The organism is Nonomuraea sp. NPDC004702 (genome assembly GCF_053601695.1).
In genome coordinates this window covers 1-57,248 of the sequence record NZ_JBSGCE010000004.1, presented here as the reverse complement: position 1 = coordinate 57,248, position 57,248 = coordinate 1, and the positions used below count along the sequence as shown (strand labels likewise).

Genomic DNA, 57,248 nt, shown 5'->3' with positions numbered 1-57,248 from the left:
GGGCCGAGCCTGGCCGCCGCCCAGGTCCTCGACGTGCTCAGCGGCCTGGTCGACAAGTCGCTCGTGCTGTTCGACCAGGGCAGCTCGTGCTACCGGCTGCTGGAGTCGGCCCGCCAGTTCGCCGCCGGGAAGCTGGAGTCGGCCGGCGAGACCCGGCAGCTGCGCGACCGGCTGCTCCACGGCCTGGCCGACCTCGCCCACCACCACGGCCGCGACGTGTGGGCCACGCCCGGCCTGACCTGGCCGCAGCGCTACGCCCGGCTGCTCGCGCTCCAGGACCTGCTGGGCAACGCCCGCGAGGCCCTGTCCTGGGCCGTCCGGTCCGGCCTGGCCGAGCCCGGTCTGCGGCTCGCGTGCGGCTACATGCCGCTGTGGGCCGGGTTCGGCGAGCTGACCGAGGGCCGCCGCTGGTACGAGAGCCTGCTCGCGCTGCCCGCCGCCCGCTCACTCGCCGACCTGTCCGCCGAGGCCCTGCTCCACCACGCCAACCTGGCCTACGAGCAGCAGGACGCCGCCGCCTGCGGCGAGTCGGCCGCCCGCGCCCTTGAGCTGCGCCGGGCGACCGGCGACGACTTCATGCTGGCCTTCACCCTCGTGATCGCCGGCATGTACGAAGGCACCAAAGGCGACATCGCGCTGGCCGCCGAGCGCGGCGAGGAGGCCCTGCAACTGGCCCTGCGCGTCGGCAACGGCCTGATCGAGGCGTCCGCGCGGCTGCTGCTGTCCGGGGTGGCCGCCTTCCAGGGCCTCCGGCGCGAGTCGCTGACCAGGGGCGAGGAGGCCATCGAGGTCTACTCCCGCTTCGGCCACCTGTGGGGGGTCACCCGGGCCCACCTGGAGCTGGGCCGCTTCGCCGACTACCTCGGCGACCTCGACAGCGCCCGCCGCCACCTGGAGGAGTGCGCCGAGCTGGCCGAGGAGATGGCGGCCAAGCCCGTCCTCGCCACCAGTCTCGGCCTGCTCGGCGCGGTCCTCGCCCGCCAGGGCGACGCGGAGCGGGCCAGGGCGCGGCTGGCCAGGTGCGTGACGCTGAGCCGGTCCATGGGGCAGCACCTGCCGATCATCTCCGCGCTGGTCGCGCTGGCCGTCCTGGCCGAGAAGCAGCACGACCTGGAGACCGCCGTACGCCTCTGGGCCGCGGCCAAGGCCATGGAGGAGCGGCTCGGGCTGCCCGTCTGGACGTCCGCCACGCCCGAGCCGCTGCTCGCCCGCGCCCGCGCGGAGGCCGGCGACGGTCAGGTCCAGCTCTGGTGGACGATGGGCGGCGGCATGACGGAGGAGGAGGCCCTGCGCTACGGCCTGCGGGGCGAGCGGCCGGCCCAGGGCGCGCCGCGGCCCGCGGCGGGCAGTGCGGCGGGCAGTGCGACGGGCAGTGCGGCGGGGGCTGCGTCGGGCCCGGCGTCGGTGCTCACGCCGCGCGAGCGGGAGATCGTCGTGCTGATCAGCCGGGGGCTGTCCAACCGGGCCATCGGCGAGGAGCTGTTCATCAGCCCGGCCACGGCCGCCCGGCACGTCGCCAACATCCTGCTCAAGCTCAACTTCGGCTCGCGCACGCAGGTCGCCGCCTGGGCCGCGGAGCACGGCGTCCTCCACTGATCCCGCCGAAGCGGATCCCGCCGAAGCTGATCCCGGCGAGGCTCCGGCGGGGCCGGTCATCGGCCCGCGGCCACCTCGGCGGGCCGGGCCGGCGGCGGATCCAGGACCGCGGTGAACAGGTCGCCGGCCCGTTCCCGGAACCGTTCGGCGGCCGGCTCGTCGCCGGTGCGGCAGTGGGCGCGTCCCAGCGTCAGAAGGGCCCGCGCCTCGCCCAGCTTGTAGCCGCTGCCGGCGTGGACGCGGGCCGCGCGGGCGGCGTAGGAGATGGCCAGGCCCGGGTCGCCGGCCGCCAGCGCCGCCTCCGCGCCCGCCGCCAGCGCCGCGCCCTGCACCAGCACCGCGCCCGCCTTCCTGGCCAGCGCCAGCCCCGCCAGCGTGTCGCGCATGGCGGTCGCGTGCTCGTCCAGACGGGTACGCGCCACGGCCAGCCCCACGAGCGCGTCCGCCTGGCCCACGGCGGCGCCGATGCCGCGGGCCCGCTCCAGCGCGGCGCTCAGCTGCCCGACGGCGGCCCCGGGGTCGGTCTGGCAGCGGATCCGGCCGAGCCCGAGCAGGGCGTCCAGCTCCAGCTTGGGATCGCCGACCGCCAGCGCCCGCCGCAGCGCCTCCTCGGCGTAGCCGAGCGCGTCGGCCCGCCGGCCCGCGTCCAGGTGCACGTCGGCCAGTTCCCTGCACAGGTCGGCCTGGGACCGTTCGCCGATCGCGGCGCCGAGCCCGCGCGCCGCCGTCAGGCACCGGACGGCCTCGCCCAGCCGGCCGGTCAGCCGGAGCACGGTGCCGAGGCTGGCCAGCGCGGCGGCCTCGGTCGCGGGCAGCCCGCGGTCGCGGCAGAGCGACACCGCCTCGCTCAGGCGTTCCTCGGCGGCGTCGAGCCGGCCCATCTGGGTCAGCGCCAGCCCGAGGTCGACGAGCGGCGCGGCCCCCACCCGCGAGGAGCGCCGCGAGCCGTCCACGGCCAGGGCCAGCAGCCGCCGGGCCGCGCCGAGCCTGCCCTGCTGGAGGTGGACCACGCCGAGCGCGGCCAGCGCCGCGAGCTTCCCCTCCGGCCAGCCCGCCAGCTCGGCGGCCGTGAACGCCCCGCGCAGCTCCGCGACCGCCTCGGTCAGCTCGGCCGCCCGCCACCGGGTGGCGGCCAGGCAGTGCCCGACGGCCGCCTGCCCCAGGTGGTCGCCGGCCGCGCGGGCGGCCCGCCGCGCGTCCCGCAGCACGTCCGTCCAGCCGGGCTGGCCGCCGGTCAGGTCGAGGTAGCCGTTCATCGCGTCGATGAGCCGCCAGGCGTGCGGATGGTCGGGGGTGTTCCGTACGGCGGCGACGAGGTTGGCGCGCTCGGCGTCCAGCCAGGCCAGCGCGGCGGCGGCACCAGGAAAGGCGGCGGGAAAGGCGGCCGGGCGGCCGGAGCCGTCGGCGGGGGCGCGCAGCAGGTGGGGGTAGGCGACGTCGCCGGCCTCCCGGACCATCCGCAGGTACCAGGCCATCAGCGCGTCCAGGGCGCGGGCCCGTCCCGGCGCGGACTCCTCGGCCAGCACGCGTTCGCGGGCGTACTCCCGCATCAGGTCGTGGAAGGTGTAGCGGCCCGGCTCCGGCTCCTCGACCAGGTGCGCGGCGGCGAGTCCGGAGAGCAGCCGGTCGGCCTCGGCGGGCACGGTCCCGGCCAGCGCGCCGGCCGCCCCCGCGGTGAACGTGGGCCCGGGGACGAGCGCCAGCAGCCGGAACAGCCGCCGCGCCGCCGGATCCAGGCGGTGATAGGACAGGTCGAACGCGCCGCGCACGGCCGCGTGCGGATCTCCGGTGACCGCCAAAGCCGATAATCGGGTGCCGGTGAGCCGGCGCACCTGACCGGCGATGCCGCCGACGGCGTCCCCGCCCGGCCGGCCCAGGATGCCCGCGGCGGCGATGCGCAGCGCCAGCGGCAGCCGGCCGCACGCCCTGGCCAGGTCGAGCGCCGCGTCCCGTTCGGCGGCCAGCCGTTCGCCGCCGAGGATCCCGCCGAACAACGTGACCGCCTCGCCGGTGGACAACACGCCGAGCGGGACGGGGATCGCGCCGTCCCGGGCGACCAGGCCGTCCAGGCGGTCCCTGCTGGTGATCACGGTGGCGCAGCGACGTCCGCCCGGCAGCAGCGGGCGGACCTGCTCCTCGCTGCCGGCGTTGTCCAGCACCACCAGCACCCGCCGGTCGGCCAGCAGGCTGCGGTAGGCCGCGCTGGCCTCCTCCACCGTGCCGGGCACACGCTCGGCGGGCAGGCCCAGCCCGCGCAGGAACCGGCCGAGCGCCTCGATCGGCAGCAGCGGCCGCTCGGCCGAGTGCCCGCGCAGGTCCACGTAGAGCTGGCCGTCGGGGAAGCGGTGGCGGTTGCGGTGGGCCCAGTGCAGGGCCAGGGCCGTCTTGCCGGACCCGCCCGCGCCGGTCAGCACGGAGATCGCCGCCCCGCCGGCGGCCGGGTCGCCGCCTGCCGCGAGCGGGTCGCGGCCGGTCGCGAGCGAGGTGCCGCCCGTCGCGAGCGGGTCGTCGCCGCTCGCGAGCGCGTTGCCGCCGGTCGCGGGCGGGGCGCCGCCTGTCGTGAGCGGGTCGCCGTCCTTCGCGGGCGGGTCGCTGTCCCTCGCGGGCGGGTCGCTGTCCGTTGCCGGTGCGTCGCCGTCGGCCGTGAGCAGGTCGAGCAGGCGGAGCTGGGCGGTCCGGCCGGTGAACTGGCCGGGGGCGGGCGGCAGCTGTGCGGGCGTCACCGTTTCCCGGGAATCGGCCGGCCTGATCGGCGGAACGTTCCCGCGCAGGATGCGCTGGTGCAGTTGCCGCAGCTCGGGGCCGGGGTCGAGGCCCAGTTCCTCGGTGAGGCGGCGGCGGGTGCGCTCGTATCGCTCCAGCGCGTCCACGCGGCGGCCGGCCCGGCACAGCGCCAGCATGAGCAGGCCGACCAGCCCCTCGCGGAACGGGTGCTCGGCGACCAGCGCGATCAGCTCCGGCACCAGCACGGCCGCGCGGCCCGCCCGGACCTCGGCGTCCAGGCACTCCTCGACGGCGCCGAGGCGTTCCTCGGCGAGCGCGTCGCGCAGCCGGTCCAGCAGCTCGCCGCCGGAGACGCCGGTCAGCGGCTCGCCGCGCCACAGGGTCAGGGCGCGGCGCAGCCCGGTGGCCTGCCGCTCGGCCGTCTCGCCGGCGCGCGCCCGGGTGACCGCCGTGCGGAACTCGTGCACGTCCACCTGCCCGGGGTCCAGGCCGAGCTGGTAGCCGCGCGGGCGGTAGGCGATGGTGACGCCGGCCGCGGCCAGGAGGGGGCGCAGCCGGGAGACGTACCCCTGCACCAGGTTGCGCGCCCCGGCCGGAGGCCGTTCGCCCCACAGGCCCTCGATCAGCCGGTTCACCGAGACGAGCCGGCCCGCGTCCAGCGCGAGCAGGGCCAGCGCCGCGCGCTGCCGGGGCGGCCCGAGTGGGATCTCCTGGCGCCCCCGCCAGGCGCGCACCGCCCCCAGGAGCCCGATTTTCAGTACGTCCGCCAGACCCGCCCGTGCTGTTTCGTCTGACATATCGCATTTCCCCTTTGCCACGTCGCAGGCCGCCATACAGGAGACATGACAGGCAGTACAGCCGAAATCCTGACGCCATCAAGCCCCCGTGCAGCGCCCTGCTGCACTCTGAACGCGATCTCGCTTGGGTTCGCTCCACATTCGCTTGACACGGGCTGACAGACGCGCCGACGCGCGGCCGGCCCCGTCGCGTCGCCCCGGGGAAGAGGCAGCGTTGTCCGAACCGCACCACGACGTTCTCCAGGAGTTCGCCCGCACGGCCGGGCTCCATCCGGGCCGTCCGGCCCTCGTCCACGACGGTCGCACCGTCACCTACGCCGAGCTGGCCGTCTGGGTCCGCGCCATTGCCCGGCGGCTCGGGCCCGGTCCCGGGGCGGTGGGCGTGCTGACGTCCCGCGCGCCGGGGACCGTGGCCGCGCTGCTCGGCACGCTGGCGGCGGGCGGCGCGTACGTGCCCGTCGACCCGGCGCACCCGCGGGCCCGCCGGCAGGCGATGCTGGCGGCGGCCGGCTGCCGCACGCTGGTCGCGTCCGGGCCGGACGCATGGGCCCCGGACGGCGTACAGGTGATCGAGCCGCCCGATCACGGGGGTTCTGACGGCAGCTCTGACGCCGACGCCGACCACTCCGGCGGCGACTCCGACTACTCCGGCGTCCCCGGCGGGGACTTCGGCGGCGATTTCGGGGGCGACCTCGACGGCGGCGCGGCGGGTGAGCTGCCGGTCGTCGCGGGGGACGCGCCCGCGTACGTCCTGTTCACCTCCGGTTCGACCGGTGCGCCCAAGCCCGTGGTGACGCCCAGGCGGGCGATCTCCGTCGTTACCGGGGCGCTGCGCGAGCTGTTCGGCATCACCCCGGCCGACCGGGTGCTCCAGTTCGCCTCGCTGAACTGGGACACCTGCCTGGAGGAGATCCTGCCCGCCCTGACCGGCGGGGCGGCGCTGGTCTTCCACGACGGCGCGCACTCGGGCTCGTTCCGGCGGATGTTGCGCGCGGTCGCCGACGAGCGGATCAGCGTGCTGGACCTGCCCACGGCGTTCTGGCACGAGCTGGTACGGCACCTGGCCGACGAAGGGGCCGCGCTGCCTCCGTGCGTCCGGCTGGTGATCATCGGCGGCGAGGCCGTCAGCCCGTCGCGCCTGGCCGACTGGCGGGCCCTGGACACCGGCGGCGTCCGCCTGCTCAACACCTACGGATGCACGGAGACCACCCTCATCACGCACGCCATCGACCTGCACGGCCCGATGACCGACGGGGTCGTGGGTGGGCTGGCGCCGTCGGACCCGCCTGGCTCGACGGCGGGGGAGCGGGCGTCGGCGGACTCGCTCGGCTCCACGGTGGATGAGCGGGTGCGGGGGGCGGAGGAGCGGGTGCCGTCGGACTCGCCTGGCTCGACGGCGGGGGAGCGGGCGTCGGCGGACCCGTCCGGCTCCACGGTGGAAGGGCGGGTGCCGGGGGCGGGGGAGCGGGTGCCGATCGGGTGGGCGCTTGCGCACGTCGAGCAGCGGGTGAGTGCGGAGGGCGAGTTGCTGGTCGGCGGCCCGGCGCTGGCGCTGGGCTACCTGGGCCTGCCGGAGGCGACCGCCGCGCGCTTCGTCACCCCCGAGGCGGGCGGCGGGCGGTTCTTCCGCACCGGGGACCGGGTCACCGTGACCGGCGGCGGGGCGCTCGTCCACGAGGGACGGCTCGACCACGAGCTCAAGATCCGGGGCATCCGGGTGGACCCGGCCGAGGTCGAGGCGCACATCGCCGGCCATCCGGGCGTGAGCGCGGTCGCGGTGGCGGGTGTCACGGTCGCCGATCACACCACCCTCGCCGCCTACGTCGTCCCCCGCCCGCAGCCCGGCCGGGACGCCGAGCACCCGAAACCCGTCCAGGACGCCGACGGCCCGCAGCCCGGCCGGGGCGCCGACGACCCGAAGCCCGTCCGGGACGCCCAGGACCCGCAGCCCGTCCGGGATGCCCAGGACCTGGAGCCCGGCCGGGATGCCCAGGATCCGCAGCCCGGCCGGGACGTCGAGGGCGGGCTGGCCGGCGAGGTGCGGGAGTACCTGCGGGGCCGGGTGCCGGGCCACCTGGTGCCCAGCCGGATCACCGTCGTGCCCGAACTGGCCTACACCACCAGCGGCAAGGTCGACCGCGCCGGTTCGCACCGGCGCTACACCACCAACTGAAGGAGATCATGCACGTGGACGTCACCGCCGTCTCCGACATCTTCCGGCGGGTACTGGAAAACCCCGAAATAACGGATGATTCTGACTTTTTCGTCTTGGGTGGGGATTCCCTGCTCGCCACCCGCGTCCTCAGCGCGATCGCCCGCGACTGCGGCGCCGAGCTGGACTTCGACGACTTCCTCGACGCGCCCACCCCGGCCGCGCTGGCCAAGAAGATCGCGAGCCTGGCATGAGGGTCGTCGTCGTGGGAGCGGGCCTCGCGGGGCTCACCGCCGCCGCCGACCTGGCCGCGTCCGGCGCCGAGGTCACCGTGATCGAGGCCAGGGACCGCGTCGGCGGGCGTACGCACGGCATCGAGGTCGCCCCCGGCGGCTGGGCCGACGCGGGCGCGGCGTACCTGGGGGAGCGGCACACCGCACTGACGGCCCTGCTGGCCGAGCTGGACCTGAAGACCACCCCGGCCACCGTGGGCGGCGCGGCCAGGTTCGCGCTCGGCGGCGAGCCCGGGACCGGCCGGTTCCCGCCTCTGTCGGCGGTCGCGCTGGGCGGCCTGTTCGACGCGCTGGAGGAGCTGGCCGCCGCCGTCCGCCCCGAGGCCCCCTGGCTGACCCCGGACGCCGCCCGCCTGGACGCCACCACGGCGGCGGACTGGGCCGCCGAGCACCTGACGCATCCGGACGCGCGGCTGTTCTTCCCGCTGTTCGCCGGCGAGATGATGGCCGCCGACCCGGCGGACGTGTCCGTCCTGCATCTGGCCTTCTACCTGCGCTCGGGCGGCGGGCTGCGCTACCTGAACGCCTTCGCGGGCGGCGCGCAGGAGGACCGGATCGACGGCGGCGCCCACCAGGTGTGCCTGCGCCTGGCCGCCCGGCTCGGCGACCGGGTGCGCCTCGGCGAGCCGGTACGCGCGGTCCACCAGGACGCGACCGGCGTGGACGTCGTCACCGCGACCGGCGCCACCAGGGCGGACGCGGTGGTGGTCGCCGTGCCGCCGGTGCTGGCCGACGCCGTGGAGTTCCGGCCGGGCCTGCCCGCGCCGCGGTCGGGCCCCCGTACGGCGCCCGGCTGCGCGGTGAAGGTGCACCTGGTCTACCCCGCGCCGCTCTGGCGCGAGCAGGGCCTTTCGGGCTGGTCGGTCAGCGCGGACGGCCCCCTGCTGTCCACCGTGGACGACTCGCCCGCGGGCGGCTCGGCGGGCGTGCTGACCGGGTTCGTGACCGGCGCGCAGGCCAAGGCGTTCGCCGCGCTGTCCCCGCGCGAGCAGGCCGAGCGGGCGCGGGCCCAGGTCGCGCGGCTGTTCCCCGGGCTGCCCGCCCCGGACGCCTGCCATGTGACCGACTGGCTGAGCGACGAGCACAGCCGGGGCTGCTACGCGGCGCTGTTCGGGCCGGGCGACTGGCCGCGGCTCGGCCCGCGGCTGACGACCCCCCACCAGCGGGTGCACTGGGCCGGCACCGAGACGAGCACCGAGTTCTTCGGCCTGATGGAAGGCGCCATCCGCTCAGGACACCGGGTGGCCGCGGAGATCGACGCGACGTGGAGGCACATCCATGACTGACCAGACCCCGATCGCCCCCCTGGCCGTACGGCAGGGCTTCATGACCGAGCCCGGCCTCGGCGCGGGCAACTTCCTCGACCACGCGCTGGCGGCCAACCCCAACCGGTCGGTGCCGTTCATCCACAGCCACCACACCGACCACCGCGGCCAGGTCGTGTTACGCGGCCACAGCCTCACCGACCTCGCGGCCCTGCGCGACCGGTACGCCACCTGGTACCACGCCAACGGCGTGCGGCCCGGCGAGCCCGTGGGCGTCGTCGTCGCCGAGGGCCTGGAGCCGCTGCTGCACTTCCTGGCGCTGACCGCGCTCGGCGCGATCCCGGCGATGGTCAACGACGCCATGCGGGCCGACGTCATGGCCGGCTACCTGGAGCATGTCGGCGTGGTGGGCGTGGTCGCCGACGACACGACCCGGCTGCAGCTCGCCTACCGCAACACGCCGCGCGCCCGGCCCCGGTTCGTCGCCCTGGCGGCCGAGGTGCGGGCCCACGACGCGGCGGCCGGCGGGCTGCCGGAGCAGTACCCGTACCGGCACGAGCCGGACGACGTGGTGGCGCTCATCCACTCCTCCGGCACCACCGGCACCCCCAAGTCCACCATCCTCGGACACCGCAGCTTCTGGGACGGCAAACAGCTCCGGATGGTGCGTTTCCCGGCGGAGCCGTACGACCGGCTGATGTCGCTCATGCCGCACACGCACGCGGGCGGGCTCAGCTACTTCCTCACCGCGGTGCTGCTCGGGCTGCCGACCGTGATCATGTCGGACTGGCGGCGGGCCGGGGTGGAGCCGGTCATGGAGGCGTTCCAGCCGACCATGGTGGCCTCGTTCCCGCGCACGTTCGTCGAGCTGGCCACCGGCGAGCTGCCGGTCAGGGGCGCGGCCCGGGTGCACTCCTGGTTCAACACCGGGGACAGCGCCCACTACGGCCACATCCGGCGGCTCGTCCAGCTCGGCGAGCGGCCCGCGGGGCTGATCAGGTCGTGGCTGCTGCCGCGCGGCGAGGCCGCCGGCGAGCCGCTGCCCGGCTCCCAGTTCGTGGACGGGCTCGGCTCCTCGGAGATGGGCATGGCGCTGTTCGGCCAGGTCACCACCCCCGAGACGCCGCGTGCCGACCGCTGCGTGGGCAAGCCCCAGGACGCGGTGATCAAGGCCGCCGTGCTCGACGAGAACGGCCGGGAGCTGCCCGACGGCGAGGTCGGCCTGCTGGGCGTGATCACCCCGTCGCGCACCCCCGGCTACTGGAACGACGCCAGGCTGACCGGCAGCTTCGAGCTCAACGGCTACTGGCTCACCGGCGACGTCGCCCGCCGGGACGCCGAGGGCGACTTCTACCACCTCGACCGCACCGTGGACGTGATCGACACCGCCGCCGGGCCGGTCTACAGCCTGCCCGTCGAGGAGGTCCTCATCGCCGACTGCGCGGACCTCGTCCAGGACTGCTCGGTCGTCGGCGTGCCGGGGCCCGAGGGGCAGGTGCCGATCGCCGTCGTACGGACGCAGGCCGAGGCCGCCGCGGTCACCGCCGAGGAGATCAGGGAGAAGGCCAACAAGGCGCTGGCCGACGCGGGCCTGGCCACGCTGGGCGCGGTGATCCTGGCGCGTACCGAGCAGGACTACCCGCTCGGCCCCACAGGCAAGGTGCTCAAGCGCGAGCTCCGCACCCGGCACGCGGCGCTGTTCGCCGGATGAGCCCGAACGACGACACGCCCCGCCGCCCCGCCGCCGACGCCGAGACCGCCCGGTCCGGGGCCGCGGGGTCCGGGGCCGCGGGGTCCGGGGCCGCGGGGTCCGGGGATGCCGACCGCCCCTATGTGTACGCGCGGCGGGCGCTCGCCGAGCCCGACTGGCGGCGGCTGCCGGGGTGGCGCGGGGTCACCGAGGCGCAGTGGCGCGACGCCCAGTGGCAGCGCGCCCACTGCGTGCGCAACGCGGCGCAGCTGCGCGCCGTGACCGGCGACCTGCTCCAGGACGCCTTCCTCGCCGACCTGGCCGCCGACGTGGCCCGGTTCGCCACCATGTCCATGCTGGTCACGCCCCAGCTCCTCAACGTCATGGCGCCGGACGAACCCGGCGATCCGGCCGCGTTCACGGCGGCGTTCCTGGCCAACCCGGTCCGCCGCTACCTGCTGCCGGTCGCCTCCGACCGGCACCCGGTCTGGCCGAGCCATCCGCGGGCCCAGCGGGACTCGCTGCACGAGGCCGAGATGTGGGCGGTGGAGGGCCTGACCCACCGCTACCCGACGAAGGTGCTGGCCGAGCTGCTGGCCACGTGCCCGCAGTACTGCGGCCACTGCACCCGGATGGACCTGGTCGGCACCTCCACCCCGCAGGTCGTCAAGGCCAGGCTCACGCTCAGGCCGGTGGACCGGCAGGAGCTGATGCTGGACTACCTCAAGCGCACGCCCGCCGTCCGCGACGTGGTGGTCTCCGGCGGCGACCTGGCGAACATGCCGTGGCCGCGGCTGGAGGCGTTCCTGCTGCGGCTGCTGGAGCTGGAGTCCGTACGCGACATCCGGCTGGCCACCAAGGCGCTGGTCGGGCTGCCGCAGCACTGGCTCCAGCCGGCCGTGGTCGAGGGCGTGGGCCGGGTGGCGGCCGTCGCGCGGGCCCGCGGGGTGAACCTGGCCGTGCACACCCACGCCAACCACGCCCGCTCGGTGACGCCGCTGGTCGCCGAGGCCGCTGGGGCCCTGCTCGCGGCCGGCGTGCGGGACGTGCGCAACCAGGGCGTGCTCATGCGCGGCGTGAACGCCACCCCGCACGACCTGCTCGACCTGTGCTTCGCCCTGCACGGCGAGGCCGGCATCCTGCCCTACTACTTCTACGTCTGCGACCTGATCCCCAACGCCGAGCACTGGCGCACCCCGCTGCACCAGGCGCGGCACCTCCAGGAGGCCATCATGGGCCACCTGCCCGGCTACGCCACGCCCCGGATCGTGTGCGACGTGCCCTACGTCGGCAAGCGCTGGGTGCACCAGGCCGCCGCCTACGACCGGGAACGCGGCGTCTCGTACTGGACCAGGAGCCACGGGATCGGGCTGGAGCCGCCCGGCCCGGCGCGCCGCTTCCCCTTCTACGACCCGATCGACACCCTGCCCGAGCCCGGCCGCCGCTGGTGGGCGAGCCAGAAGGGAGAGTCATGAGCTCGTTGCGCCGTTTGTGCTGGATCTTCCCCGACCGGGAGTCCACCCGGGCCACCGCGATGTGGCACCCGTTCTTCTGGGACCTGTACGAGGAGGTCGCCGCCGAGCTCGGCCTGCGCTGGACCAGGAACTCCCCGGACTCGGTCACCGTGGACGCCCTGGAGCCCGGCCGGCCCCGCGTCTTCGTGGACGACGAGCCCGTCACCCCCGAGGACACCCTCTTCATCACCGCCCTGTACTCCCTGCCCTACCAGTCCATGGACGTCTTCAACCAGTACGCCCTCTACGCCGTGCTGGAGGAGGCCGGCTTCTACCTGCCGTTCCCGCCGTCCCTGTCGCCGGTGGCCAACGACAAGCTGGCCACCGTCCTGCGGCTGCGCGACTCGCCCGTGCCGCCGATCCCGACCCTGCGCATCGGCACCGGCCGGGACACCAGCAAGCACCTGTACGAGGCCGCCATCGCCGGCCTCACCTACCCGGCCCTGGTCAAGCCGGCCGGCTGGTGCGGCGGCGGCGGGGTGAACCTGGCCCGCGACTCCGAGGAGCTGCGCGGCCTGGCCAGCCTCGCCCAGGGCGGCGACACCACGCTCGTCGTCCAGCCCTACCTGGGCGACGGCACCGTGGACTACCGCGTCTACGTCGTGGACGGCGAGCCGTACGCGGTCATGAAACGCATCCCGGAGCCGGGCTCGCCGGTCGCCAACGCCAGCAGGGGCGGCACGATGGAGTTCCCGCCCGTGCCGCCCGAGCTGGCGGCGGCCACGGCGTACTTCTACGAGCGGCTGCCCATCCCCTTCTTCTGCGTCGACTTCCTGCACGACGGCGAGCGCTACTGGTTCTCCGAGCTGGAGCCCGACGGCGTGATCGCGCCCGACCTCGGCGACCCCGCCCGCACCCTCCAGCGCGACGTCACCCGCGCCCGCTGGACGGCCTACCGCGACGGCCACACCCGCTTCCTCAAAGACCGCCACCCGCAAGACCGCCTTCCGCAAGACCGCCTTCCGCACGACCGTCTTCCGCACGACCGTCTTCCGCACGACCCCGAGAGCTGGTGACCCCCATGACCGAATCGTTCTCGCTGACGTCCGCGGCGGCCGAGCCGCTGCTGCGCGTCCCGAGGCGCTCGCTGGAGCGGCTGAGGAGCGTGCCCGCGCTCGCGCCGCGCTACGAGGGCCACGAGAAGGTGCTCACGCTGGAGGACCTGGCCGCCCTGCCGCCGCTGGTCAAGGACGACCTCAACGTCGCGCTCGCGCACCTGGAACCCAAGGCCGGACAGGGCGCGACCTGGCTCTTCCAGAGCGGCGGCAGCACCGGCGCGCCCAAGGTCGGCTACGCCCCCACCGGCTTCTACATGGACGGCGTGCACCGCCACTGGCAGCCGCTCGAACCGGACGACGTCTTCGTCAACGCCTGGGGCGCCGGCCGCATGTGGGGCGCCCACTTCCTGGCCGCCGCCTTCGCCGACCTGTCCGGCTGCCGGGTCATCGCCCTGGGCTCGGTCGGCAAGGAGGAGTACGGCGACTGGCTCGGCTTCTTCGCCGACCGGAAGGTGACCGCGTTCGGCGGCACGCCCAGCGTCCTGCGGCTGTGGTTCGCCCACGCCCGCGCGGCCGGCCTGCGCCTGCCCGCGCTGCGCAAGGTGCTCTGGCTGGGCGAGGCCTGGCATCCCCAGCTCGACGAGGACCTGGCCGAGGTCGCCCCGGACGCCCGCCGCTGGGGCATGTTCGGCAGCACCGAGACCTGGGTCGCCGCCACCAACACCCCGGACTGCCCGGCCGACGTCTTCCACCCGCTGCCCGACCAGCTCGTGCACAGCGACGCCGACGAGCTGCTGGACTTCACCACGCTCAACCCCGACATGCTCAACCCGGTGCTGCGTTACCGCACCGGCGACGCCGGCCGCCTCGTCTCCTGCCCGTGCGGCCGGGACGGCAGGGCGCTGCGCGTCCTGGGCCGCCGCGACTCGGTCGTCCAGGTGCGCGGCCTCGGCCTGCACGTGGACGACGTCGTCGCCCAGGCCGAGCGCGAGGCCGGCGTGCTGCGCGCCCAGGTCCTGATCACCGAGCGGCAGGGCCGGGTCTCCGGCGTGGACGTGCTGCTGCTGACCGGCCCCGAGACCCCGCCCGACCTGCCCGAACGGCTGCGCCACGACCTCCTGGCCGCCACCTTCACCCTCAGCACGGCCTTCCAGCACGACCCCGGCTCCTTCCGCGTCCGGACGGTCGACGCGCTGATCGGCAACGACCGCACCGGCAAGACCTCCTCCTTCGTCGTGCGGGAGGAGCAGTGAGGATGCCGGGGTCGCTCGGCCGGGAGTTCGGCCTCTACTGGAGCGGCCAGACGGTGAGCCTGCTCGGCGACCGGATCACCGTGTTCGTCGTGCCGACGCTGATGATCTTCGTGTTGCACGCCTCCGCGCTGGAGGTCGGCATCGTGGCCATGGCCCAGTACCTGGGCATCCCGCTGCTCGGGCCGATCGCCGGGGTGCTCGTGGACCGGTGGGACAAGCGGCTGACCATGGTCGTGTGCGACCTCGTCCGGCTGGTGGCGGTGGGGGTCATCCCGGTCGCGTACTGGTGCGGGGTGCTCTCGACGCCGGTGCTGTTCGTGTGCGTGGCGCTGATCAGCGGCGCGACCATCTTCTTCAACATCGGCTACCTCGTCGCCGTGCCGACGACCGTGCCGCAGGACCGGCTGGTGCGGGCGTACTCGCGGCTGGAGGGCAGCAGCACGGTGTCGGAGGTGGCCGGGCCGTCGATCGCGGCGGGCCTGTACCACCTGCTCGGCGTCGCCTCGCTGCTCGTGGACGCGGCCAGCTACCTGGTCTCGGCGGCCTGCCTGCGGGCCATGAAGCCGTGGGGCGTCACGACCGGGGAGCGTGTGCCGGTGCGCTCGCGGCTGATGCTCGGCTTCCGGCTGAACTGGGCCGACCCGGTGCTGCGCCGGGTGGTGCTGGCCGCGGTGGTGCTCAACTCGGGCGGGCCGGTCTTCGTCACGGTCCTGCCGGTGCTGGCCTACCAGGGGCTCGGCGTCTCGGTGGGCGTGTTCGGCGCGGCGATGTCGGCGGCGGCCGTCGGCGCGGTGCTCGGCGCGCTGGCCGCCCCGAAGATCAGCGACCGGCTCGGCCTCGGCCGGACCATGGCCTGGGCGCTGCTGCTGCACTGCCTGGTCGGCCTCGGCGTGCTGGCCGCGCCCGCGCTGCCCGCCGCGGCGGTGATCGGCGTGACGTTCGGCTGCTACGGCTTCTTCATGTCGTGCATCAACGTGTGCAGCGCGCCGATCCGGCAGTCGCGGATGGCCGCCGAGAACCAGGGCGTCATGCACGCCGCGTTCCGCACGGCGACCTGGGGGGTGATCCCGCTGGCCGCGCTCGCGGGCGGGTCGGCGGTCACCCTGCTGACGCCCGCGCTGGGCGTGCTCGGCGCGGCGCAGGCCGTCATGGCCGGCGGCACGCTGCTGGCGGCGTTCTCGTTCCTGCCCGCCTCGGGGATCCAGGCCCACATGGACCGGGCCGAGCCGCGGGCGCACCTGGCGGGGAGCGCGTCATGACGACTGTGCTGATCACCGGGACCTCGTCGGGGATCGGGCTGGCCACCGCGGTGACCGCCGCGCGGGCCGGGCTGACGGTGGTGGCCACCATGCGCGACCTCGGACGCGACGGCGACCTGCGCGCGGCGGCCGACCGGGCCGGCGTCACCCTGGACGTCCGCCACCTCGACGTCACCGACCCCGCCTCGGCGTGGGCGTGCGTGAAGGGTGTGCGCGAGACGTACGGAGGGCTGGACGCGCTGGTCAACAACGCGGGCGTGTCGAACTTCGACCCCACGATGGAGATGTCCACGCCGGAGGCGCTGCGCGCCAACTTCGAGGTCAACTTCTTCGGGGTGATCGAGGTGAGCCGGGTGGCGATGCCGCTGCTGCGGGCCGCCGGAGGGCGTCTGGTGACGGTCGGCAGCGTGCACGGCGTCGTGGGCCAGCCGTTCAACGAGGCGTACGCGGCGGCGAAGGCGGCGGTCGAGGGGTTCATGGAGAGCCTGGCGCCGGTCGCGGCCGCGCACGGCGTACGGGTGAGCGTGGTGGTGCCCGGCTTCGTCTCCGACACCCGGTTCGGGATTTTTCCGGACATCAACCGGAAGACCATCCGGGCCGCCTCCGGCCCGTACGCCCCGGCCTTCGACGCCTACATCGACTGGGTGTGCGGCCCCGGCTGGGAGGGCGCCGGCCAGACCTCCTGGCAGGTGGCCGACGTGATCGTGGCCGCGCTGACCGCCGCCGACCCGCCCTTCCGCATCCCGACCGGGCCCTGGGTGTCGCGGTACGTGGCCGGCAAGCTCGCCGACCCCGACGGCTCGGCCGTCCAGGCCATGGCCAGGACCTGGCTCGGAGCCACCCCATGACCGCCCCCGCGCCCGACCCCGCAAAAGGCCCTGCGCCCGACCCCGCGACCGACCCCGCGGCCGGCCCCGATCCGGCCTGCCGGGCGCTCGGCATCGCGCTGGAGGAGGCCGCCGGCGGCCGGGCCCGGCTGCGCATGCGCGTCACCGAGGACATGGTGAACGGGCACGGCGTCGCCCACGGCGGCTACCTGTTCCTGCTCGCCGACGCCGCCTTCGACCACGCCTGCAACAGCCGCGGCCCGGTCATGCTGGCCCACAGCGCCCAGGTGACGTTCCTGCGCCCGGCGGCGGCCGGCGACGTGCTGGTGGCCGAGGCCACGGAACGGGCAAGACACGGTCGGCACGGCGTCTACGACGTCACCGTACGCCGCCCGGCCGGCGAGATCGTCGCCGAGTTCCGCGGCCACGGCGTCGTGGTCGCCGGCCGTCCCACCAACGAAGGGAGAACCTCATGAACCGGCGGACCGGACGCTGGATCGAGCACTGGGAACCCGAGGACCCGGGCTTCTGGGCGGCCGTCGGACGCCGCGTCGCCACCAGAAACCTCATCTTCTCCATCTTCGTCGAGCATCTCGGCTTCGCGGTGTGGCTGCTGTGGAGCGCCGTCGTCGTCCTGCTGCCGAAGGCGGGCTTCCCGTTCACCGTCGACCAGCTCTTCTGGCTCGTCGCGGTGCCGAACCTGGTCGGCAGCACGCTGCGGCTGCCCTACACCTTCGCCGTCTCGGCCTTCGGTGGGCGCAACTGGAACGTGGCCAGCGCCCTGCTGCTCCTGGCTCCGACGGGGCTGCTGGCCTGGCTGGTCACCGATCCGGCCAGGCCCTACTGGATGTTCCTGGCCGCCGCCGCCACGGCCGGGCTCGGCGGCGGCAACTTCGCCTCCTCCATGGCCAACGTCTCCTACTTCTACCCGGAGCGGCGCAAGGGGTTCGCGCTGGGCGTGAACGCGGCCGGCGGGAACCTGGGCGTGGCGGTCGTGCAACTGCTGATCCCGCTGGTGGCGGCGGGCGGCCTGGCGTACGCGGGGCTGGTGTGGATGCCGCTCGTCGTGGCCGCCGCGCTGTGCGCGTACCTGTTCATGGACAACCTGGCCGTCGCCAGGACCGGCTTCGGCACCCAGGGCCGGGCGTTCCTGCGTCCGCACACCTGGGTCATGTCCTTCCTGTACATCGGCACCTTCGGCTCGTTCATCGGTTACTCGGCGGCGTTCCCGCTGGTCGCCCGGTCGGCGTTCGCCGAGTCCGCCTCGCCGTACCTGGCCTTCCTCGGACCGCTGGCCGGGTCGCTGGCGCGGCCGGTCGGCGGCTGGCTGGCCGACCGGTACGGCGGGGCCAAGGTCACCTCGTGGTCGTTCGTCGCCATGGCCGCCGGGGCCGTGGCCGCGCTCGCCGCGCTCGGACGGCACAGCTTCCCGCTCTTCCTGGGCGCGTTCCTGCTGCTGTTCGTCGCCTCGGGGGCGGGGAACGGGTCCACGTACCGGATGATCCCGGCCATCTTCACCGCGCAGGCCCGGCACGGGTCTCCGGACGCGCGGCTGCGGGCCAGGCGCGAGGCCGCGGCGGCCATCGGCATCGCCTCCGCGGTCGGCGCGTTCGGCGGGTTCCTCATCCCCCGCGGCTTCGCCGTCTCGCTGGCCGGGACGGGTTCCGTCGCGCCCGCACTCCAGGTGTTCATCGGCGCCTACGCCGTCTTCCTGGCCACCAACTGGTGGTTCTACCGCCGCCGGGTGCTGGCGCGGGTCCCGAGCCTCGCCCACAGCCGGATCTGAGCATCGACGACCAAGGAGTGACACATGCCCGCCAAGTCCCTGCGTGACCTGATCGACTTCGCCCGCCGGCACTCGCCGTTCTACGCCGAGCTCTACCGGGACCTGCCCGACGGCGTGGACGACCTCACCGCGCTGCCGATCATCGACCAGAACGCCTTCTGGGCCGCCAACACCTACCCGGACAACAGGCTGCTGACCGGCCCCCTGACCGACGCCGGCGTCTACGCCTCCGGCGGCACCACCGGGGCGCCCAAGTTCTCCCCCTGGACGCGCTCCGAGCACGCCGACTCGGTGACCGCGTTCGGCGCCGGCATGGTGCAGGCGGGCCTGCGGCCCGGACACCGGGTGGCGAACCTGTTCTCCGCCGGCGAGATGTACGGCGGCTTCCTCTACATCGAGCACGCCCTGCACAACGCCCCCGTGGAGAACGTGCGCCTGCCCATCGCCTGCCACGCCGAGGACGGCTACATCGCCGACCTGATCGAGCTGTTCGGCGTGCACGTGCTGGCGGGGCCGCCGATGAAGCTCGGCAAGGTGGCCGAGGCGGTGATCGCGCGCGGGCGCGGCGCGGACACCGTGGAACTGCTGCTGTTCGCCGGCGACCTGCTCTTCGACGACCTGCGTCCGCAGCTCGCCAAGGCCTTCCCCGGCGCGGCGATCGCCTCGCTCGGCTACGCCTCCGTGGACGCCGGGCTGATCGGCGGCCCCGTGGCGGGCGCGGACGTGCGGGTGCACGCGGCGTTCCCCGACCGCACCCTGGTGGAGCTGCTGGACGAGGTGACCGGCGACCCGGTCACCACGCCCGGCGTGCGCGGGCGGGTGGTCGTCACCAACCTGTTCAGGACGCTGATGCCGGTCATCCGCTACCCGGTCGGCGACCTGGGGGAGTGGACCGACGCGGAATGCCGGGCCTTCCGGCTGGTCGGCAGGACGTCGGAGGGGGCCAGGGTGGAGACGGTGGCGATGTCCAGCGAGGCCGTCCGGGCCGTGCTGGTCGCCGCCGACCCGGACCGGGCGATGTCGGCGATGCAGATGGTCCAGCGCCGCTGGGACGGCAAGGACGGCCTGCTGCTCCGGCTGGCCAGCACGCAGGAGCCGCCGCCCGGCCTGACCCAGCGGCTCGTGGACGCCGTGTACGCGGCCAAGCCGCTCTACCCGAAGTCCGTGGCCGAGGGGCTGGTGCACCCGCTGACCGTCGAATGGGTGCGGCCGTCCGAGCTGGTGACGCACCCGCGTACCGGCAAGGTGCTGCAGGTGGTGGACGAGCGCCCGCACCCCTGACTCCGGCCGGAGCCTCCGGCGCCGGCCGGAGGCTCCGGATTCATCCGGATTTTTCCGTCGCCGCCCGGTACCTCGTTTCTATGATGGAAACGAGCGTCCGCGGGGCGATGCTCACCCAGAGCTCACCCAGGGCTCACTCGGGCACGCACCGGCTGACGACGACCAAGCAGGTTGCTGCGATGGCGGATTCGTTCAACGACGCGCACCTTCGCCTGGTGACGAAGGAGTGCCTCCCGCTCGGGAGCGGCGACCGGCTCCCGGTCATCGTGCTGCTCGGCCCCGACGGCACCGACCGCGAGGTGTGCCTGACCCGCGTCTGGAGGAGCGTCACCAGGCCCGAGTCGCCCCGGGTGCGGGTGGACTTCCGGCTGCCGGGGCTGCGCGACGCGCCGGTGGTCAAGACCGTCGAGCGCATCGCCCACGACCTGATGGAGACCTCCAGCGTCCGGCTGCCCCGGGTGGTCTTCGCGCTGCACGTGCTGGCCCTGGACCCGCGGGACCGCTCCGACAACGAGCTGGCCGGCGAACTGGACGACCTCGTGGACGGCGGCGACCCCGAGCGGCTGTCCGACGCCCTGTCCCTGCTGCGCGACCTGCTCGGCCGCATCCCGGGGGCCGAGCCGCTGGCCGCGCTCACCTCGGTGCTCCAGTACGCCGCGCGGGGCCAGCGCCGCCGCGTGGTCAGGCTGCTCAACGACAAGGGCAGGACGTGGCTGGCCGCCCAGATGGCCAACGGCAACGTGATCGACCTGGCCAGGCGGCGGGACGGCCACGGCGGCGACCCGTCCGGGTCCGCCGGGGCGATCCTGTGCCGGGCCCTCGTCGCCGACCTCACCGACTCCTGGTCCAAGAGCCACCGCCACGCCCGCAGCTGCCTGCTGCTGCTGGAGGGGGCCGAGACCGCGGCGGGCCGCGCGCTGCTCAGGGCGCTCGGCCCGGCCAAGGGCGCCGACCCGCTGCTGGTGGTGGCGGAGTCGAAGGAGTGGCTGCCGATGGGCGGCTCGTGGGCGCGCCCGGGCACGGTCGTGCCCGGCGCGGCCCACCCGCCCACGCTGGCGGAGGCGAGCTACCGCGACTGGCGGGCCGGCTACGACGCCCGGGAGCAGCCGTGGTGGTACCCCGTGCTGATGCCGCCGCTGGAGGCCGACAGGTCGCGCGCCTACGCCTCGGCCGTCCGGGAGCTGACCGGCGGCCATCCGGCCGTGACCCGGCGCCTGGGCAGGCTCGCCGCCACGGCCCAGGACGACGACGCCTTCCGCGCCGTCGTGTGCCGCGAGGACCTGCTGCGCTGGCCCGACCGGCTGCACCTGGCCCACCTGGACGAGCTCACCGACTGGGCGGCGGCCAGGAACGTGGACGACGCCGAGAGCGCCCTGCTCAAGCGGGCCGGCCGGACGCCGAACCTGCGCAACGAGCTGGCCGACCTGCTCTGGCTCGACCGCCGGGCGGAGGAGAGGGACCCGCACGGCCGCTACGAGGGCGCGCGCGGCCCCCAGGTCACCGTGATCCACCCGTGGCTGCGGCGGCTGCTGCTGCACCGGCTCGCCGTCACCGGCCGCTGGGACGACGTGCACGGGGACCTGGAACGTTTCCACCTCGGCCCCGGCGGCGAGGAGAACCCGCGCAGCCTGCACCACCGCCTGGCCCGCGTCGGCCGGGACGACCCCGAAGGCCATCTGACCCACGTCGCCGATCACCTGCACCGGCTCTTCGACCGGCTCGACGTGCGCGAGGACGGCCGCAGCCGCCTGCCGGAATGGCTGGCCGGCTTCAACGAGGTGACCACCGCCCCCAACCGGCTGCCGCTGGTCACCCCTCTGGACGAGCTGTACGACTCGCTGGTGGCGACCGCCGTCCCGCACGAGCGCGGGGACTGGCTCGTCGTGGTCAGGGCCCTGGTCGTGGACCGCTGGTTCTGGCTCGACCCGCTGCTCGACCCGTCCGGGAGCCGGGCCGAGCAGGTGGCGCGCGGGCTGCGGGACCTGGCCAGGCGGTCGGCCACCAGTCCGGCGATCTTGTTACGGGAGGCCGACAGGTATGAGCGACGACGGTGACCTCGGCGCGGCCGGGGCGGGCGATCCGGCGCCGGCGGAGGTCGGCGCGAAGTGGGCGGCGGGCCGGCGCAACCGCGTCCTGCTGCGCAGGGCGCTGGCGGGGGTGCTCGTCGTGGCGGCCGTCGTCGTCCTCGGGCTCTACGTCAGGACGTCGCGGCTCACCGACGACAGCGACGCCTTCGGCCCCGACCTGGCCCCGGTCATGAGCCGCATCGCCGCCGAGAACGCCGCGGTGGAGAAGGAGCACCCGGACGACTTTGTGACCGTCGTCGCGATGTTCCCGATGACCGGCTCCCTCACCGACATCGCCCTGAACCGGGAGAGCATCAGGCACGGCCTGGAGGGCATCCACCTCGCGCAGGTGTGGCGCAACCGGCAGCCGTCCTCGCCGCCGTACGTGCGGGTGCTGGTCGCCAGCGACGGGCCGCAGGACTGGGAGGCGACGGTCGAGGCCGTCCGGGACCGGACCGCCCAGGAGCACATCGTGGCCGTGACCGGGCTGGGCGCCAGCACCGGCGCGACCCGCAGGACGGTCGCGAGCCTGAGCGCGAGCCGGTACGCGATGGTCTCGGCGGTCATCACCTCCGACGAGCTCACCGGCTTCCCCGGCCTGGCCCGCGTCGCGGCCCTGAACAGCGAGCAGGCCCAGGCCGGGGTGGTGCACGCCAGGAAGGTCAACCCCGGGCTCAAGGCGGTCGTGATCAAAGACCTCAACCCGGCCGACAGCTACGTCAAGACCCTCGCCCGGTTCTACACCGGCTCGCTGGCCGGCCGGGAACGCGTGATGGAGCTGTCCTACGACTCCTCGACCAGGTTCTCCGGCACCGTGCTCGACGTCATCGCCGAGCGCGTCTGCAACTCGGGCGCGAACACCGTCCTGTACGCCGGGCGCAGCGAGCAGCTGCCCGCGCTGATGCAGGCGCTCAGCCAGCGCGAGCGGTGCGTCCGGCCCGGCGTCACCGTGATCACCGGCGACGACGCCAGCGAGATGAACCGCAAGGTCGACCTCGGCATGTGGGGGGACACCCGGATCCGGCTCTTCTACACGGCCCTGGCCCACCCGGCGAGCCTCGCGCTGCCCGGCGGCGGGGTGCTCACGGCGATCCGGGCCAGGTTCGAGGGCGACGACCCCGACAGCTTCCGGCGCATGTTCCCGCACGAGAGCCTCGACGACGGCATGGCCATCATGCACCACGACGCCATGTTCGTGGCCCTGGAGACGGCCAAGGCGTTCGCCCGGGAGCCGGACGTGCCCTCGCCGCAGGACATGGCGAACATGCTGACCAGCGGCACGGTGTCGGTCGAGGGCGCCAGCGGCCCGATCAGGATCGTCGAGGGCGGCGCCCGCCAGACCAAGGAGATCCCGATCCTCCAGCTCAACCCGGACGGCACCTCGGCGTACTCGGGCCGGGTCACGGTGACGGACGGCGGCCCCGGCCGGAGCTGACCGCCTTTCATGTATTACCTATTGCTTTTGTGGGAAATTTCGCGCAGGATCAGAGGCGTGAAGAGCCTCCTGGTGGCCCGCCTCCACGTCGACCTCCGGCGGCAGGCGAGCGCGCTCTGTGCCGTGCGGTGACCTCCGGGTCCCCGCTCTCCTCGGACGCCCGAGCGTCCTTCCCCCAGACCTTCCCCGAAGCTCAGAGGAGTGGCCCCACCATGTCGACATCCACCAGCGTGCTCACCGTCCGGCGGGTCGCCGGGCACATCGGCGCCGAGATCACCGGCGTCGATCTGGCCCACCCGCTCGATCCGTCCGTGGTCGAGGAGATCCGCCAGGCGCTGCTCGCGTACAAAGTCGTGTTCTTCCGCGGGCAGGAGCTCGACCACGCCGCGCAGATCGCCTTCGCCCGCCAGTTCGGCGAGCTGACCCACGCCCACCCGCACGAGGACGCGCCGCCCGAGGAGTTCCCGCAGATCCTGACCATCGACCCCCGCCGGTACGAGAAGCGTTACGGCGTCAACTACCGCGAGCTCTACCAGCGCAGGCGCTACTCCTACTTCTCCGGCTGGCACACCGACGTCACCGCCGCCGTCAACCCGCCCGCCGCCTCGATCCTGCGGGCCGAGACCGTGCCGGAGTTCGGCGGCGACACCCAGTGGACGAACCTGGTGGCCGCCTACGAGGGCCTGTCCGCGCCGCTGCGCGACCTGGTGGACGGCCTGCGCGCCGAACACCGCTTCCTGGCCGGCTACCAGGCCGCCGAGGAGGACGGCAAGCTGGTCAAGCGCATCAACGACAACCTGCTGATCTCCGTGCACCCGGTGGTGCGGGTGCATCCGGAGACCGGTGAGCGGGCGTTGTTCGTCAACCCCGGCTTCACCGACCACATCGTGGGCCTGTCGGCCGTGGAGAGCCGCCGCATCCTCGACCTGCTGTACGAGCAGCTCACCCGGCCCGAGTACACCGTGCGGTTCCGCTGGCAGCCCGGCAGCGTCGCCTTCTGGGACAACCGCGCCACCGCCCACCTCGCCCCGTCCGACCTCGACCACCTCGACGTGCCGCGCAGGCTGCACCGGGTCACGCTGATCGGCGACCGTCCCGTCGGACCCGACGGGTTCGTCTCGGAGATCGTGGCCGGAAGGGAGTTCAGGGCGCAGTCACTCGTGGTCGCCTGACGGCGGCGGCCACCTCCGCGAGCGGGACCCGCTCGCGGCACCGGACGCGCGGGCGGGGGCTGGGGGGTGCCCGCCCGCGACGCCGGTCCCTACTTCTGGACGGCTGTGCGCGACCTGCTCAGCCGGCGGCCGAGCCGCTGGGCCGGGGCCTCGATCACGTGGTACGTCACCAGGCACAGCGGGATCAGGACCAGGTAGTACAGCACCAGGTTCGGCAGCAGGCGCAGCAGCAGGGGATGCAGCAGGTAGACGGAGAAGCTGATCACGCCGAGCCGGGTCAGCACGCGCGGGAACGCCCTGTGGCGCAGCGCCAGCCCCACCCCGAACACCGCGAACGCGAGCACGAGCGCGGGCGCCCATCCCGGGTCGTCCTTGGCGGGGACGCCGCAGGCCACCACCGCCAGGCAGGCGAGCCCGGCGGTCCGCCAGGAGATCACGCCCTGCTCGGCGCGGTGCACCGCGGTCCCGGCGAACATGGCGGCCAGGATGATCACGCCCTGCCAGGTGCCGGCCCGGCTGCCCAGGACCACCAGCGCCAGCCCGAGCAGCCCGCCCGCCGCGGCGGCCGCCGTACGGGCCCGGCCGTCCCCGAGGACGGTGACCGCGATCGCCGCCACGACCGCGAGGACGAGCAGCGCGGCGGTCAGGTCGGCCCCGCCGTTGATCGACGCGCCCGGCAGCAGCAGCCCCGCCGGCACGGCCAGCGCCGCCAGCGCGACGGCGATCCCCGCCGACCTGCGGGCCTGGCCGGTCGCGAACAGCGCCACGCTGATCAGGTAGAACGCCATCTCGTACGACAGCGTCCAGGTCACGCCGATGACGGGCGGCAGGTTGACCAGCTCCTGCAGCATCGTCAGGTTGCCGAGCGCGACCAGGGGCGCGGGACGTTCGCCGAGGCGCGGATCCAGCGGGACCAGGCCCGCGAGGGCGAGCAGGAACGCCAGGCCGAGGGCGGCGAGCAGCAGCGGCAGCAGGCGGAAGGCCCGCCCGGTCCAGAAGGCGCGCAGGTCGCCGCGCCGTTCCAGGGACGCCGGGATGATGTAGCCGCTGACCAGGAAGAACACGAAGACGCCCCACGTGCCGAGGTCGATCCTGCGGTCCACGACCGCCCACGCGGCGGGGACGAAGGACCAGCCCGCGTGGTGCGCGGTGACGGCCAGCGCGGCGGGCCCCCGCAGGGCGTCCAGCCAGGCCAGCCGGGCGGAGGCGGGGGACATCTGTCGGATTCTAGGCCATTTGCGACAGAACCCTCCCTGACCGGACGGCCGCCCGGACCGCGGCCGGCTTCACGCGTCCCAGGCCGGATCGCCGCGCTCAGCGGGACGGCGAACGCCGCAGGCGCAGGCCGATCACCACGACGGCGACGCCCACCAGCAGGACCACCGGCCCGATGACCGCCCAGGCGGTGTCGCCGGTCATCACGCTGCCGCCCACCACGCCCAGTCCCTGGAGCGCCCAGAGCCCGCCCACCAGGGCCAGCAGCACGCCGACGACGATGAGGATCCAAGAGGTCATCGTTCTTCCCGTCTCTCGTCCCGCCGCGCTCGTTCCGCCGCGGGGGCTCCGTGTGCGTGATGATCGCGTGGCTTCCGCAGAGTAACCGAGCCTTTGTCACGATATGCGGATTTTTCTGGTTACCTCTTGGCGGCGGCTTCCTGTCGTCCTAGTGTTCAGTGCAATGCCACACATTACTGAGCCCTATGGAAGGAGTGATCCCCGGTGCGTGACGGCAGGCCCCCGAGGCTGTCCGAGATCCCCGCGTTCGCCGCGTACATGAACACCGGCTGGGGCACCCCCGACCGCACGCCGCGCGTGGTGCCCGGCGCGGCCGAGGCCGCCGCCGCCCACCGGGCGCGGCTGGCCGAGGCGCTGCCCGGCCGGAGAGTCGTGCTGGCCGCGGGGCAGGCCCCGATCCGCAGCAACGACATGGCCTACGACTTCCGCGCCGGCAGCGACTTCGTCTGGCTGACCGGCTGCCAGATCGAGAACGCCGTCGTCGTGCTGGAGGGCGCCGAGGCCACCCTCTACGTGCCGCCGCCCGCCGGCCCCGGCGACCCGGCGTTCTTCACCGACTCCAGGTACGGCGAGCTGTGGGTGGGCGCCGCGCCCGGCCTGGACGACTGGGCGAAGGCGCTGGGCGTCCCGGTCAAGCCGCTGGCCGAGCTGACCACCGAGGTGACGGACGACCAGGAGGCCGCCCGGGTCCTCGCCGAGCTGCGCATGTACAAGGACGACTGGGAGCTCGGCCAGCTGCGCGAGGCGGTGGACCGCACCGTCGAGGGGTTCGCCGCCGTCGTCCGCGAGATCCCCGTCGCCGTGGCCGGGCGCGGTGAGCGGTGGCTCCAGGGCACCTTCGACCGGTACGCCCGCGCCTACGGCAACGGCCCCGGCTACCCCTCCATCGTGGGCTCCGGCCCGCACGCGCCCACCCTGCACTGGGTGCGCTGCGACGGCCCGGTCACCCCCGGCGAGCTGCTCCTGCTCGACCTCGGCGTCGAGGCGGAGAGCTGCTACACCGCCGACGTCACCCGCACCTTCCCCGTCTCCGGCCGCTTCACCCCGGCCCAGCGGCAGGTGCACGACCTGGTCGAACGGGCCCACCGGGCCGCGCTCGCCGCCGTCGCCCCCGGCCGCCGCTTCAGCGACTTCCACCACGCCGCCATGGAGGTCGTCGCGCACGGCCTGGCCGACTGGGGCCTGCTGCCGGTCTCGGTGGACGAGGCGCTGTCCGACGCCGGCCAGCACCACCGCCGCTACCTGGTCTGCGGCGTCGGCCACCACCTCGGCCTGGACGTGCACGACTGCGGCCGGGCGAGCCAGGAGTCCTACCAGGACGCCGTCATGGCCCCCGGCATGGCGCTCACCGTGGAGCCCGGCCTGTACTTCCACCCGCACGACCTCACCGTCCCGCCGGAGCTGCGCGGGATCGGCGTCCGGATCGAGGACGACCTGGTGGTCACCGAGCAGGGCGCCGACGTGTTGTCGGCCGCGCTGCCCCTGGACGCCGACGGCCTGGAGAAGTGGATGGCCGCCGGGTAGGTAGTGGCTGTGACATTGCACCGCATAATCTCTCGAATATCCCCATGTGAGGAGACCTCAGCATGACCACCTCCGCCACGCCGTGGCGCGGCATCCACGTCGCGACGGCCCTGCCCTTCGCCGACGACCTCTCCGTGGACTACGACGGGTTCGCCGAGCACGTGCGCTTCCTGGCCGAAGGCGGCTGTGACGGTGTGACGCCCAACGGCTCGCTGGGCGAGTACCAGACGCTCACGCCGCAGGAGCGGGCCCGCGTCGTCGAGACGGCCGTCCAGGCCGCGCCGCCCGGGTTCGGCGTCATGCCGGGCGTGGCCGCGTACGGCTCCATGGAGGCCCGCCGGTGGGCCGAGCAGGCCGCCGAGGCGGGGGCCACGTCCGTGCTGCTGCTGCCGCCGAACGCCTACCGGGCCCCGCGCGAGGCCGTCGTCGCCCACTACCGGGAGGTCGCCAAGGCCGGGCTGCCGGTCGTGGCCTACAACAACCCGTTCGACACCAAGGTCGACCTGACCCCCGCCCTGCTGGCCGAGCTGTACCACGAGGGCCTGATCGTCGGCGTCAAGGAGTTCACCGGGGACGTGCGCAGGGCGTACGAGATCGCCGAGCTGGCGCCGGAGCTGGACCTGCTCATCGGGGCCGACGACGTGCTGCTGGAGCTGGGCCTGGCCGGGGCCGTCGGCTGGATCGCCGGGTACCCGAACATGATCCCGCAGTCCACGACCCGCCTGTACCGGCTGGCCACCTCGGGCGACCCCGCCGACCTGCCCGAGGCGCTGCGCGTCTACCGCGACCTGCACCCGCTGCTGCGCTGGGACTCCAAGCCCGAGTTCGTGCAGTCGATCAAGCTGTCCATGGACCTGGCCGGGCGCAGGGGCGGCGCCTGCCGTCCGCCGCGCCTGCCGCTCGCGCCCGAGCTGGTCGCCCGCATCACCGCCGACACCGAGGCCGTCCTGGAAAAGGGCTACAAGTGAGATCACGTCGCACCTTCCACGCCGTCGACTCCCACACCGAGGGCATGCCCACCCGCGTGATCGTCGGCGGCGTCGGCGCCATCCCGGGGGCGACCATGGCCGAGCGCCGGCTGTGGTTCATGGAGAACAGCGACGACGTGCGCACGCTGCTCATGTACGAGCCGCGCGGCCACGCCGCGATGAGCGGGGCGATCCTCCAGCCGCCCACCCGGCCCGACGCCGACTACGGCGTGCTGTTCATCGAGGTCTCCGGACTGCTGCCGATGTGCGGCCACGGCACGATCGGCGTGGCGACCGTCCTGGTGGAGACCGGGATGGTGCCCGTGGTCGAGCCGGTCACCACGATCCGGCTCGACACGCCGGCCGGGCTCGTGGTGGCGTCCGTGGCGGTCGAGGACGGCGCGGCGACCTCGGTGACCATCCAGAACGTGCCCTCGTTCGCGTACGCGCTGGACCGCAAGGTCGAGGTGCCCGGCTTCGGGGAGATCGGCTACGACCTGGCCTTCGGCGGCAACTTCTACGCCTTCGTCGAACTGGCCGAGCTGGGACTGCCCTTCGACCGGGCCCGCGCCGGCGACCTGCTGTCGGCCGGGCTCGCGATCATGGACGCCGTCAACGAGCAGGACCGCCCGGTCCACCCCGAGCGGCCCGACATCAACGGCTGCCACCACGTCTACCTGGCCGCCCCCGGCTCGACGGCGCAGCTGTCCAGGCACGCCATGGCCATCCACCCCGGCTGGTTCGACCGTTCGCCGTGCGGCACCGGCACCAGCGCCCGCATGGCCCAGTTCCACGCCAGGGGCGAGCTGGCCCTCGGCGACGACTTCGTCAACGAGTCGTTCATCGGCACCCGCTTCACCGGGCGGCTGCTCGGCGAGACCACGGTCGGCCCGCTGCCCGCCGTGCTGCCGTCGATCACCGGCCGCGCCTGGGTCACCGGCACCTCGCAGTTCCACCTCGACCCGACCGATCCCTTCCCGGCGGGGTTCCTGCTGTGAGCCGCCGGGCGGGCGGCGCGAAGGGCATGCCGTGAGCGCCGACCTCGTCGTGGTCGGCGCCGGCGTGGTGGGCGCGGCCGGCGCGTACTTCGCCGCGCTGGCCGGGCTGCGCGTGGTGGTCGTCGAGCGCGGCGCCATCGCCGGGGGCACCTCCAGCGCGGGCGAGGGCAACCTGCTCGTGTCCGACAAGGAGGCCGGGCCCGAGCTGGACCTCGCGCTCTACTCGCAGCGGGTGTGGCGCGAGGACCTGACCGAGCACGCCGGGCTGTGGGAGTTCGAGGCCAAGGGCGGGCTGGTCGTCGCGGCGTCCGGGCCCGGCCTGGCCTCGCTGCGCGAGCTGGGCGAGCACCAGCGCCGCCACGGCGTCGAGGTGCGCGACGTGGCGGCGGAGGAACTGCGCGACTACGAGCCGCACCTCGCGCCCGGACTCGCCGGAGCCGCCTTCTACCCCCAGGACGCCCAGGTCCAGCCCATGCTGGTGGTCGCCCACCTGCTGCGGCTGGCCCGCGCGCACGGCGCCGAGGTGCGCACCGGCACCGGCGTCACCGGCTTCCTGCGCGACGGGCGCCGCGTGACCGGCGTGCGCACCACGGCCGGCGACCTGCCCGCCGGGGCGGTGCTCAACGCGACCGGCACGTGGGCCGGCGACGTCGCCGCCCTGGCCGGGGTGCACGTGCCCGTCCTGCCCAGGCGCGGGTTCGTGCTGGTCACCCAGCCCATGCCGCCCCGGACGATCCGCCACAAGGTCTACGCCGCCGAGTACGTCGGGGACGTGGCCAGCTCCGACGCCGCCCTGCAGACCTCGCCCGTCGTGGAGGGCACCGGCAGCGGCACGATCCTCATCGGCGCCTCCCGGGAGCGCGTCGGCTTCGACCGCACGTTCTCCCCGCGGGCGGCCGGCGCGCTGGCGGCCAAGGCGATCGCGCTGTTCCCGATGTTGCGGGACGTCCGGGCCATGCGCACGTACCTGGGCTTCCGGCCGTACTGCCCGGACCATCTGCCGGTGATCGGGCCCGACCCGCGCGCGCCCGGCTTGTGGCACGCCTGCGGGCACGAGGGCGCGGGCATCGGACTGTCCGCGGGCACCGGCAAGCTCGTCGCCCAGGCGCTCACCGGCCGCACCCCGGACCTCGACCTCAAGCCGTTCGCCCCCGACCGCTTCCCCACCCCCGACCGCTTCCCCGCCCCCGACCGCTTCCCCGCCCCCGACCGCTTCCCCGCCCCCGACCGCTTTCCCGGCACCGGGCCCGCGATGACCGAGGAGGGGCCCCGATGACCCACCAGATGACCTTCCGCGGCGCGAGCGTCCCCGCCGAGCCCGGCCAGAGCGTCGGGGCCGCCCTGGTCGCGGCCGGCATCCTCGACTGGCGCACCACCCGCGGCGCCGGCCGGCCGCGCGGCCTGTTCTGCGGCATCGGCGTCTGCTTCGACTGCCTCATCACCGTCGACGGCGTCCCGGACCTGCGCGCCTGCCTGGTCCCGGCGCGCGACGGCATGCGGCTCGGCGACGACGCCCCGGCGGACGGCGAGCAGGGAGGTCGTCATGAGTGAGACGCACGACGTCGCCGTGGTCGGCGCGGGCCCGGCGGGGCTGGCCGCCGCCGTCGAGGCCGCCGAGGCCGGGCTGGACGTGGCCCTCGTGGACGGCGCCCGCCAGCCGGGCGGCCAGTACTGGCGGCACTACGACGAACGCCACGCCCGCCCCGAGGACGCCGCCGGGCACCACGACTGGCCGGTCTTCACCCGGCTGCGCGACCGGCTGCGCGCCCTGACCGCCGCCGGACGGGTCCGCTACCTGCCCGGCCACCAGGTCTGGCTGGCGACCCGCGACGGCGCGGGCACGTTCACGCTGCGCACGACGCCCACCGTTCCCGAGGAGGGGGCGTCCGGCACGACGGTGACCGCCCGCGCGCTGATCCTGTGCCCCGGCGGCTACGACCGGCAGTTGCCCGTCCCCGGCTGGGACCTGCCCGGCGTGATGGCCGCCGGGGGAGTGCAGGCCCTGCTCAAGGGGCAGCGCACGCTCGCGGGCCGCCGCGCGGTCGTCGCCGGGACCGGGCCGTTCCTGCTGCCGGTCGCCACCGGCCTGGCCGCGGCCGGGGCCAGGGTGGCGGCGGTCGCCGAGGCCAACGCCACGCTCGGCTGGCTGCGCGACCTGCGCGGCGCCGCGTCCGTGCCGGCCAAGGGGCTGGAGGCTCTCCAGTATGCCGCGCTGATGGCCCGCCACCGCGTGCCGTACCGCACCGGAACCGTGGTCACCGAGATCCTGGGCGAGGACCGGGTCGAGGCCGTCCGGCTGGCCCGGCTCGGCCGCGACGGCCGCCCGGCCGGGCCGGTCCGCGAGATCCCCGCCGACCTCGTCGCGCTCGGCTGGGGGTTCACGCCGTCCCTCGAACTGCCGCTCATGCTCGGCGCCGACACCAGGAAGGACGTCGACGGCTCGCTGGTCGTGACCGTGGACGCCTTCCAGCGCACCGGCGTCCCCGGCCTGTACGTCGCGGGCGAGGCGACCGGCGTCGGCGGCGCCGTCCTGGCCCGGCAGGAGGGCCGGCTGAGCGCCCTCGCCCTGGCCCGTACGCTGGGCCGCCGGGCCGACCCGGCGCTCATGGGCGGGTTGCGCCGGTCGATCGCCCGCGGGCGGCGCTTCGCCGCGGCCATGCACCGGACCTACCCCGTGCCGCGCGCCTGGACGTCCTGGCTGCGGGACGAGACGCTGGTCTGCCGCTGCGAGGAGGTCTCCTACGGCGACCTGCGCCGCGCCCACGACGAGCTGGGCGCGGGCGACCCGCGCACGCTGAAGATGCTGGCCAGGCCGGGCATGGGCTGGTGCCAGGGACGGGTGTGCGGGTTCGCCACCGCCGGCGTCGCGGCCTGCCTGAGCCGCCGCGAGAGCACGGCCGGCGACCTGCGCCCGCTGTCCACCCGGAGCCTGGCGGCCCCGGTGTCCCTGGGCGAGCTGGCCGCGCTCGCCGACGAAGACCCTGACGCCCCAGCCGAAACCCCTGACGAAGACCACGAAAGAGGACGAGACCGTGAGTGACGTGCTGAGCGTCGACCCGCGTACCGGACAGACCCGCGAGCGCGTCGCGGCGGAGTCGACGCCGCGGGACGTGGACCGCGCCGTGCGCGCCGCTGCCGCCGCCGCCCCCGCCCTGGCCGACCGGTCCGTACGCGCCGACCTGCTGCGTACCGCCGCCGCGCTGCTGGAGGAGGGCGGCGAGGAGATCATCGCGACCGCCGACGCGGAGACCGCGCTCGGCCGGGTCCGCCTCATCGGCGAGCTGGCCCGCACCTGCTACCAGCTGCGGGCCTTCGCCGACATGGCCGAGTCGGGCGCCTTCCTGGACGTGATCATCGACCACGCCGACCCGGCCGCCCGCCCGGCCCCCCGTCCCGACCTGCGGCGCTACAAGGTGCCGCTGGGCGTGGTCGCGGTGTTCGCGGCGAGCAACTTCCCGCTGGCCTTCAGCGTGCCGGGCGGCGACACCGCCAGCGCGCTGGCCGCCGGGTGCCCGGTCGTCGTCAAGGCGCATCCGGACCATCCGGCGACCAGCGTCCTGACCGCCCGCGCGCTGCGCGCCGCCGCGGAGAAGGCCGGTCTGCCGGCCGACGTCGTGGGCCTGGTCCACGGCTTCGCGGCGGGCCCGGAGCTGGTCCGGCACCCGCTGACCGCCGCCGTCGGCTTCACCGGCTCGGTACGCGGCGGGCGGGCGCTGCACGACCTGGCCGCCGCCCGTCCGCGGCCGATCCCGTTCCACGGCGAGCTGGGCAGCCTCAACCCGGTCGTGGTGACCGAGCGGGCCGCCGCGACCAGGGCGGCCGAGATCGGCGCGGGCCTGGCCGCCTCCTACACCCAGGGACTCGGCCAGTTCTGCGTCAAGCCGGGCCTGGTCCTGCTGCCCGCGGGCCCGGCGGGCGACGCGGTGCTCGACGCCGTGGTCACGGCCGCCGTGCCCGCCGGACCGCTGCTCGACCCGCGCATGCGGGCGGCCTTCCTGGACGGCGTGCGCTCCCGCGCCCAGCTGCCCGGGGTCACGCAGGCGCTGGCCGCGGGCGAGGACGACGCCGCGCCGCTGGCCGTCCGGCCGGGCGTGCTGACCGTGGCGGCCGAGCGGCTCGCGGACGGCGACGCCCACGCCGAGCTGCTGGAGGAGTGCTTCGGACCGGTCACCGTCGTGGCCCGGTACGGCTCGGAGTCCGAGCGGGACGCCGTGCTCGACGCGCTGCCCGGCAACCTCACCGCGACCGCGCACCTGGCGGCCGACGAGCGCGAGGGCGCGGCGGCCGGCCTGGTGGCCAGGCTCGCCGGGCTGGCCGGGCGGGTCGTCGTGGACGGCTGGCCCACGGGCGTGTCGGTCGCGCCCGCGATGCAGCACGGCGGGCCGTACCCCGCCTCGACCAGCACCTCGACCTCGGTCGGCGGCACCGCGATCGAGCGCTGGCTGCGCCCGGTGTGCTTCCAGGACACCCCCGACCCCCTTCTGCCGCCGGAGCTGCGCGAGGCCAACCCGCTCGGCGTCCCCCGGACGGTGGACGGAGTCGCCTGACGCTTTTATCTACACTTGTAGACGCTCTGGGGCTATATTGCTCGTGTGTCCACCACCGATGCCACGGTCGTGGCCGTCACCGGCGAGGTCCCAGCGGCCTCGCTGGGCGCGGTCCTGCCGCACGAGCACCTGCTGAGCGACTTCGCCCCGCCCGACGACACGCCCGAGTCCTGGGCGCGTACCGGCCGCACCCGTCCCACGGCGGCCGGCGCCCTGTGGCTCTACCGCGCGCCGCTGACGATGGACCTGCTCGGCGAGGTCGGCATGGGCGCCGTCAACCGGGACGACCTGCTGCTCGGCGACGCGGGCCTGGCCGCCGCCGAGCTGGCCGCGTTCCGGGAGGCCGGCGGCGGCACGGTGGTGGACCTGACGACCGACGGGCTCGGCCGCGACCCGGCCGGGCTGCGCCGGCTCGCCGAAGAGACCGGCGTGACCGTCGTCATGGGCTGCGGCCGTCACCACCCCACCCGGACCGCCATCCCCGCCGCCCGGGACGCCGCCGCACCGACCTCGGCCCGGGACGCCGCCGCGCCGACCTCGGCCCGGGGCGCCGCCGCACCGGCTGAGGAGTTGACCGAGGAGCTGGTCCGCGACCTCACCGAGGGCGTGCGCGGCGTGCGGGCCGGCATCATCGGCGAGCTGGCCGCGCTCGACCCCGGCGTGCCCGCCGAGCGCGCGCTCCTGGTCGCCGCGGCCCGCGCGGCGGCGGCCACCGGCGCCGCCGTCTCACTGGCCCGCAACGAGGACCCGGCCGTCCAGCAGCGCGTCCTCGACCTGCTCGCCGAGGAGGGCGCGGACCTCACGCGAGTGGCCGTCGGGCACTGCGACGCGCTCTCCCCGCGGCCCGACGACCTCGAACCGCTGCTCGGGCGCGGCGTCTTCGTGCAGTTCGACCAGCTCGGCAGGCTGCCCACCGCGCTCAGCGTCTCCGACGACCAGGACGTCGCCGCGGCCGTGCTCGAACTCGCCCGCCGCGGCCACGCCGGACGCCTCCTGCTGTCGCAGGGCGTACGGGCCAAGTCCCAGCTCCTCGCCTACGGCGGCGGCGGTTATGCCTTCGTCCTGCGGCAGTTCGTGCCGTACCTGAGGATGCTCGGAGCCGACGACGAGCTGATCGAGACCCTCACCGTGCGCAACCCGAGGCGGCTGCTCACGCTCCGGACCGAGGAGGCGGGCTCGTGAGCCGCTACCCCTTCCCCATCCCCGACCTGGCCGGGCAGGCGCTCACCGTCGCCGGCCCGGTGGACCCGGCGCTGCTCGGGCAGACGTCCATGCACGAGCACATCTTCATCGACCTGCGCAGGCCCGCCCGGTCCCGCCGGCCCGGCGAGGACGCGCCGGCGGCGGCCGAGCCGCTCACCCTGGCCAACCTCGCCCGCACCCGCCACGGCGGGCCGAACGCCGACAACGACCTGCTGGGCGACTTCGACGAGATGCTCGCCGAGACCCTCGCCTTCGCCCACAGCGGCGGGCGCACCATGGTCGAGGTCTCGCCCATCGGCCTCGGCCGCGACCCCGAGGCGCTGCTGCGGCTGTCCCGGGCCAGCGGGATGCACATCGTCATGGGCGGCGGCTGGTACACCCCGGCGTTCCACCCGGCCGACATGTCCGAGCGCACCGTGGACGAGCTGGCCGACGTCATCGTGCGCGACGTCGTGCTGGGGGCGGACGGCACCGGCGTGCGCGCGGGCATCATCGGCGAGGTCGGCGCGGAGTCGGTGCCGCTGACCGGCGGCGAGCTCAAGAGCGTACGGGCCGCCGGGCGGGCCGCCCGCGTCACCGGCGCGCCCGTCACCTTCCACGTCGGCGGCGTCGGCGAGGAGAAGTTCCGGGTGCTCGACATCCTCCAGGAGGAGGGCGTCGCCCCCGGTAACGTCGTCCTGGGCCACTGCACGGACGTCCTGTCCGGCCCGGAGTTCGCCGAGCGGCTGCTGGCCCGCGGCGTCTTCGTCGAGTTCGACTTCCTGGCCGCGCCGGGCAGCCCGTGGGGGCACCTGGTCCTGGGCAGCGACCACAAGGTGCTGCGCGGCATCGCCGACCTGGTCGAGCGCGGGTACGCGGGCCAGATCGTGCTCGGCCACGACGTGTGCCAGAAGATCCAGCTCAAGCGGTACGGCGGCAAGGGCTACGACTACATCCCGCGGCACTTCCTGCCCGCCCTGCGCCGCCTCGGCGTCAGCTCCGAGGCCATCCACATGATCATGGTCGAGAACCCGGCACGGGCGCTCGCCTTCGCAGAACCGCAGTGACCAGGAGAACCATGCCCCCCACCCCCGTGCCTCCGACTCCCGTGCCCCCCGTCCCCGTGCCTTTCGACCCGGAGCTGGCCGTGGTCCTGGACGGCATGCCCCGGCCGGACGGCCCCGCCCCCACCCTGGAGACCGTCCCGCTGATGCGCGCCGCCGGGGCGGCCATGCCCATGCCGCCGGTCGCCGAGGTGATCGGCGACCGCGAGATCGACGCCGAGGAGCTGCTCGTCCCCGGCCCGGCCGGCGCGCCGGACCTGGAGGTCACGGTGCTGCGCCCGCGCCGCCTGCGGGCCCCGGTCCCCGGGCTGTACAACATCCACGGCGGCGGCATGATCACCGGCCATCGGGCCATGGACACGCCGCGCCTGGTCGCGCTCGTCGAGGAGCTGGGCGTCGTCGCCGTCAACGTCGAGTACCGCCTGGCCCCTGAGCACCCCCACCCGGCGCCGGTCGAGGACTGCTACGCCGGGCTGGCCTGGATGTCGCGGCACGCCGCCGAGCTCGGCGTGGATCCCGGGCGGGTGGTGGTCATGGGCGGCAGCGCCGGCGGCGGCCTGGCGGCCGGGGTCGCCCTGCTGGCCCGCGACCGCGGCGGCCCGCGCCTGGCCGGCCAGCTCCTGCTGTGCCCGATGCTGGACGACCGCAACACCACCGTCTCCAGCCACCAGTACGACGGCCTCGGCACCTGGCCGCGCGCCCTGAACCTGCTGGGCTGGCGGGCACTGCTCGGCGAGCGGGCCGGCGACCCGGACGCCGACGTCCCCTGTCACGCGGCCCCGGCGCGGGCGGCGGACCTGTCGGGGCTGCCGCCCGCGTTCGTCGAGGCGGGGGCCGCCGAGCTGTTCCGTGACGAGGACGTCGCGTACGCCACGCGGATCTGGGCGGCCGGCGGGCAGGCCGAGCTGCACATCTGGAACGGCGCCTTCCACGGGTTCGACATCTTCGCACCGGACCACGAGATCACCCGCGCCGCCCTCGCCACCCGCCTCTCCTGGCTCCACCGCATCCTCACCCCCTGACCCTGCGCCGTCCCCCGCGTCGCGCGGAAGGCGTCCGGGGTGGGGGAGGGTGAGGTGCCCACGGCCCTGCGATCCATCGCTCCCCGGGGGGCGTGTGGGGTTGGGGGCAGGGGGGATGCCCGCGCCTCCCGGCCCACCGCCCCCTCGTTGTGGGGAGGGGGCAGGCGGGTGGGGTCAGATGCCCAGGGTGCGTTGCAGCCAGGAGTGTTTGGCTTCCTGGGCGGCGCGGGAGACGCGGGCGCCCGGGGTGCCGGTGAAGCCGTGGTGGCCGCCGGCCCACACGTGCAGTTCCGCCTGGCCGCCGGTCGCCCAGATGCGGCCGGCGAACTCGACCGCCTCGTCCCGGAACACCTCGGCCGCCCCGACCTCGATGAAGACCGGCGGCAGCCTTGACAGGTCGGCCGCCCGCGCCGGGACCTCGTGCGGCAGCACGTCCGGGCCGCCCCGCCGGTCGCCGAGCAGGGCGGTCCAGGCGGTGTCGTTGTTGTTGCGGTCCCAGGCGCCGATGCCGTCGTACTGGAGGCTCGACACGGTCGAGTTCCGGTCGTCGATCATGGGTGCGCCGACGTAGAGCCCGGCGGCGGCCGGGCCGTTCCGGTCGCGGGCCATGATGCCGACGGACGCGGTGAGCCCGCCGCCCGCGCTGAAGCCGGACACGAGCAGCCGCCCCGGGGCGAACCCCAGCTCCTCGGCGTGTCCGGCGGTCCAGACGAAGCCCGCGTAGCAGTCCTCGGCCGCCGCCGGGGCCGGGTTCTCCGGGGCGAGCCGGTACTCGACCGTCACCCCGACCATGCCGTGTTCCAGGGCTGCCTGGATCAGGCCCTCGATGCCGAAGAAGCGGGTGCCGAGGATCATCCCGCCGCCGTGGATCTCGTACACGGCCGCCGCGCCGGGCGCGGGGCCGCCCTTGGGACGGACGACCGTGAGCGTGACGTCGGGAGCGCCCTCGGGGCCCGGTACGTCCACGTCCCACCACTCGACGGGACGGCCGGCGACGATCGTCTCCATGGGCGGGATGAGCTCGGCGAAGATCTCGCGGTTGCGCTGGATGGTGTCCGCGCGCAGCGGAACGCTCTCGACCGCCGCCAGGAACGCCGCGAGACCTTCCGCCAGCTCAGGGTCGTAGGGAACGGGGACGTAGCTCATCGTGCCGCCTCTCGGAGCCGAACGGACGGCTTAAAGTCTACGAGCGTAGAAGCGGTCTGTCCTGATATACACGGGTACGCGATCAGTCCGACCATGTCCCCCAAGGAGAAGACCATGGTGAAGAGACTCCTCGAAGCGACCCCGTTACGCGCGGGGGTCGTCGCCGCCGTCGCACTGACCGGCACACTGCTGACCTCCGCCCCGGCCGGCGCCGCCACGTCGGGCCTGCGGGCCGCGGCCGTCCAGACCTCCTCGGCCGTCCAGGGGGCGGCCTCCCGCCCGGCCAACGGCCGGATCGTCTACGACCGTCTCAGCGGCGGCCGCGGCGTACTCAAGATCAAGAACGGCACGTCGAAGGACGGCGTCGTCACCATCGTCAAGGGCCGGACCAAGGCGATCAGCGTCTACGTCCGCGCGCGGTCCACGGCCCGCATCCGGGACGTCCGGGACGGCACGTACCGCATCTTCTTCACCACCGGCTACCGGTTCAGCATGTCGAAGGGCCGCTTCACCAGGGGCGCGACGTACCAGAAGTTCAACGACCGGCTGCGCTTCCGCACGACCTCGACGCAGTACACCATCTGGACGCTGACCCTGAACCCGGTCAGGGGCGGCAACGCCCGCACCAGCCCCGTGAACCCCAAGGACTTCCCCTGATCGGGGCCTGAGCGGGCGCGCCTCCCGGTCAGTCCTTTCCGGAGCCGCCGAACCCGCCGAAAAAGCTGAGAACGCGGTCGACCTGGACGTACATCCGCGGCGGCAGGTGCGGCAGCACCCGGGAGTGCCGCTGGCCGAGCAGCGCGATGAACTCGACCGGCGAGAGGTCGATGTAGCGCGTCAGGTTCTCGTACCACTGGGCGCTGAGCCGGGCCGACTTCTGGTGCGGGCGGATCGCCTTGCGGCGTTCGCGGTTGTAGCGGGCGAGGGCGGCCGGGAGCTCCGGCTCCTGGTTCAGCGCGTTGACCAGGAAGGCGGCGTCCCCGAAGGCCAGGGCGGTGCCCGCGCCGATGGAGTAGTGGGTGGTGTGCGCGGCGTCCCCGAGCAGGACGAGGTCGTCGTGGTACCACGTGCGGTTGGTCAGCGTGCGGAAGTTCAGCCAGTACGCGCTGCCGTCGGTGTGCGCCCGTCCGATCAGCGGATGGCCGTCCAGGACGTCGGCGAAGATCTTCTCCAGCAGCGCCAGGCCGTCGGCCGCGTCGGCCTGGTCGAGGCCGAGCCCCTTCCAGGTCTCGGGGGAGCACTCGACGACGCACGTGCTGTGGTCGCCGCTGTAGACGTAGCAGTAGCACCAGATCCAGCCGTGCGGGGTCTCGGAGAAGGCGAAGGTGAAGGCGTCGAAGACCTTCGTGGTGCCGAGCCAGATGTAGTGGTTGCGGCCGACCGCGATCTCGGTGCCGAAATGCTCGGCGTGCGGCGCGCGCAGCGTGCTGTTGATGCCGTCACCGGCCACGACCAGGTCGGCGTCGAGCTCCTCCCGGGAGGCGATCTCGCGGCCGTGCTCGACGTGCACGCCCAGGGAGCGGGCGCGGTCGGCCAGGATGTCGAGCAGGCGGTGGCGGCAGATGCCGAAGCCCTCGTCGGACTCGGTGAGCGTCACCGTCGCGCGGTCCTGGATGTGGGTGACCCAGCTGTCCCAGCGGATCGAGTTCTCCCTGATGACGTCCGCCGACTCGGGGTCGGCGGCGCGCAGGTTCTTGAGCAGGTCGTCCCAGTAGGTCACGCCCCAGCCGTAAGTGGTCCCGGCCGGGTTGCGCTCGTAGACGGCGACCTCGTGGGACGGGTCGACCCGCTTCATCAGGATCGAGAAGTACAGGTTGGCGGGCCCACCGCCGACGCAGGCGACCTTCACACTAGCTCCCCTAGCGACAGAAAGTAATCAATTCAGCACAGAGAGTATCAGAGGGTCTGTGCCGGGGGAGTAGGCGCGCCCGCCGGACGGTCAGGCCGCCGCCCGCGCCGTACCGCGCAGGCCGAGGGTGAGGCTGCCGGCCAGCAGCACGACGCCGGACAGCACCCCGCTGACGACCGGCACCCACGCCACCGCGGACGTGGCGGCCAGGACGAGCCCGCCGGCGCCGAGCAGCGTGAGCGCGACGCCCGGCACGGCGATGCTCCAGTCCTTCCAGATCGGCGCCAGCGCGACGAAGTGCACGCCCACCACGAACGCCACCCACGCCACGTTCCCCTCCTCGGGACGCCCGAGCGCGGCCAGCACCCGCAGCCCGCCGAACAGCAGGACCGCCTCGGCCACGACCACGGCCAGGTAGCCGGGCCCGAACATGCCCCGCCGGCCGGCCGCGGCGGGACGTTCCGCGCGCACGGCACGGAACCACATCGCCAGCACGCCCGCCGCCGCCAGGCACGCGGCGGCCCGCAGCAGGTTCGCGGTCACGGAGCCGAGCGGGCCGTGCGCGTTGACGACGACGAACACCGCGCCGAACACCGCGCCGACCAGCAATCCAGTCATTTTCTGCATGACGTCCATCGAAGCGCCCGCCGCGGCCCGCCCGCACGGGTGCTGGGACGAGAACGAGGTAGCCCTGGCCCTACCTCGCCACGCCGCGCAGGTAGGCCAGCACCGCCAGCACCCGCCGGTTGGCGTCGTCGGTCGCGGGCAGGTCGAGCTTGGCGAACACGGAGGCCACGTGCTTGCCGACGGCCGCCTCGGTGATCGACAGGGCGCGGGCCACGGCGCTGTTGGAGCGGCCCTCGGCGATCAGCGCCAGCACCTCCCGCTCGCGGGGCGAGAGCCGGTGGGCCGGCTCGGTGACCTCCCTGGCCCGCGCCCACGACAGCTCGAACAGGTCGATGAGGGTGGCGATCAGCCCCTGCTGCCTGATCATCAGCGCGCCCGGCGTGTAGGCGATCGGGGTGATCCGGACGAACGCCACGGACCGGTCGAAGATGAGGAGCTGCTGGATGGGCTCGTCGATGACCCGGTGCAGGTCGCCGGCGGCGTGCAGCTCCTGGATGCGGGCCGCCTTGCGCGGGTCGTCCAGCACGCTCGAATGGACGATCGTGCGCATCGACAGGCCCTCCCGCAGGGCGTCCAGCACGGTACGCCGGCTGCGCTGCTCGTCGCGGCCCTGCTCGCGCGAGCCCACCGGGTGCATGGCCCGCAGCTCGGCCGACGACCGGGTGGCGCGCAGGATCTGCCGGCGGACGAGCTCGGGGTCCTCCAGCCGCTCGACGTCGACGGGGATGCCGCGCAGCTCGCCGACCACCTCTTCCAGGCGGCGGGCGAGGTGGTCAAGCGACTGGCTCTCGGTCACGCTCCTCCTCCGCACGCGCACCCATTCTCCCCGCCCCGCGAAGGGATGCCCAAATCGGCGAAGGGCGTCCGGAACGGCGAAGGGGGCGCCCCTCGATCGGCGGCCGCACCCCTGGAAACGGCGAAAGGCCGCATCCCTGGAAACGGCGAAGGGGCGCCGTCCGGCTGGACGGCGCCCCGGTTCGCGGGACCGCTGGGCGGCGGTGATCAGGTGATGATCAGTCGCGCGGGTCCCAGCCGTCGGTGTCCACGTCCAGGTCCAGCTCGTCGGCGATGTCGCCCCAGTCGGCGAACTTGAAGTTGGTGTTCTCCCGGTCCGCCGTGGCCGGCGTGTTCACGCCGTCGTGGGCGATGAACATGCCCTCGTCGAACTCGCCCAGCGGCACGTTGAGCACGGTCGAGCCGTCGCTCACCTCCGAGCCGTCGATGCCGTTCGCCTCGCCGATCCGGAACTGGCCGAGGTAGGCGTTGGAGCCCTCCCTGCGGTAGACGGCGAAGGTGTTGTCGCCCTGGCTGGAGGCCAGCAGGTAGCCCTTGCCGTCCTCGCGGTAGTAGATGGTCAGGCCCTCGGCGTCCGCGGTGAGGTGCGTGCCGCCGTAGCCGGGGTCGGCGCCGGGGGTGCACTCCTCGGTCGCGGGGTCGTAGGTGCCGGGGACGCCGTACTCGCGCACCTTGTCCACCAGGACGGGCGTGCCGGTGAGGTCGGCGCGCATCCGCCAGATGCCGACGTCCTCCTGGGCGGCGTAGAGGACGTCCCGCTCCTGGTCCACGACCATGCCCTCGACCTGCGCCTGCTCGTCCGGCTCAAGGCAGGGGGACCAGGTCTGCCCGTTCGGCAGGGTGAAGGAGTTGGGCAGGGTCAGCGTCCGCACGAGCTGGTAGCCGATCTTGCCGCCCGGCTTGGCGAGCAGCTTGACCAGGCCGACCGAGGTCTTGTGTCGGCGGCTGACCAGCGCGTACGTGCCGGTGGAGTCCTTCCAGGCGGTCAGGCCGTAGGCCGTCTCGGCGTCGTTGACCTGCTGCTGCGTCGTGTTGAACACGAACGGCGCGGCCGGGTCGGTCACGTCGGTGAGGTGGCCCTGCGAGATGGCGTAGATGCGCAGCATGTCCCGGCCGCGGTCGGAGACGATCGCCAGGTCCCTGCCGCCGAAGCCGTAGGCGACGTCGACGTTGTTGAAGCGGCCCGCCTCGTCGTCCGGCCCGGGGGCGGCGGGCGCCGGCAGGTGCTGGAGCTGCTGCCCGTCGAGGTCGTAGACGTACAGGCCGCCCTTCTTGGCGGTGGCGATCACCACGCTGTCCTCGGAGTCGGACGGGTCGACCCAGATCGCCGGGTCGTCGCCGTTGGCGTCGCCGCCGGCCTCGTCGTCGTAGAGGGAGGGGGTCTCGACGTCGGGGTACACGGTCGCCACGCCGGCACCGGCCGCGGGTACGGCGATCCCGCCCAACACGGTCAACATCAGGGCTGCCAGGGAGAGCCTGGACAGGGGACGCATTGCGCCTCCTCGTTCGGGGTGTTGATGTTGTCCCAAAACGTAACGACCAGTTAACAAGAAATCAATAGGTAGTCCTTATGTCAGGACATTAGGTGTTGCACGGATGTCAGGGCATGCCGACGCGCCCGGCCGGGGATCCTCCCGGCCGGGCTGTGCGACGGCCCGCGCTAGCTGCGGTTGACGCGCCAGAAGTCCGACATGGCCTGGCGGTTCTGCAGGTCGCCGAGCAGGCCCTTGGGGTCGGTGTGGAAGAGCTGGCCCTGCCAGTCCGACAGGCCGGGCGGGGTGACCATCGGCTTGACCGTGCTGTTGCCCGAGACGCCGCCCTCGCCGATCTCGTGCTTGACGCCCTCCTCGGTCATGATGAAGTGCACGAACAGCTTGGCCGCGTTGGGGTGCTTGCTCTTGGTGGCGATCGCCGCGTACTTGGGGTAGCTGAAGCCGGTGAAGGGGGTCATCCCCTCGCAGGCGGCCTGGTGGTAGCCCTTGTCCTCGTTGTTGCGGAACTTCGAGATCGACATGAAGCCGATCTTCTTGTCCGTGGCGGCCGGCGCGCCCACGGCGGCGGAGATGTCCTCGTCCGAGCCGGTCAGCACCGGCTTGTTGAGCGACAGGCGCTTGATCCACTCCTGCGCGGCGCTCTTCTCCTCGGTCTTCAGCGGCTTGCCGTACTTGGCCTGGTAGGCCTGTTCGAGCGCCTGGTTGCCGTACGCGTCGAGCTGGGTGAAGAACGACAGCACGGTCGGCTTGCCCAGCGGGTCCTGCATCACCAGCTTGCCGGACCACTCCGGATCGGTCAGGTCCCAGACGTTCTTCACCGGGCAGCCGCCGGGGGAGAGCTTGGTGTTGTAGCCGAAGACCGTCGCCTTGGAGAGGGCGAGCAGCGGGTTCTGGTTCTCGGCGGGGATCTGGTCCTTCAGGTCGCCGGGGATCCACGTCTGGGTGACGCCCTGCGGCGCGAGCTGGCCGACCAGGACGCCGCCGTCCTCGTACATGGCCGCGTCGATGGTGACGTTGTCGGCGGCGTGCTCCCTGGTCATCTTCTCGGCCGTCTGCGGGGTGTCCGACTTCACCCCCTCCATGGCGATGCCGTACTTCGCGGTGAACGCCTTGGCCACTTCCTCGATGTCGCCGCTGGAGTCGTAGACCAGGACGCTGCCTTCCTTCTTCGCCGCGGCGACCAGCGCCTCCAGGTCGAAGTTCGCATCGAGCGACGGGCCGGGCAGCGCCTTGGCCGTCGCCGCCGCCGACGGTCCTCCGCCTGCGGTGGAGGGCGCGCACGCCACGGCGGCGGACGCCAGCAACGCCATGGAGATGATCTTCCCGGTACGCCTCATGATGGCGTCACTCCTCTTGCCTCTCGGATTCGCAAGGCGCCGCGCCAGCCCCGACCGGCGCCATTGTGTGCTCACGATGAACGTCACGTGAATAATTTGTCAAGACATTCTTACGTGGAGATCCAGCCACGGCCCGACCCCCCAGCTACGACAGTTCATCCTTATGTCAGGACAAAGTCTTGACGGTTCATCTCCTGTTCATCTAGAACTGGAGGCCCCCCTGGATGAGGAGCGATCATGCGTGTGGGTCTGCTGGGCCTTGGACGTATAGGCATGTTCCATGCCACCACCCTGTCCGCCTTGGTTGACGAGCTCGTCGTGTCCGACGTGGACACGGCGAGGGCGGAGGAGGTGGCCCGGCGGCTCGGCGCCCGGACCGGCGATCCCTTCGACGCGGACGCGGTGGTGCTCGCGACGCCGACCTCCGCCCACGCCGAGGGCCTGCTGAGGGCGTGCGAGCGGGGAGTGCCGGCGTTCTGCGAGAAACCGGCCGCGCCGACCGTCAAGGAGACGCTGCGGGTGGCCGAGGCCGTCGAACGGGCCGGGATCGGCGTGCACATCGGCTTCCAGCGCCGCTTCGACGCCGGCTACCGGGCCGCCCGCGAGGCGCTGCTGGCGGGCGAGCTCGGCGAGCTGCACCGCGTGCACATGCTGACCGGCGACCCGGCGCCGCCGCCCGCCGAGTACGTCGCCCAGTCCGGCGGCATCTTCCGCGACTGCCACATCCACGACTTCGACATCCTGCGCTGGGTCACCGGCCGCGAGGCGGACGTCGTGCAGGCGGTCGGCGCCAACCGCGGCGATCCGTACTTCGCCGCCGCCGAGGACGTGGACAACAGCGCCGCCCTGATCGTCATGGACGACGGCACGCTGGTCACCCTGCAGGGCTCCCGCTACAACGGCGCCGGCTACGACGTGCGCATGGAGCTGGCCGGCACGCTCGGCACCCGCGCCGTCGGGCTCGGCGACCGCACCCCGCTGCGCTCGGCCGAGGGCCTGAACCCGGACGGGCCGCCGTGGCCGGACTTCCAGACCAGGTTCGAGGACGCCTACGTCGCCGAGATGGGCGCGTTCCTGTCGATGGCCAGGGGCGAGAGCGAGAGCCCCTGCACCGTCCGCGACGCCCTGGCCGCCCTCTACCTGGCCGAGGCCGCCGACCTGGCGCGCCGCGAGGGCCGTCCGGTGCGCGTGCTGGAGGTGGCCAAGTGAGGATCGCCGCCGCACCCATCTCCTGGGGCGTGTGCGAGGTGCCCGGATGGGGACACCAGCTCACCGCCGACCGCGTGCTCGCCGAGATGGCCGAGCTGGGCCTGACCGCCACCGAGCTGGGCCCCGACGGTTTCCTGCCCGCCGACCAGGACCTGCTCGGCCGGTACGGGCTGCGCGCCGTGGGCGGATTCGTCCCCGCGGTCCTGCACGACCCCGCCCACGACCCGCTGCCCGCCCTCCGCGCCACCTGGGCCGCCTTCGACCCGGACGTGGTCGTCGTGCTGGCCGCCGCCACCGGCGCCGACGGCTACGACGCCCGTCCCGAGCTGGACGACACCGGCTGGCGCACCCTGCTCGGCAACCTCGACCGCGCCTTCCACGAGGCCAAGGGCGACGGCCGCGCGCTCACCCTGCACCCCCACGTCGGCACCATGGTCGAGACCGGCCAGGAGGTGGACCGGGTGCTCGGCGGCAGCGCCGTCCCGCTCTGCCTGGACACCGGCCACCTGCTCATCGGCGGCGGCGACCCGCTGGAGCTGGTCACCCGCGTCCCCGAGCGGATCGCCCACGTGCACCTGAAGGACGTCGACGCCGCGCTCGCCGCCCGCGTCCGGGCCGGTGAGCTGACCTACACCGACGCCGTCCGCGCCGGGATCTACCGCCGGCTCGGCCGCGGCGACGTGGACGTCCGGGGCATCGTCGAACGCCTGACCGCCGCCGGCTACGACGGCTGGTACGTCATGGAGCAGGACGTCGTCCTCGACGCCGAACCCCCGGCGGGCGCCGGCCCGGCCGACGACGTGCGGGCGGGCGTGGCGTTCCTGCGGGGCCTGGCGTGAGCGCCCTCGACGTGCTGACGATGGGCCGGGTCGGCGTGGACGTCTACCCGCTCCAGACCGGCGTGTCGCTGCGGCACGTGGAGACGTTCGGCAAGTACCTGGGCGGCAGCCCCACCAACGTGGCCGTGGCCGCCGCCCGCCTGGGCCACTCCAGCGCGGTGATCACGCGGACCGGCGACGACCCGTTCGGCGCGTTCGTCCGCGACGCGCTGCGCTCCTACGGCGTGGACGACCGCCTGGTCGGCGCCGTGCCCGGCCGGCCGACGCCGGTCACGTTCTGCGAGATCAGGCCGCCGGACGACTTCCCGCTCTACTTCTACCGCCAGGACGCGCCCGACCTGGAGATCGCGCCCGGCGACCTCGACCTGGCGGCCGTCACCGGCGCGCGGCTGTTCTGGGCCACCGTGACCGGCCTGTCGGCCGAGCCGTCCCACGCCGCCCACCTGGCCGCCTGGCAGGCCCGCGGGCGCGCCCGGCACACCGTGCTCGACCTGGACTACCGGCCCATGTTCTGGGCCGACGCGGCCACCGCCCGCGAACGGGTGCGGGAGGCGCTGGCGCACGTCACCGTCGCGGCCGGCAACCTCGACGAGGTCGAGGTGGCCACCGGCACCCGCGACCCGCGCGCGGCCGGCGAGAGCCTGCTGGCGGCGGGCGTCGAGCTGGCCATCGTCAAACAGGGCGCGGACGGCGTGCTCGGCATGACCGCCACGGAGACCGTACGGGTGCCGCCCGTCCCGGTCGAGGTGGTCAACGGGCTCGGCGCCGGCGACGCCTTCGGCGGCGCGCTCTGCCACGGCCTGCTCGAAGGCTGGCCGCTCGAACGCACCCTGCGCTTCGCCAACGCCGCGGGCGCGATCGTCGCCGGACGCCTGGCCTGCGCGCCCGCGATGCCCACGGCGGACGAGGTCGAGGCCGTCCTGTCCGCCACCCTCTCGGAAGGAGCCGTCACGCATGCGTGAGCAGGACTACCGCCGGCTGCTCGACCAGCGCGCCTGGCAGCCGGAGCGCGTCGCCGAGGCGGCGGCCGCCCGCAGGCGCCGGCCCCTCAGGAACGCCAGGGAGCAGCTGCTCATCATCGCGGCCGACCATCCGGCCCGCGGCGCCCTCGGCGTGGCCGGCCACCCGATGGCCATGCGCAGCCGCGCCGACCTGCTCGACCGGCTCATGACCGCCCTGGCCAGGCCCGGCGTGGACGGCGTGCTGGCCACCCCCGACATCGTCGAGGACCTGCTGCTGCTCGGCGCGCTCGACGACAAGATCGTCATCGGCTCGATGAACCGCGGCGGCGTGCACGGCTCGGTGTTCGAGTTCGACGACCGCTTCACCGCCTACGACGCCCCCACCATCGCCGCGATGGGCCTGGACGGCGGCAAGATGTTGTGCCGGATCGCGCTGGAGGACAGCGCCACCGCCGCCACCCTGGCCAGCTGCGGCCAGGCCGTCACCGACCTGGCCAGGCACGGCCTGATGGCGATGGTCGAGCCGTTCTGGTCCAGGCGGCAGGACGGCGTGGTGCGGCACGACCTGTCGCCCGAGGCCGTGATCCACGCCATCAGCGTCGGCCAGGGCCTCGGCGCGACCTCCGCCCGCACCTGGCTGAAGATCCCGGTCGTGCCGGAGATGGAACGCGTCGTGGAGTCCACCACCCTGCCCGTGCTGCTGCTGGGCGGCGACTCCGGCCAGGACGCCGGCGAGATGTACGACTCCTGGCGCAAGGCGCTGCGCCTGCCCGGCGTCCGCGGCCTGGTGGTCGGCCGGGCGCTGCTCTACCCGCCCGACGGGGACGTGGGCGCCGCCGTGGACACCGCGCTCGGCCTGCTGGAGGGCGGCGTACCCGATCTCGTGCAAGGAGGTGCCTCATGAGGCTGACCACGGCTCAGGCGCTGACCCGCTTCCTGGCCGCCCAGTGGTCGGAGCGCGACGGCGTCGAGCAGCGGCTGATCGCCGGCGTGCTCGGGATCTTCGGCCACGGCAACGTCGCGGGCGTCGGCCAGGCGCTGGCCGAGCAGGGCGCGGGCACGGGCGACGCGCTGCCGTACTACCTGGCCCGCAACGAGCAGGCCATGGTGCACACGGCCGTCGGCTACGCCCGCACCCGCGCCCGGCTGTCCACCTTCGCCTGCACGACCTCCATCGGGCCCGGCGCCACCAACCTGGTCACCGGCGCGGCGCTGGCCACGATCAACCGGGTGCCGGTGCTGCTGCTGCCCGGCGACGTCTTCGCCACCCGCGCCCCCGGCACGGTGCTGCAGGAGCTGGAGGACCCCCGGTCCTACGACGTGTCGGTCAACGACTCGCTGCGCCCGGTGTCGCGCTTCTTCGACCGGATCAACCGGCCCGAGCAGCTCCCGGCCGCGCTGCTGGCGGCCATGCGGGTGCTCACCGACCCCGCCGAGACGGGCGCGGTCACGCTCGCGCTGCCCCAGGACGTGCAGGCCGAGGCCTACGACTGGCCCGAGGAGCTGTTCGCCCGGCGGGTCTGGCACGTTCCCCGCCCGGTCCCGGAGCCGGCCGCGCTGGCCAGGGCGAAGGAGCTGCTGCGCGGTTCCCGCAGGCCGCTGATCGTGGCCGGCGGCGGCGTCAGGTACAGCGGGGCGTGGGCCGAGCTGACCCGCTTCGCCGAGAACCACGGCGTGCCGGTGGGCGAGACGCAGGCGGGCAAGGGCGCGCTGCCGTACGACCATCCCTGCGCGGCCGGCGCGATCGGCCACACCGGCACCGACGCGGCCAACACCCTGGCCCGCGAGGCCGACCTGGTCATCGGCGTCGGCACCCGCTACACCGACTTCACCACCGCCTCCAGGACGCTGTTCGGGCAGGCCGCCTTCCTCAACGTCAACGTCACCGCCTTCGACGCGGCCAAGAACGCGGGCGCCACCCTCGTCGCCGACGCCCGCGAGGCGCTGCGCGCCCTCGACGACGTGGACTGGCGGGCCGACCCCGAATGGACCCACCGGGCCGCCGCCCTGGCCGCCGCCTGGCAGTCGGAGATCGGCCACACCTACGCGGGCCCCGAGCTCACCCAGCCCGTCATGCTCGGCGTCCTCAACGAGGTCGCAGAAGGCGGCGTGGTGGTCAACGCGGCCGGCTCGATGCCGGGCGACCTGCACCGCCTCTGGCGGCCCGCCGACCCCGAGCAGTACCACGTCGAGTACGGCTACTCGTGCATGGGCTACGAGATCGCCGGCGGCCTCGGGGTGAAGCTGGCCGCGCCGGAACGCGAGGTGTTCGTGCTGGTCGGCGACGGGTCGTACCTGATGATGGCGCAGGAGATCGCGACCGCCGTGCAGGAGCGGATCAAGCTGGTGATCGTCCTGGTGGACAACCGGGGCTTCGCCTCCATCGGCAACCTCAGCGAGTCGGTGGGCGCCCGGCGGCTCGGCACCGCGTACCGCACCCGGGGCCCCGGCGGCGAGCTGGACGGCGACCCCCTGCCGGTGGACCTCGCCGCCAACGCCGCCAGCCTGGGCGCCGACGTGCTGCGCGCCGACGGCCCCGAGTCGCTGCGGGCCGCCCTGGTCAAGGCCAGGGAGTCGGCCAGGACCACCGTCGTGTACGTCGAACCCGTCCCCGGCGGCGGCCCCGGCGCGCAGGCCTGGTGGGACGTGCCGGTCGCGCAGGTGTCCGGCCTGCCCGAGGTCAGGGCCGCGCGCGAGCGTTACGACGAGGCCAAGCGCGACCAGCGGCTCTACCTCTGATGGGCTGGACGCTGGCCTTCGCCGCGGTGGCCGTCCTGTTCGTGCTGATCAGCGGGGCCAACGACGGCGCCACGCTGATCGGCCTCGGCCTGCGCTTCCCGCGCACGCCCGGCTGGCTGGCCGCCGCGCTGCTGGTGGCGGTCCTGTTCGCCGGGCCGTACGTGCTGGGCGTCGCGGTCGCGCGGACCTTCACCGAAGGGCTCGCGGGGCTCGACTCGGGCAGCGGCGCGGCCGTGTTCCTGGCCGGCGTGGTGATCGCCGTCGTGGTGGTGGCGGCGCTGACCGGCAGAGGGCTGCCCACCAGCCTGACGCTGGCGGTGATCGGCGGCATCGCGGGCGCCGGGCTCGGCGCCGGGCTGCCGGTGGCCTGGCCGAGCCTGATCACCGTCCTGACGATCGGGGCGTGCGCGCCGCTGGTCGGGCTGGTGCTCGGCTACCTGCTGGGCACCGCGTCCCGGCGGGTGCCGTCCTCGCGCCGGATGCCGGGGCTGGTGCTGGCCGCCCACCTGGTGGCGTACGCGGCCCAGTGCCTGGCCTACGCCGTCAACGACGGCCAGAAGATGATCGCCGTGGTGAGCGTCGCCGTGGACGTCGGCCGCAACGGGCTCGGCCGGGTCGGGCCCGTCCAGCTCTCGCCGGTGTGGATGGCCGTGCTGGTGGCGCTGTTCCTGGCCGGGGCGCTGACCACGCTGCCCCGGGTGGGCGGGCGGGTCGGCCGCGGCCTGGTCATCACCCGGCCGCTGCACGTGCTGTCGGCCGAGACGGCGGCCACCGGCGCCGTCCTCGGCAGCTCGGCCCTGGGCAGCCCGGTGAGCATGACCCAGTCCGTGACCGCCGGGGTCGTCGGCGTGGTGGCAAGCGAAGGAAGCAGGAGGGTGCGATGGCAAGGAGTGCTGAACATGGGTACGGCGTGGCTGGTCACGCTGCCGTCGTCCATGGCCCTGGGCGCCCTGGCCGGGCTCGGCCTGAGGCTGCTGTGAGCGGCGGACGGCCCCGCCGGCTCGCCCGCGCCTGGGACGAGCTGCGCGGCCGGTCCGGACGGCGGGTGATCGACCTCATCCGCGGCCAGGTCGCCGTGGCCAGGGAGGGCGCCGTGCTGGCCCGCTCGGCCGCCTCGGGCACGACCGGCCAGGCCGCCGCCCGCGCCCGCATGGCCGAGGTCGAGCACGAGGGCGACGCCGCCCGCGCCGAACTCGTCCGGGCGCTGAGACGGGTGCTGGCCACCCCCATCGACAGGGAGGACCTGTTCCGGCTCTCCCGCTCGATCGACGACGTGCTGGACCAGTTACGCGACTTCGTCCGCGAGGCCGACCTGTTCGGGCCCGCCGACCTCACCTTCGCCGCCGAGCCGCTGGGGGCCGTCATCGACGGCCTGGACCAGCTCGAACAGGCCCTGCTGAAGATCACCGGCGATCCCGGCTCGGTCACCGTGGCCGTGCTCGCCACCCGCAAGTCCCGCAGCCGCGTCCGCCAGCTCCACCAGGCCCGGCTCACCGAGCTGTTCGCCGGCCCGCTGGACATGGACACCCTGCGCGAACGCGAGCTGCTCTCCCGCCTGGACGCCGTGGGCCGCCGGCTCGGCGAGGCCGCCGACGCCCTCGCCGACGCCATGCTCAAACGAAGCCACTGAAAACCCCCCGAAGGAAGACCATGGCTGTTCTGACCAAGACGGAGCCGCCGCCTCGCCCGCCGAGACGGCGCCGACTCCGCTACCGCCTCCAGGTCCTGCGGCACGACCCGACCGCCGCGCTCGGCCTGATCCTCGTCGTCCTGCTCGCCTACCTCGTCGTCGCCCCCCTGATCGCGGTCCTGTCGGACGCCTTCCGCCTCCAGTTCGGCGACGAGCTGCACGCCGGCCAGCAGCCGGGCGAGTGGACCGGTTACTACCTGTGGCGGGTCTTCCGCTCCCAGATCAGCGGCCTGCTGTTCTGGGGCCCGCTGGTCAACACGCTGGTCGTCGCGGTCGGCACCGTGGTGTTCGCGCTGCTGCTCGGCGGCGGGATGGCCTGGCTGGTGACCCGGACCAACGTGCCCGGCCGCAAGTGGCTGGCCGGGGCGCTGGTGGTGCCGTACATGCTGCCGTCGTGGACGTTCTCGCTGGCCTGGCTGACGCTGTTCAAGAACGAGCGGGCCGGCGGGCAGGTGGGCTTCCTGGAGTCGGCCGGCGTGCGCACCCCCGACTGGCTGGCCTACGGCCCGCTGCCGATCATCGTCACGCTCGGGCTGCACTACTACCCGTTCGTGCTGCTGCTGGTCGGCAACGCGCTGCGCCGGATCGACGTCCAGCTGGAGGACTCGGCCCGGATCCTCGGAGCGCCGCGGCGCGTCGTCGTGCGGCGGATCGTGGTGCCGCTGATGCTGCCCGCGCTCTCCTCGGCCGTGCTGCTCGTGGTCGGGCGGGTGCTCGGCACGTTCGGCACCCCGTACGTGCTCGGCCTGCCCGCCGACTACCAGGTGCTGTCCACCGGGCTGTTCCAGTCGATCAGGGACCGCAGCACCGGCGTGGCCTCCGTGCTCGCCACCGTCATCGTGATCATCGGCGTGCTGATCGTCTTCACCGACATGCGGCTGATGCGCGAGCAGCGCAGGTTCGTCACCGTCGGCGGCAAGGGCGCGATGGACCGGCTGGGCGACCTGCGCGGCTGGCGCTGGCCCGCGTTCGCGCTGGGCGCGGTGGTCTTCGTGGTCAGCGTGCTGATCCCGGTGCTCACGCTGCTGCTGTCCACGCTCACCCGCACGCCGCTGGACCTGTCGACCCTGACGCTCGACTACTGGATCGCCGACCGGCTGCCCGGCGCGGTCGGGTTCCCGCACGGCATCCTGCGCGGCTCCGAGCTGTGGCAGGCCGCCTGGAACTCGCTGCGCATCGTCGGCCTGGCCTCGCTGATCTGCGCGGTCGCCGGCCTGCTCATCGGGTACGTCGTGGTCCGCGGCACCGCGCCGCGCATCGCCGGGTTCCTGCGCCAGGTGTCGTTCCTGCCGTACCTCATCCCCGGCATCGCCTTCGCCGCCGCCTCGCTGTCGCTGTTCGCCGTCGCCCGCGGGCCCGTCCCCGCTCTGTACGGGACGACGTTCCTGCTGATCCTGGTCATGGCCGTGACGCACCTGCCGTACAGCTCGCGCTCGGGCATCGCGGCGATGATGCAGCTCGGCCGGGAGCCGGAGGAGGCCGCGCAGATCGCCGGGGCGTCCTGGTGGCACCGGATGCGGCGGATCATCTTCCCGATCCAGAAGGGCGCCCTGGTCACCGGGATCGTGTTGCCGTTCATCTCGGGGCTGAAGGAGCTCAGCATCGTCGTGATGCTGACCACCACCGGCACCCAGCTTCTCACGACGCTCTCCATCGGCCTGGTCGACTACGGATACACGCAGCTCGCCAACGGCGTCGTCCTCATGATCGCTTTGCTCTCCTTCACCATGACTTCCCTGACCCAGCGGCTGACCAAGAGCAGCCTGGCGTCCGGCCTAGGAGGATAGATGCCGAACATCACCTTGAGCGCAGTCTCCAAGAGCTACGGCGGCGGCGACTACGCGGTGAAGAACCTCGACCTCGTGGTCCCCGACGGCGCCTTCATGTGCCTGCTCGGCCCCTCCGGCTGCGGCAAGACCACCACGTTGCGCATGATCGCCGGCCTCGAACAGCCCACCGCGGGCAGCATCGCCGTCGGCGAGCGCGTCCTGGACTCCGTCGAGCAGGGCGTCTACGTCCCGCCCGAGAAGCGGGCGATGGGGCTGGTGTTCCAGAACTACGCGCTCTGGCCGCACCTGTCCGTGCGCGACAACGTGGAGTTCGGGCTGCGCATGCGCAAGGTGCCCGCCCCCGAGCGGCGCGCGCGGGCCGAGGCGGCGCTGAAGATGGTGCACGTCGACGCCGCCATGGACCGCTACCCCTCCCAGCTCTCCGGCGGCCAGCAGCAGCGCGTCGCGCTGGCCAGGATGCTCGCGGTCAACCCGTCCGTGCTGCTGCTGGACGAGCCGCTGTCCAACCTCGACGCCCGGCTGCGGCTGGAGATGCGGGCCGAGCTCAAGCGCATCCACGAGGAGTCCGGCGCGACGATCGTCTTCGTCACCCACGACCAGCTCGAAGCCCTCACCATGGCCACCGACGTCGCCGTCATGAACGAGGGCGAGCTGCAGCAGCTCGCCGCGCCCATGGAGATGTACGAGCGGCCCGCCAACCGGTTCGTCGCCGAGTTCGTCGGCAGCCCGCCGATGGCCATCGTGGACGCCGGACCGGCGCCCGGCGGGCTGGCCGGATCGTTGCTGCGGTTCGTCGAGGCGCGCGGCTCGGGGGTCACCCCGTCCGCCGTCGGCATCCGGCCCGAGGCGCTGCGGCTCGGCACGCCGCCGGCCGCCGCCTGGAGCGAGGAGGCGCTGGTCGAGGCCGTGCTGCCGGCCGGCTCCTCCTGGACGGTACGGCTGCGCGTCCTGGACACCGAGCTGTTCGCCCTGTCGTACACGCCGGTGCGGGCCGCGCCCGGCGACGTGCTGCCCTGCTGGACCGAGCAGCTCCACCTGTTCGGCGCGGACGGCGCCCGCATCTCCTCCTGGGACCGGGCGGAGGTGACCGCGTGATCCGCCCCAAGGCGCTGCTCCTGGACTTCGGCGGCGTGATCGTCGAGACCGCCAAACGCCCGTCCTGGGCGGCCGAGCTGGCCGCCGAGGTGCACGCCATGCTGGCCAGGACCGGGTTCGACGGCCTGACGGCCGAGGACGTCGAGAGCGACATCCGTGCCGGGGCGCGGGCCGACAAGTACTGGAAGGACTCCACGTCCCGGCAGTTCGCGCCCGAGGAGATGACCCACCGCCGGTTCTGGGCGGAGTTCGTCGCCACCGACTGGCCCGAGCAGGCCCGCACGCTGGTCACCGTCGAGGCGACGCCCCTGTGCAAGCGCATGGGCGAGCTGCGCAGCGACCGGAAGCTGCGCACCGGCATGGCGGAGCTGCTGAACGCCTGCCTGCGCAACGGCGTCGTCCCCGCGGTCGTCAGCAACGCGCTGTGCGGGGCCGTGCACCGCGACTACCTGGCCGGGAGCGGGCTGGAGCACCTGTTCGCCGCGCAGGTCTACAGCGACGAGGTCGGCGTGCGCAAGCCGAACCCCGAGATGATCCTGCTCGCCTGCCGCGCCCTCGGCGTGGACCCGGCCGACGCCTGGTACGTCGGCGACAACTACGACCGGGACGTGATCTGCGGCGCCCGGGCCGGGGCGGGGGCGACCGTCCTGATGGTCTCCGCGAGCACCGACAAGATCCCGTACCGGGTGCGGCAGAGCCCTCAGGCCACGGTTGAGGACCCCCGCGCCCTGCTGACCCTCCTGGAGGAGACATGGACGTGAACACCTCTCGCGAACTGGCCGCCATCGCGGCCGAGGCGGCCAGGGCGGTCGGCGACCGGCTGCGCGGCGCCTTCCGCTCGCGTCCGGAGATCCAGACCAAGCGCGACTTCCACGACCCGGTGACCGAGCACGACAAGGCGGCCGAGGAGGGCATCCGCGAGGTGCTCGACCGGCTCTGCCCCGACAGCGTCGTGGTGGGCGAGGAGGGCGGCACCAGGGGACAGGGCGCCATCAGCTGGTACGTCGACCCCATCGACGGCACCGCCAACTTCGCCGTCGGCCTGCCGTTCTTCTGCACCTCGATCGCTGCCGCCGTGGACGGCGAGGTGGTGGCCGGGGTGATCTACGACCCGGTGCGCGACGACGAGTTCACCGCCTGGCTCGGCGGGGCCGTCTGCAACGGCGAGCCGCTGCGCAGCGCGGGCGCCCGCGCCGACCGCGAGGCGGTGCTGCTGTCCAGCTATCCCACGCCGCGCGACCTGGCCGAGGACGAGGAGGGCGCGCTGCGCCGCTTCTCCAGGATGACCCAGTCGTTCGCGACCATCCGCCGTCCGGGCAGCGCCGCGCTCAAGCTCGCCCACGTCGCCGCCGGCTGGTCCGACGTCGCGTACGGCACCCGCGTCAACGCCTGGGACGTCGCGGCCGGGTCCCTGCTGGTCAGGCAGGCCGGCGGCGTCTACATCCCGCTGTCGGGCAGCGTCTTCGAGCCGGGCGGCTACCTGGCCTGCGTCGGCGGGTTCGACCTGGCCTCCTCGGTGCTGGCCGACGTGGCCGACGTGGCCGCCGGGGCCGTCGGGGCTGCCGGGGCTGCCAGGGCCGCCGACGTCGCCGGGGCGGGGAGCGCGACGTGATCCGCTGGATCGTGACCGACCTCGACGGCACGCTCGTCGGGCGCGACCTGGCCATGGTGCCCGCCGCCCGGGAGGCGCTGCGCCGCTACCGGGCCGCGGGCGGCGAGGTCGTCATCGCCACCGGCCGCATGGAACGCTCGGCCCGCCCCTACTACGACGAGCTGGGCCTGGACGGCCCGGCCATCCTCTACAACGGCGCCCGCACCGTGAACCTGGCGACCGGCGAGGTGCTGCGCTCCCGCCACCTGCCCGCCACCGCCTGGAAGACGCTGCTCGGCCTGTTCGGCGAGCTGCCCGCGGGCGTGTACCCGGTGGCGTTCTCCGGCGGGGCGGCGCTGGCCGTGGACGACGTCCCGGAACTGCGGGACTACGCCCGGCGGGACGGCATCACCCTGCGCGACCCCGGCGACTGGGCGGCGCTGCCCCCCGACGGGATCACCAAGTGCATGCTGATCGGCGACCGCCTGCCGGACCTGGACATCGCGGGCACGGTCACCGTCCGGTCGGAGGCGACGTACCTGGAGGTGCTGCCGGAGGGGGCGACCAAGGGCAGCGCCCTGCGCGAGCTGGCGAAGGCCCGGGGGGTGCCGCTGGAGCAGGTCGCCGCCATCGGCGACAACCCCAACGACATCGACATGATCCAGGCCGCCGGCCTGGGCATCGCGGTCGGCGACGGCCATCCCGACGTCCTGTCGGCCGCGGACGTGGTCTCGCGTCCCTGCGCCGAGGGCGCGCTCGTGGACGCGGTGGAACTGGCACTGGGAGAGGGAGAACGGTGAAGTCGGTCAAGCACTGGATCAACGGCGCCCTGACGGACGGCGGCGACCGGACGGCGGAGATCTTCAACCCGGCCACGGGTGAGGTCGGCGGTCACGTGGCGCTGGCGTCGGTGGCCGAGGTGGACGCGGCGGTGGCCGCCGCGGTGGCGGCCTTCCCGGCGTGGCGGGACTCCTCGCTGATCAAGCGCGGCCGGGTCCTGTTCCGGTTCCGTGAGCTGATGTACGCCCATCGTGACGAGCTGGCCGCGTTGATCTCGGCCGAGCACGGCAAGGTGCATGCGGACGCGTTGGGGGAGGTGGCGCGCGGGCTGGAGGTGGTGGAGTTCGCGTGCGGGATCCCGCATCTGCTCAAGGGTGG

At 74.2% G+C, this 57,248-nt stretch carries 50 protein-coding genes (1 of these 50 running past the window's edge); 41 read left to right on the top strand and 9 right to left on the bottom strand.

All coding sequences use genetic code 11. The features are described from left to right. Positions 1-1,596, top strand: the 3' portion of a protein-coding gene (locus tag ACWEJ6_RS07265; protein WP_452422061.1) for a LuxR C-terminal-related transcriptional regulator. It extends 879 nt beyond the left edge of the window; 1,596 of the gene's 2,475 nt are visible here — the last part of the coding sequence; the start codon falls outside the window, past its left edge; it ends in the stop codon at positions 1,594-1,596. A 56-nt stretch (positions 1,597-1,652) separates the two neighbouring features. Here the strand turns inward: ACWEJ6_RS07265 and ACWEJ6_RS07260 are convergent, their stop codons facing one another. After that, positions 1,653-5,117 (bottom strand): AfsR/SARP family transcriptional regulator, encoded by a 3,465-nt coding sequence (locus ACWEJ6_RS07260; RefSeq protein WP_452422059.1) that lies wholly within the window; start codon positions 5,115-5,117, stop codon positions 1,653-1,655. A 214-nt stretch (positions 5,118-5,331) separates the two neighbouring features. On the opposite strand from ACWEJ6_RS07260, the gene ACWEJ6_RS07255 reads away from it, so the two are divergent. The 16 genes from ACWEJ6_RS07255 (at position 5,332) to ACWEJ6_RS07180 (ending at position 24,108) form a co-directional block, all read left to right on the top strand. Beyond that, positions 5,332-7,290: an AMP-binding protein gene (locus tag ACWEJ6_RS07255; protein WP_452422057.1), complete on the top strand. Its 1,959-nt coding sequence runs from the start codon at positions 5,332-5,334 to the stop codon at positions 7,288-7,290. Between the two features lie 14 nt (positions 7,291-7,304). Next, complete coding sequence (locus ACWEJ6_RS07250; RefSeq protein WP_352324385.1) at positions 7,305-7,523, top strand: phosphopantetheine-binding protein; 219 nt, start codon at positions 7,305-7,307, stop codon at positions 7,521-7,523. Further along, the gene (locus ACWEJ6_RS07245; protein ID WP_452422055.1) at positions 7,520-8,848 is read left to right on the top strand and encodes a flavin monoamine oxidase family protein; all 1,329 of its coding nucleotides are present in this window, start codon (positions 7,520-7,522) and stop codon (positions 8,846-8,848) included. Before ACWEJ6_RS07250 ends, ACWEJ6_RS07245 begins: the two co-directional genes overlap by 4 nt. After that, positions 8,841-10,538, top strand: coding sequence for a class I adenylate-forming enzyme family protein (locus ACWEJ6_RS07240; RefSeq protein ID WP_452422053.1), 1,698 nt, complete (start codon positions 8,841-8,843; stop codon positions 10,536-10,538). Before ACWEJ6_RS07245 ends, ACWEJ6_RS07240 begins: the two co-directional genes overlap by 8 nt. Continuing rightward, positions 10,535-11,992, top strand: a complete 1,458-nt coding sequence (locus ACWEJ6_RS07235) for a KamA family radical SAM protein (protein WP_452422051.1) — start codon at positions 10,535-10,537, stop codon at positions 11,990-11,992. The genes ACWEJ6_RS07240 and ACWEJ6_RS07235 overlap by 4 nt, the downstream gene beginning before the upstream one ends. After that, positions 11,989-13,047: an ATP-grasp domain-containing protein gene (locus ACWEJ6_RS07230; protein WP_452422049.1), complete on the top strand. Its 1,059-nt coding sequence runs from the start codon at positions 11,989-11,991 to the stop codon at positions 13,045-13,047. Before ACWEJ6_RS07235 ends, ACWEJ6_RS07230 begins: the two co-directional genes overlap by 4 nt. A 5-nt stretch (positions 13,048-13,052) precedes the next feature. Further along, entirely contained in the window at positions 13,053-14,282 is a 1,230-nt protein-coding gene (locus ACWEJ6_RS07225) for a phenylacetate--CoA ligase family protein (RefSeq protein ID WP_358292668.1), read from the top strand. Positions 14,283-14,284: 2 nt separating this feature from the next. Continuing rightward, a complete protein-coding gene (locus ACWEJ6_RS07220) occupies positions 14,285-15,541 on the top strand; it encodes an MFS transporter (protein WP_387673130.1) in 1,257 nt (418 codons plus the stop codon). After that, entirely contained in the window at positions 15,538-16,389 is an 852-nt protein-coding gene (locus tag ACWEJ6_RS07215) for an SDR family NAD(P)-dependent oxidoreductase (protein ID WP_452422047.1), read from the top strand. The genes ACWEJ6_RS07220 and ACWEJ6_RS07215 overlap by 4 nt, the downstream gene beginning before the upstream one ends. Next, on the top strand, positions 16,386-16,844 hold the full coding sequence (gene paaI, locus ACWEJ6_RS07210) for a hydroxyphenylacetyl-CoA thioesterase PaaI (RefSeq protein WP_452422045.1): 459 nt from the start codon (positions 16,386-16,388) through the stop codon (positions 16,842-16,844). The genes ACWEJ6_RS07215 and paaI overlap by 4 nt, the downstream gene beginning before the upstream one ends. Then, positions 16,841-18,154: an MFS transporter gene (locus ACWEJ6_RS07205; protein WP_452422043.1), complete on the top strand. Its 1,314-nt coding sequence runs from the start codon at positions 16,841-16,843 to the stop codon at positions 18,152-18,154. Before paaI ends, ACWEJ6_RS07205 begins: the two co-directional genes overlap by 4 nt. A gap of 24 nt (positions 18,155-18,178) precedes the next feature. Next, complete coding sequence (locus tag ACWEJ6_RS07200) at positions 18,179-19,435, top strand: phenylacetate--CoA ligase family protein (protein ID WP_449926694.1); 1,257 nt, start codon at positions 18,179-18,181, stop codon at positions 19,433-19,435. Positions 19,436-19,614: 179 nt separating this feature from the next. Continuing rightward, positions 19,615-21,489, top strand: a complete 1,875-nt coding sequence (locus ACWEJ6_RS07195; RefSeq protein WP_452422041.1) for a hypothetical protein — start codon at positions 19,615-19,617, stop codon at positions 21,487-21,489. Next, positions 21,473-22,936 (top strand): hypothetical protein, encoded by a 1,464-nt coding sequence (locus tag ACWEJ6_RS07190; protein WP_452422039.1) that lies wholly within the window; start codon positions 21,473-21,475, stop codon positions 22,934-22,936. The genes ACWEJ6_RS07195 and ACWEJ6_RS07190 overlap by 17 nt, the downstream gene beginning before the upstream one ends. Before the next feature lie 9 nt (positions 22,937-22,945). Then, the gene (locus tag ACWEJ6_RS07185; protein WP_352324370.1) at positions 22,946-23,068 is read left to right on the top strand and encodes a putative leader peptide; all 123 of its coding nucleotides are present in this window, start codon (positions 22,946-22,948) and stop codon (positions 23,066-23,068) included. 80 nt (positions 23,069-23,148) lie between these two features. After that, positions 23,149-24,108, top strand: a complete 960-nt coding sequence (locus tag ACWEJ6_RS07180) for a TauD/TfdA dioxygenase family protein (protein ID WP_452422037.1) — start codon at positions 23,149-23,151, stop codon at positions 24,106-24,108. 89 nt (positions 24,109-24,197) lie between these two features. On the opposite strand, the gene ACWEJ6_RS07175 is transcribed toward ACWEJ6_RS07180, so the two are convergent. Both ACWEJ6_RS07175 and ACWEJ6_RS07170 read right to left on the bottom strand, forming a co-directional pair. After that, positions 24,198-25,325 (bottom strand): acyltransferase family protein, encoded by a 1,128-nt coding sequence (locus tag ACWEJ6_RS07175; protein WP_452422035.1) that lies wholly within the window; start codon positions 25,323-25,325, stop codon positions 24,198-24,200. 97 nt (positions 25,326-25,422) lie between these two features. After that, positions 25,423-25,623 (bottom strand): hypothetical protein, encoded by a 201-nt coding sequence (locus ACWEJ6_RS07170; RefSeq protein ID WP_352329981.1) that lies wholly within the window; start codon positions 25,621-25,623, stop codon positions 25,423-25,425. Positions 25,624-25,827: 204 nt separating this feature from the next. Here ACWEJ6_RS07170 and ACWEJ6_RS07165 point away from each other — a divergent pair, with 204 nt between their 5' ends. The 10 genes from ACWEJ6_RS07165 to ACWEJ6_RS07120 all read left to right on the top strand — a co-directional run bounded on the left by ACWEJ6_RS07165 (position 25,828) and on the right by ACWEJ6_RS07120 (position 36,928). Continuing rightward, entirely contained in the window at positions 25,828-27,147 is a 1,320-nt protein-coding gene (locus ACWEJ6_RS07165; protein ID WP_452422032.1) for an aminopeptidase P family protein, read from the top strand. Positions 27,148-27,209: 62 nt separating this feature from the next. Continuing rightward, positions 27,210-28,115 carry a dihydrodipicolinate synthase family protein gene (locus tag ACWEJ6_RS07160; protein ID WP_358292699.1) on the top strand — a complete coding sequence of 302 codons (906 nt, stop codon included), beginning with the start codon at positions 27,210-27,212 and terminating at the stop codon, positions 28,113-28,115. Then, positions 28,112-29,113 (top strand): proline racemase family protein, encoded by a 1,002-nt coding sequence (locus ACWEJ6_RS07155; protein WP_452422030.1) that lies wholly within the window; start codon positions 28,112-28,114, stop codon positions 29,111-29,113. The genes ACWEJ6_RS07160 and ACWEJ6_RS07155 overlap by 4 nt, the downstream gene beginning before the upstream one ends. A gap of 31 nt (positions 29,114-29,144) precedes the next feature. Continuing rightward, positions 29,145-30,389 (top strand): NAD(P)/FAD-dependent oxidoreductase, encoded by a 1,245-nt coding sequence (locus ACWEJ6_RS07150; RefSeq protein WP_452422028.1) that lies wholly within the window; start codon positions 29,145-29,147, stop codon positions 30,387-30,389. Continuing rightward, a complete protein-coding gene (locus ACWEJ6_RS07145; protein ID WP_352352748.1) occupies positions 30,386-30,664 on the top strand; it encodes a (2Fe-2S)-binding protein in 279 nt (92 codons plus the stop codon). Before ACWEJ6_RS07150 ends, ACWEJ6_RS07145 begins: the two co-directional genes overlap by 4 nt. Then, the gene (locus tag ACWEJ6_RS07140; RefSeq protein WP_452422026.1) at positions 30,657-32,153 is read left to right on the top strand and encodes an FAD/NAD(P)-dependent oxidoreductase; all 1,497 of its coding nucleotides are present in this window, start codon (positions 30,657-30,659) and stop codon (positions 32,151-32,153) included. Before ACWEJ6_RS07145 ends, ACWEJ6_RS07140 begins: the two co-directional genes overlap by 8 nt. After that, positions 32,146-33,660, top strand: a complete 1,515-nt coding sequence (locus ACWEJ6_RS07135) for an aldehyde dehydrogenase (NADP(+)) (protein WP_452422024.1) — start codon at positions 32,146-32,148, stop codon at positions 33,658-33,660. The genes ACWEJ6_RS07140 and ACWEJ6_RS07135 overlap by 8 nt, the downstream gene beginning before the upstream one ends. A gap of 45 nt (positions 33,661-33,705) precedes the next feature. After that, positions 33,706-34,842, top strand: coding sequence for a phosphotriesterase family protein (locus ACWEJ6_RS07130; RefSeq protein WP_452422022.1), 1,137 nt, complete (start codon positions 33,706-33,708; stop codon positions 34,840-34,842). Next, positions 34,839-35,909 (top strand): phosphotriesterase family protein, encoded by a 1,071-nt coding sequence (locus ACWEJ6_RS07125; RefSeq protein WP_452422020.1) that lies wholly within the window; start codon positions 34,839-34,841, stop codon positions 35,907-35,909. The genes ACWEJ6_RS07130 and ACWEJ6_RS07125 overlap by 4 nt, the downstream gene beginning before the upstream one ends. 56 nt (positions 35,910-35,965) lie before the next feature. Next, positions 35,966-36,928 carry an alpha/beta hydrolase gene (locus tag ACWEJ6_RS07120; RefSeq protein ID WP_452422018.1) on the top strand — a complete coding sequence of 321 codons (963 nt, stop codon included), beginning with the start codon at positions 35,966-35,968 and terminating at the stop codon, positions 36,926-36,928. A gap of 174 nt (positions 36,929-37,102) precedes the next feature. On the opposite strand, the gene ACWEJ6_RS07115 is transcribed toward ACWEJ6_RS07120, so the two are convergent. Then, entirely contained in the window at positions 37,103-38,074 is a 972-nt protein-coding gene (locus ACWEJ6_RS07115) for an alpha/beta hydrolase (RefSeq protein ID WP_452422016.1), read from the bottom strand. A 114-nt stretch (positions 38,075-38,188) separates the two neighbouring features. Between ACWEJ6_RS07115 and ACWEJ6_RS07110 the strand changes: the two genes are divergently transcribed. Continuing rightward, complete coding sequence (locus tag ACWEJ6_RS07110; protein WP_452422014.1) at positions 38,189-38,731, top strand: hypothetical protein; 543 nt, start codon at positions 38,189-38,191, stop codon at positions 38,729-38,731. A 28-nt stretch (positions 38,732-38,759) separates the two neighbouring features. Here ACWEJ6_RS07110 and ACWEJ6_RS07105 read toward each other — a convergent pair whose 3' ends face one another. The 5 genes from ACWEJ6_RS07105 to ACWEJ6_RS07085 form a co-directional block, all read right to left on the bottom strand. Continuing rightward, positions 38,760-39,923, bottom strand: a complete 1,164-nt coding sequence (locus ACWEJ6_RS07105) for an FAD-dependent monooxygenase (protein ID WP_452422012.1) — start codon at positions 39,921-39,923, stop codon at positions 38,760-38,762. Positions 39,924-40,013: 90 nt separating this feature from the next. Next, entirely contained in the window at positions 40,014-40,541 is a 528-nt protein-coding gene (locus ACWEJ6_RS07100; protein ID WP_452422010.1) for a hypothetical protein, read from the bottom strand. A 79-nt stretch (positions 40,542-40,620) separates the two neighbouring features. Continuing rightward, positions 40,621-41,346, bottom strand: coding sequence for a helix-turn-helix transcriptional regulator (locus ACWEJ6_RS07095; protein ID WP_387673192.1), 726 nt, complete (start codon positions 41,344-41,346; stop codon positions 40,621-40,623). Between the two features lie 217 nt (positions 41,347-41,563). Further along, a complete protein-coding gene (locus ACWEJ6_RS07090) occupies positions 41,564-42,838 on the bottom strand; it encodes a phytase (protein WP_452422008.1) in 1,275 nt (424 codons plus the stop codon). 167 nt (positions 42,839-43,005) lie between these two features. Beyond that, positions 43,006-44,175, bottom strand: a complete 1,170-nt coding sequence (locus ACWEJ6_RS07085) for an ABC transporter substrate-binding protein (protein WP_358006489.1) — start codon at positions 44,173-44,175, stop codon at positions 43,006-43,008. Positions 44,176-44,412: 237 nt separating this feature from the next. Here ACWEJ6_RS07085 and ACWEJ6_RS07080 point away from each other — a divergent pair, with 237 nt between their 5' ends. From ACWEJ6_RS07080 to ACWEJ6_RS07020, 13 genes are all read left to right on the top strand, one after another. After that, positions 44,413-45,384, top strand: coding sequence for a Gfo/Idh/MocA family protein (locus tag ACWEJ6_RS07080; protein ID WP_358292737.1), 972 nt, complete (start codon positions 44,413-44,415; stop codon positions 45,382-45,384). Further along, positions 45,381-46,223 (top strand): TIM barrel protein, encoded by an 843-nt coding sequence (locus ACWEJ6_RS07075; RefSeq protein WP_352352762.1) that lies wholly within the window; start codon positions 45,381-45,383, stop codon positions 46,221-46,223. The genes ACWEJ6_RS07080 and ACWEJ6_RS07075 overlap by 4 nt, the downstream gene beginning before the upstream one ends. Positions 46,224-46,243: 20 nt before the next feature. After that, entirely contained in the window at positions 46,244-47,185 is a 942-nt protein-coding gene (iolC, locus tag ACWEJ6_RS07070; RefSeq protein WP_452422416.1) for a 5-dehydro-2-deoxygluconokinase, read from the top strand. Further along, positions 47,178-48,089: a class I fructose-bisphosphate aldolase gene (locus tag ACWEJ6_RS07065; RefSeq protein WP_452422005.1), complete on the top strand. Its 912-nt coding sequence runs from the start codon at positions 47,178-47,180 to the stop codon at positions 48,087-48,089. The genes iolC and ACWEJ6_RS07065 overlap by 8 nt, the downstream gene beginning before the upstream one ends. Then, positions 48,086-49,924: a 3D-(3,5/4)-trihydroxycyclohexane-1,2-dione acylhydrolase (decyclizing) gene (gene iolD / locus ACWEJ6_RS07060; RefSeq protein WP_452422003.1), complete on the top strand. Its 1,839-nt coding sequence runs from the start codon at positions 48,086-48,088 to the stop codon at positions 49,922-49,924. The genes ACWEJ6_RS07065 and iolD overlap by 4 nt, the downstream gene beginning before the upstream one ends. Next, on the top strand, positions 49,924-50,904 hold the full coding sequence (locus ACWEJ6_RS07055; protein ID WP_452422001.1) for an inorganic phosphate transporter: 981 nt from the start codon (positions 49,924-49,926) through the stop codon (positions 50,902-50,904). Before iolD ends, ACWEJ6_RS07055 begins: the two co-directional genes overlap by 1 nt. Further along, positions 50,901-51,554, top strand: coding sequence for a DUF47 domain-containing protein (locus ACWEJ6_RS07050; RefSeq protein ID WP_352324732.1), 654 nt, complete (start codon positions 50,901-50,903; stop codon positions 51,552-51,554). The genes ACWEJ6_RS07055 and ACWEJ6_RS07050 overlap by 4 nt, the downstream gene beginning before the upstream one ends. 20 nt (positions 51,555-51,574) lie before the next feature. Then, on the top strand, positions 51,575-53,401 hold the full coding sequence (locus ACWEJ6_RS07045) for an ABC transporter permease (protein WP_452421999.1): 1,827 nt from the start codon (positions 51,575-51,577) through the stop codon (positions 53,399-53,401). Continuing rightward, entirely contained in the window at positions 53,402-54,499 is a 1,098-nt protein-coding gene (locus ACWEJ6_RS07040; protein WP_452421997.1) for an ABC transporter ATP-binding protein, read from the top strand. After that, a complete protein-coding gene (locus ACWEJ6_RS07035; protein WP_358292752.1) occupies positions 54,496-55,260 on the top strand; it encodes an HAD family hydrolase in 765 nt (254 codons plus the stop codon). Before ACWEJ6_RS07040 ends, ACWEJ6_RS07035 begins: the two co-directional genes overlap by 4 nt. Then, positions 55,251-56,111, top strand: a complete 861-nt coding sequence (locus tag ACWEJ6_RS07030; protein WP_452421994.1) for an inositol monophosphatase family protein — start codon at positions 55,251-55,253, stop codon at positions 56,109-56,111. Before ACWEJ6_RS07035 ends, ACWEJ6_RS07030 begins: the two co-directional genes overlap by 10 nt. Next, a complete protein-coding gene (locus ACWEJ6_RS07025; RefSeq protein WP_452421992.1) occupies positions 56,108-56,890 on the top strand; it encodes a Cof-type HAD-IIB family hydrolase in 783 nt (260 codons plus the stop codon). Before ACWEJ6_RS07030 ends, ACWEJ6_RS07025 begins: the two co-directional genes overlap by 4 nt. After that, positions 56,887-57,248 (top strand): aldehyde dehydrogenase family protein (locus ACWEJ6_RS07020; RefSeq protein ID WP_452421990.1); only part of this gene is annotated, 362 nt, incomplete at its 3' end. The genes ACWEJ6_RS07025 and ACWEJ6_RS07020, both read left to right, overlap by 4 nt.

Bases quoted from the DNA above. Each gene is read 5' to 3' on its own strand.
- ACWEJ6_RS07175 (WP_452422035.1), bottom strand. From the start codon at position 25,325: ATGTCCCCCGCCTCCGCCCGGCTGGCCTGGCTGGACGCCCTGCGGGGG.
- ACWEJ6_RS07085 (WP_358006489.1), bottom strand. From the start codon at position 44,175: ATGAGGCGTACCGGGAAGATCATCTCCATGGCGTTGCTGGCGTCCGCC.
- ACWEJ6_RS07100 (WP_452422010.1), bottom strand. From the start codon at position 40,541: ATGACTGGATTGCTGGTCGGCGCGGTGTTCGGCGCGGTGTTCGTCGTC.
- iolD (WP_452422003.1), top strand. From the start codon at position 48,086: ATGAGGCTGACCACGGCTCAGGCGCTGACCCGCTTCCTGGCCGCCCAG.
- paaI (WP_452422045.1), top strand. From the start codon at position 16,386: ATGACCGCCCCCGCGCCCGACCCCGCAAAAGGCCCTGCGCCCGACCCC.
- ACWEJ6_RS07195 (WP_452422041.1), top strand. From the start codon at position 19,615: ATGGCGGATTCGTTCAACGACGCGCACCTTCGCCTGGTGACGAAGGAG.
- ACWEJ6_RS07145 (WP_352352748.1), top strand. From the start codon at position 30,386: ATGACCCACCAGATGACCTTCCGCGGCGCGAGCGTCCCCGCCGAGCCC.
- ACWEJ6_RS07260 (WP_452422059.1), bottom strand. From the start codon at position 5,117: ATGTCAGACGAAACAGCACGGGCGGGTCTGGCGGACGTACTGAAAATC.
- ACWEJ6_RS07185 (WP_352324370.1), top strand. From the start codon at position 22,946: ATGTATTACCTATTGCTTTTGTGGGAAATTTCGCGCAGGATCAGAGGC.
- ACWEJ6_RS07205 (WP_452422043.1), top strand. From the start codon at position 16,841: ATGAACCGGCGGACCGGACGCTGGATCGAGCACTGGGAACCCGAGGAC.
- ACWEJ6_RS07160 (WP_358292699.1), top strand. From the start codon at position 27,210: ATGACCACCTCCGCCACGCCGTGGCGCGGCATCCACGTCGCGACGGCC.
- ACWEJ6_RS07235 (WP_452422051.1), top strand. From the start codon at position 10,535: ATGAGCCCGAACGACGACACGCCCCGCCGCCCCGCCGCCGACGCCGAG.
- iolC (WP_452422416.1), top strand. From the start codon at position 46,244: ATGGGCCGGGTCGGCGTGGACGTCTACCCGCTCCAGACCGGCGTGTCG.
- ACWEJ6_RS07030 (WP_452421994.1), top strand. From the start codon at position 55,251: ATGGACGTGAACACCTCTCGCGAACTGGCCGCCATCGCGGCCGAGGCG.
- ACWEJ6_RS07215 (WP_452422047.1), top strand. From the start codon at position 15,538: ATGACGACTGTGCTGATCACCGGGACCTCGTCGGGGATCGGGCTGGCC.
- ACWEJ6_RS07245 (WP_452422055.1), top strand. From the start codon at position 7,520: ATGAGGGTCGTCGTCGTGGGAGCGGGCCTCGCGGGGCTCACCGCCGCC.
- ACWEJ6_RS07065 (WP_452422005.1), top strand. From the start codon at position 47,178: ATGCGTGAGCAGGACTACCGCCGGCTGCTCGACCAGCGCGCCTGGCAG.
- ACWEJ6_RS07110 (WP_452422014.1), top strand. From the start codon at position 38,189: ATGGTGAAGAGACTCCTCGAAGCGACCCCGTTACGCGCGGGGGTCGTC.
- ACWEJ6_RS07220 (WP_387673130.1), top strand. From the start codon at position 14,285: ATGCCGGGGTCGCTCGGCCGGGAGTTCGGCCTCTACTGGAGCGGCCAG.
- ACWEJ6_RS07080 (WP_358292737.1), top strand. From the start codon at position 44,413: ATGCGTGTGGGTCTGCTGGGCCTTGGACGTATAGGCATGTTCCATGCC.
- ACWEJ6_RS07115 (WP_452422016.1), bottom strand. From the start codon at position 38,074: ATGAGCTACGTCCCCGTTCCCTACGACCCTGAGCTGGCGGAAGGTCTC.
- ACWEJ6_RS07090 (WP_452422008.1), bottom strand. From the start codon at position 42,838: ATGCGTCCCCTGTCCAGGCTCTCCCTGGCAGCCCTGATGTTGACCGTG.
- ACWEJ6_RS07045 (WP_452421999.1), top strand. From the start codon at position 51,575: ATGGCTGTTCTGACCAAGACGGAGCCGCCGCCTCGCCCGCCGAGACGG.
- ACWEJ6_RS07180 (WP_452422037.1), top strand. From the start codon at position 23,149: ATGTCGACATCCACCAGCGTGCTCACCGTCCGGCGGGTCGCCGGGCAC.
- ACWEJ6_RS07230 (WP_452422049.1), top strand. From the start codon at position 11,989: ATGAGCTCGTTGCGCCGTTTGTGCTGGATCTTCCCCGACCGGGAGTCC.
- ACWEJ6_RS07190 (WP_452422039.1), top strand. From the start codon at position 21,473: ATGAGCGACGACGGTGACCTCGGCGCGGCCGGGGCGGGCGATCCGGCG.
- ACWEJ6_RS07240 (WP_452422053.1), top strand. From the start codon at position 8,841: ATGACTGACCAGACCCCGATCGCCCCCCTGGCCGTACGGCAGGGCTTC.
- ACWEJ6_RS07200 (WP_449926694.1), top strand. From the start codon at position 18,179: ATGCCCGCCAAGTCCCTGCGTGACCTGATCGACTTCGCCCGCCGGCAC.
- ACWEJ6_RS07040 (WP_452421997.1), top strand. From the start codon at position 53,402: ATGCCGAACATCACCTTGAGCGCAGTCTCCAAGAGCTACGGCGGCGGC.
- ACWEJ6_RS07055 (WP_452422001.1), top strand. From the start codon at position 49,924: ATGGGCTGGACGCTGGCCTTCGCCGCGGTGGCCGTCCTGTTCGTGCTG.
- ACWEJ6_RS07140 (WP_452422026.1), top strand. From the start codon at position 30,657: ATGAGTGAGACGCACGACGTCGCCGTGGTCGGCGCGGGCCCGGCGGGG.
- ACWEJ6_RS07225 (WP_358292668.1), top strand. From the start codon at position 13,053: ATGACCGAATCGTTCTCGCTGACGTCCGCGGCGGCCGAGCCGCTGCTG.
- ACWEJ6_RS07170 (WP_352329981.1), bottom strand. From the start codon at position 25,623: ATGACCTCTTGGATCCTCATCGTCGTCGGCGTGCTGCTGGCCCTGGTG.